Genomic DNA, 57671 nt, shown 5'->3' on the forward strand with positions numbered 1-57671 from the left:
CACCTTGCCCGCCGCGTCGCCCCCCTGATGCCCTTCCATCAGCACCACGCGCGTGGACGCCACGTTCAACGACAAACGCAGCAGCGTCGAAAACAGCAGCACGGCCGGAAAAGCAGCAAAATCCAGCGGCTTCTCGGTAAACATGCTGACCAGCAGCACCATGATCGACAGCGCGATATTGAAGGTGAAGAAGATGTCCAGCGCGAAGGGCGGCAACGGCAGGATCATCATGGTCAGAATCATGATGATCAGGATGGGGCCGGCCAGCACCTTCCATTGGGTGTCCCCCGGCCACTTGCGCTGGCCGAACCACTGGGTGAGCGCGCTCATTCCCTCTCCTCGCTATCGATCGTTCCAGGCGACTCGGCATCGTCCAGAGACGGTGGGACCGGCAGGTCCCTCGGGGTAGGCGGCCGCTCGCCGCCCTCGGTTTCGATCTGTTTCAGACGGAAGGCCCATGCCAGCACTTCCGCCACGGCGGTATACAGATCCGCCGGAATTTCCTGGTCGAGATCCACATGGTGGTAGAGCGCACGGGCCAGCGGCGGGGCCTCGAGCCGCGGGACGTCATGCTCGTCACCCAGCTCGCGGATCTTGGCGGCGACATGATCTGCCCCTTTCGCCACGACTCGCGGTGCCGCCATCGAATTCTGTTCGTAGCTCAACGCCACCGCATAGTGAGTCGGGTTGGTCACGATCACATCCGCTTCCGGCACCTTCGACATCATGCGCCTTCGCGCCATCGCCTGCTGCTGGGAGCGAATTCTTCCCTTAACATGCGGGTCCCCCTCGCTCTCCTTGTGCTCCTGCCGGATATCCTCCCGACTCATGCGCAATTTCTTGTTGTGACTCCAGATCTGGTAAGGCACATCGATCAGGATCACGACGATCATCGAGACCACGATCAACGCACAACCGACCGCCGCCATCTGCATCGCCTTGGCCAACGCCTGATGAATCGGCATCGTCATGAGGGCGATCAGGTCGTCGCGGCGCGACCAGAGGTAAATGGCCCCGACCCCGCCCACGAGTACCGACTTGGCGATGGCCTTGGCGAGCTCCGCCAGCGCCTGACTGGAGAACATCCGCTTCAACCCCTTCAGCGGATTGAGCTTGGAGAGCTGCGGCTGTAGCGACTTCGCCGACATCAGCCATCCGCCCAGCAAAACCGGGCCCAGGAAAGCGGCCACCGTAAACAACAGAAAGAGGGGCAGTAGCGCAAACAGTGTTCGCTGCCCCAGCGACCAGATACGGCTGAGCATCCGGGCGCTATCGAAGACCAGACCGCGATCGAACAGGAACGCCTGCTCCATGACCAGCCCGAGATCGTCATACAGCTCATTGCCTAAGAACCAAAGGCCCATGACGCCACTGACCAGCAGGAGGAAGGTCGCCAATTCCCGGGATCGCGGAACCTGGCCCTCCTCGCGAGCCTTTTCCAGGCGTCGCGGTGTGGCTGGTTCGGTCTTTTCCTGATCGCTGTCGTCCTGGCCGGCCAAGCGCTCGCTCCGCTAGTTCTGGCGCAAAGGCGCCAATGACGGCAATGCCACCGCGTGGGCGACATTCTGCTTGGCATGACGGGAAGTCAAAGGACGAAATAGCAGGCTGAAGTGCCTGCTATTTCATAGGGAGGGTCAGAAGAGAGGAGTCTAGAGGAATCAGAAACCTAGGCTGTCCAGCAGATCGTCGACCTGGTCCTGGTTGCTGACCACATCGGCCGCATTGGGATTGATCTGAGGTCCGTTCAACAACGATTCCGGCGTCGATGAGGCGGACGGCGCGCTCTCCTTCTCGCGGCGCTCGACCGCCGCCCCTTCGGGGGCGTTGTCGATCAGCACCTGCAGCAACTGCTGCTCGATCTCGTGGATCACGTCCATCATCTTCTTGATGACCTGACCCGTGAGATCCTGGAAATCCTGAGCCATCATGATCTCGAGCAGTTGCGCGTTGGTGGCGCTGGTCCGCTCGGGAACGGACTGCAGATAGCTGCGCGTATCGACGACCAGCGCCTTGGCTTCGTCGAGCTCCTTGGGCTCGGCGAACCAGGACTCCCAGCGCTTGTCCAGCGCGACGGATTCGCTCTCCAGTGCGTTCTGCAGCGGTTGCGCGGTATCGATCGCGTTCAACGAACGCTCCGCGGCCTGTTCGGTCATTGAGGCGACGTAACTCAGTCGATCCCGTGCATCGGGAATCGCCTGCGCCGCCTTTTCCACTTCCTTGTCGAGCCCCAGCTCGCGCATGTTCTCGCGCAGCATGCGCGTCAGATGACCGATACGACGAATCAGGTCATCTGGCGCCGGATTATTCGCCATGCTGGCCTGAGGGTTGGCACCACTCATGATCTACCCTCCGTATGTGTTACTTGCCCAGCTTTTCGAAGATTTTGTTCAATTTTTCTTCCAGCGTCGCGGCGGTGAAGGGCTTGACGACATAGCCGTTGGCGCCGGCCTGGGCAGCCGCAATGATGTTCTCTTTCTTCGCCTCGGCGGTCACCATCAGCACCGGCAGCGACGACAGCGCGGGATCCTGGCGAATTTCCTTGAGCATTTCCAAACCATCCAGGTTGGGCATATTCCAGTCCGATACCACGAACTCGAAGCCACCCGCGCGCAGTTTGGTCAGCGCTTCCTGACCGTCCTCGGCTTCTTCGACATTTTCGAAGCCGAGCTCCTTGAGCAGGCTGCGCACGATCCGACGCATCGTCGGAAAATCGTCCACTACCAGAATGCTCATATTCTTGTCCGACATCGTCTTTCCTCGTCAATTCAGTAGGCGGGCACGCTGATGTTATCGGCAGCGCAAGTCCCCGCTTTAGACTCGCTGCGCCCGTCCGGCCGAATGCATCTGCTGGATCAAATGTGAGGCAATCTCGGAAAGCGGTACGACTTCGACCGCGCCCCCCATGGCGATGGCTTCCTTCGGCATGCCGAAGACAACGCAACTGGCTTCATCCTGTGCCACCGTGTGTGCACCGGCCTGGCGCATCTTGACCAAACCCGCCGCCCCATCGCGGCCCATGCCGGTCAGAATGGCGCCAACGGCATTACGCCCGGCACACTGCGCAGCGGATTCGAACAGCACATCGACCGAGGGCCGGTGACGATTGACGGCCGGCCCGTTATCCAGCGCAATCACGTAGTTGGCACCGGAACGCGACAACCGCATATGCCAGTCGCCAGGTGCGATATAGACGTGGCCCGGCAGGACCCGCTCGCCCGCTTCTGCTTCCTTGACGCTGACCTTGCAAAGGCGGTCCAGGCGTTCGGCAAAGGAACGGGTAAATCCGCCCGGCATATGCTGGGTGATCAATACGGCGGGGCTGTTGGCCGGCAACGGTTCGATGACTTGCCGGATCGCCTCGGTACCGCCGGTCGAGGCGCCGATGATGATAATCTTCTCGCTCGACAGAATCGGCGCCTTTAGCGCCGGCTTTGGCGTCGAAGGCGCCGCCATTTGCCCCTGCCGACTGGGGCGCGCCTGCGCGGCCGCGCGAATCTTGTCCGCGATCATGCCGGCGTATTCCATCATGCCGTCGCGAATACCGACTTCTGGCTTGGCAACGAAGTCGACGGCCCCCAATTCAAGGGCGCGAAGGGTGATCTCCGAGCCGCGCTGCGTCAGAGAGGAGACCATCAGTACCGGCATGGGTCGCAGACGCATCAGACGCTCGAGAAAATCGAGTCCGTCCATGCGTGGCATTTCCACATCCAGGGTCAGCACGTCGGGATTGTGCTGTTTGATCAGGTCTCGCGCTACCAGCGGATCCGGCGCCGTGGCGACAACGGTCATGTCCGGCTGAGAGTTGATGATCTTCGTCATCAGGTCGCGAATCAGCGCGGAGTCATCGACGCAGAGTACTTTGATTGTTGAGCTCACCGTCTCTCCTTATCGCGAGGCGTCAGGCATCGCGCGAGGCGCCGAGGATGCCAGTGCGTAAACCGTCTGCCCTCTCAAACGGAAGGTCTGGTTCATGAACGAAAAATTTTCCGAATGACCGGCGAACAACAGGCCGTCGGCCTTCAGTTGCGACGCGAACTTTTGCAGAATCTGCGTCTGCGTGTCTTTGTTGAAATAGATCATGACATTGCGACAGAAAATGACGTCGAACGGCCCGTTCAGCGCCCAGGAAGGCGCGCATAGGTTGAGCGGCCGAAAGTCGATCATGGTCGCGATTTCAGGCCGCACACGCGCCTTGCCCGACCTCGCGCCGCTGCCGCGTTGGAAAAAGCGCCGGCAGCGCGCTTCACCCATCTTTTCCACCGACTCCAGTGAATAGATGCCTTGTCTCGCCGTCGATAGGGCATCGGTGTCGATATCGGTTGCCAGGATCTTGACCTGGCTGGCGGCGGCTCCCAGTGTCTCGGCGACCGTCATCGCCAGCGAGTAGGGCTCCTCCCCCGTCGAGGCCCCGGCACACCAGATCTTGATAGCCGGGCCGCGGCGGCGAATCTCTTCGGCGAGCATCGGGAAGTGATGGGCTTCCCGGAAGAACGCCGTCAGGTTGGTAGTCAGCGCGTTGGTGAAGGACTCCCACTCCTCCGAATCGGACTTGGCCTCCAGCAAGGCCAGATAGTCCGCGAACCGTGTCATGCCGTGCAGGCGAAGCCGCTTGGCGAGACGGCTGTACACCATCTCGCGCTTGTTATCGGCCATGACGATACCCGCCCGCCGATAGATCAGATCCCGAATCCGCTCGAAGTCGCGCGAGGTGAATTCGAGATCACGAGCGAAGCGCACAGCGTTGTCGGTGCCCGCCTCAGCGGGCGCCGTGAAGACAGCAGCACTGGGTTTCAAAATGATTCCCACTCCTCGTTAGTATCCGTCGCCGGCTGGCGATCGGAGCGCGGCAACGCCGCGGGCTTGTTACCGACGGGTGACTGTCGCTCGGCCGACACGCCCAGAGACGCGCTGTCGCGACTGACACGTTCTTCGCCACTACCGGCGAGTCGGAACACGGCAATAGATGTCGCCAGATGCTCAACGCTGGCGCGCAGGCGGGTCGCGGAGTTCGCCGTGACCTGAACGCGCTGCGCGTTCTGCTGGGTCACTTCATCCATCTGCGCGACGGCCTGACTGATCTGTTCGATACCGCTGGTCTGCTCTCCCGACGCCGCGGATATCTCACTGATAATGTCATTGACACGGGTTACCGCACCGACAACCTCCTCGATGGAGCTCTCCGCGCGTCGTACCAGATCCGCGCCGTGTTCGACTTCCTGGGTCGATCCATCGATCAGGTTGCGGATCTCCTTGGCGGCGTCGGCGCTGCGACTTGCGAGATTGCGGACTTCACCGGCAACCACCGCAAAACCGCGCCCCTGCTCGCCAGCGCGCGCCGCCTCGACGGAGGCGTTCAGCGCCAGAATATTGGTCTGGAACGCAATCGAATCGATAACGCCGACGATATCGGCAACCTTGCGTGAGCTGTCGGTGATACGCCCCATCGTATCGACCACCTGCCCCATCACCTCGCCGCTCTGGCGCACGGTGTCGGCCGCGCCGCCAGCGAGCTGACTGGCCTGGCGGGCATTGTCGGCGTTCTGTTTCACGGTTGCGGTCATCTGCTCCATGCTGGAGGCGGTTTCCGCCAAGGAGGCTGCCTGCTGCTCCGTACGCGAGGAAAGGTCCTCATTGCCGCTGGCGATATCCTGGGTCGCCGGTTTGACCACGGCCACATTGCTATTCACGTCACCCACGATCGTGCCGAGACTGCGCTGCATGCCATTGAGCGCTCCCACCAACTGACCCACTTCGTCATTACCCCGCTGGCGCAACGTCGAAGCCAGGTTGCCGGAGGCGATCTGCAGCGCGAAGTCGCGAGCTTCGCGGACCGGCTTCAGCGTCGCGCGAATGGTGGTTATCCCGAGCAGCAGCAGGAGCAGCGCGCCAATCCCCAGCAGGCTGGCCAGCACGATGGCCGTCGCATGCTGTGAGTTGAGCGCGCTGGTCGCCATCTCGGCACCTTCGCGTCGGGTCTCCTCGACCAGCGCATTGAGGTGTTGGCTGACGGTATCGCTATCCGCCTGCAGTACATCGTTGTAGGCAACATACGACTGGTAGAAATCGCCGCTGTTGAGCGACGTCATGACAGCTTGCAAGCCCTCTTCGCGATAGCGGGTCAGATCCGCCGCCAGGGCTTCCGCCGCGGGAGTCTGATTATCCGGACGAGTGTCGTAGTAGTTATTCCAGGTCGTCTCCAGTTCGGCCAACAGTGCATCGACCTGCTGGTTCACCGGCGCCAGATCCGTGGCCATGGGATTACTGACGGGCTTGTCGACAATATCTCGCCCTCGCGCCATCAGTTGGTCGATTTTCTGCAATCGCGCCAGATCCTCGAGCCCTTCGGTAGTCAGTTTCTGCAGGCGGTCGGCATCGGTCTGCATGGCAAACAGCGACACGCCACCGCTAACACCGAGCACGACGAATGCCAGGGCCATCATGGCGATCAACCGCCCCTTGAGCGAGCGCACACTCAAGCGTCGCGCAACCGCCAACGGTCCCCGTGGCCGCAGCTCGCCACGGTCCAGCTTGACCCCCTGACGGCGTCCCGCGGCCAGTCGCGGATAGTACTGTTCGGCGAGCTTTCGGCGCTTGGCATCCAGCTTGACGCGTACGGAGGTATAGCCGACGGCGCGTCCCGCTTCGAGGATCGGCGTCACCGTGGAATGCACCCAATAGTAAGAACCATCCTTGCGTCGGTTCTTGATGGCACCGGCCCAGGTCTCCCCTTTTTCGAGCGTCTGCCAAAGATCGGCGAAGGCCGCCGATGGCATGTCCGGATGGCGCACCAGGTTATGGGGAGCGCCCAGCAATTCTTCCCAACTGAAACCGCTCGCCTTGATGAAGGCGGGGTTGGCATAGGTGATTCGTCCCTTCAGGTCGGTTCGCGAAATGAGATAGTCATCATCCGTCAGCGACAATTCCTGATCGACCACCGGTTGGTTGTTTCGCATTGCGGCTTCCTGGTGTTGTTATGCCCTGTTGATGACGCGCCGCTATGCCAAGCCCACACGGCGCGCTACTTCTACTGACGTTATATATCGGCCAAGAGTCAGGTCAGCTTGAGACCGGCTCTCAACCGGCGTGCTCGAGCGCTGTCTCGGCGCTGCGACTGGAAGGTGCCCATTGCCCTAGGCCTTCGTCACGAACGTCCCCGGCAGCCACCCGGTATTGGGCCATGGCGGCATCGAGACGCTGAGCCTGAGACACCAGCGACTGCGAAGCATGGGCGGTCTGCTGCACCAGCGAGGCATTCTGACCGGTAACCTGATCCAGTTCGGTAATCGCCAGGTTGACCTGCTCGATCCCCGTGCGCTGTTCACGGGAAGCATTGGCAATTTCCGTCATCAACCCACTGACACTGGCGACTGACGAGATAATCTCCTCCATCGCCTGGCCGACGCGGCCGGTCAGCTCGGCGCCACGATCCACGTGCCCGCCGGAATTGCTGATCAGGGTCCGGATTTCGCGAGCGGCTTCGGCGCTGCGGCTGGCGAGCGTCCGAACCTCCTCGGCAACCACGGCAAAACCGCGGCCGGCGGTGCCGGCACGTGCTGCTTCGACCGAGGCATTGAGCGCGAGAATATTGGTCTGGAAGGCGATATTGTCGATCATGTCGACGATCTCGCCCATTTGCCGAGAACTTTCCTGGATGCGCGCCATGGTCGCTTCGACGTCATGCATCATCTCACCGCCCTGCTGCGCCCGCTCCCGCGTCTGGGTCGCCGCCTGGTTGGCCGCTTCAGCATTGTCGGCGTTATGACGCACGGTTTGGGTCAACTCCTCCATGCTGGACGCCGTCTCGACGATTGCTGCCGACTGTTGATCGGTACGAACGGCCAGGTCCTGGTTTCCGGTGGCGATCTGGCCGGCGCCGACATTGACCCACTCCGCACTGGCGCGGATATCGGCAAAGGTCGAAGACAGTCGCTGGCGCATTCCTTCGATGGCGAAGAGCAGGCTGGTCTCGTCATTGGCCTTGAGCACCAGAGGCTGAGAGAAATCCCCATCGGCTATCTGTCGAATACTCGCTCGTGCATGCCCGGGATCACCACCTAGCTGCCCGAGGACATTACGAATGATCCAGGCCACGAACAGCGACAGCACGCCGCCGATCAGCGCAATCAGGGCGAGATAGACGAGGATACCGTCGGCAATGATGGCATCGATATCATCCAGATAGACGCCGGTAGCGATCTGCCAGTCCCATTGCGGTACGCGCGTGACGTAGCTCAACTTGTCGAAGGTCGCCTCGCCGCCGGCACGCCGTGACACGTAGTTCACGATGCCGCCACCGGACTGTTCCGCGACTTCCAGAAGTTTGCCGTAAAGCGGGAGGCCCTGAGGATCACGGTAGTCGGCCATGCTGTCGCCTGGCTCTCGCCGGGGATGCTCGACGATATCGAGGTTGGAGTCGAAAACGAAGAGATAGCCATCCGGCCCGAAGCTGAGCTTGCTCAGCGCCTGCTTGGCGCGCGCCTGAGCCTCCTCTTCGCTGAGCTCTCCGGCTTCGGCACGCGTCACAAAATCATCCACGAGCTGCCTGGCACTGCCGATGAAAAACTCCAGACTCTGCACCCGCTGTTCCATCAGGTTTGCTCGCATGGAGTACAGCGACCATCCCGCCACCAGGATCAGACCGATCCACATCAGTACCAGCGTCGTCCAGAGCTTGCGACGCATCGTCCATCCACCGGAATTGCGCATGACCACCTCTTCGAGGAATAACGGGGGTTATCGCGTATCCGTCATCGGCGGATGACAGGTAGCGCGTCTCCCCATTTATCGGCCGGTAGTGGAATAGCCTTTATCTTATATAGACGAAAGTCTTATTAGCTAAAAACATCATTGGAAATAGAAAGGCCGCGACTCGAAAGCCACGGCCTTGCTGACAGCGTATCGGGGACCAACGTCTTTATCAGGCTGACTCGGCAGTCCGCTCGACCAGCTGCATTTCCTCATGCGTCAGCAGCTTCTCGATATCGACAAGCACCAGCATGCGATCTTCCAGGCTACCGATACCATTGAGATAGTCGGACGACAGCGTGACACCAAATTCCGGCGCTGGCTTGATCTGGTCCGGCGTCAGGCTCATCACATCAGAGACACCGTCCACCACGATACCAACGATGCGATCGGCGACGTTGACCACGATCACCACTGTCTGACCGCCATACTCGACATTCTCGAGGTCAAACTTCAGACGCAGGTCGATGATCGGCACGATCACGCCACGCAGGTTGGTAACCCCCTTGATAAAATCCGGTACGTTGGCGATGCGTGTGACGTTTTCGTAGCCGCGAATCTCCTGAACCTTGAGAATATCGACGGCGTACTCCTCTTCGCCCAACGAGAAGACCAGATATTCACTGCTCGCCGCATCGGTGATGGCGGCCTCGACGCTCGGTTGATTGCTCATGCTGGCGATACCTCATGTAAATGGGTGCGTTTCGCTTCAAAACGCTGCTGGGACTTGCGCCGATCCAGTCGGTGGAGATCGGCAATGTCTAGGATCAATGCCACGCTACCGTCACCGAGTATCGTGGCGGCAGAGATGCCCGGCACCTTGCGGTAGTTGGTTTCGAGGTTTTTCACCACAACCTGCTGCTGGCCGACCAGATCGTCCACGAGCAGCGCATAGCGGCGCCCCTCTCCCTGAACGATCACGGCAATGGCATCGGTCACGGCCGTCTTGGCGCCGGTAACGTCGAGCGCCCGATGCAGCGTGATGATCGGCAGGTACTCGTCGCGGACCTTGAGCAGCTGGTCATCCCCCGCCATGGAGTAGATGTCCTCGGCCTGAGGCTGCAGCGATTCAAGCACCGCGTTGAGGGGCAACAAGAAGGTTTCCTTGCCGCAACGGATCGACATGCCATCGAGAATAGCCAGCGTCAGCGGCAGCACGATTCGCGTGGTCGTGCCGTGGCCAGGCTCACTGAGGATCTCGACATGCCCGCCCATCTCCTGAATGTTTCGCTTGACGACATCCATGCCAACGCCACGGCCAGATACGTCGCTGACCTGCTCGGCGGTGGAGAAGCCCGGCGCAAAGATCAGCTGCCAGACATCGTCGTCACTCATGCTGTCGGCGACCGTCAGACCGCTGGAGCGCGCCTTGGCGAGAATCTTTTCACGGTTGAGGCCCGCGCCGTCGTCGATTACCTCGATCAGGATGTTCCCGCCTTGGTGTTGTGCGGAAAGGGTCAGGCGACCGGTCGCCGATTTGCCGGCGGCTTCACGCTTGTCGGGCGCTTCCAGGCCATGGTCCAGACTGTTGCGCACCAAGTGCGTCAGCGGATCGATGATGCGCTCGATCAGGCTTTTATCCAGCTCGGTCGACTTGCCTTCGGTAACGAGTTCGACGTCCTTGCCCAACTTTGCAGCCAGGTCACGCACTAGCCTCGGGAAACGGCTAAAGACATAATCCATCGGCATCATGCGGATCGACATGACGGATTCCTGCAGGTCCCGCGCGTTGCGCTGCAGCAGGTTCATGCCGTTGACCAGCGGGCCATGGGAGTCGATTTCCATATTGCTGGCCGTCTGCTCGAGCATCGACTGCGTGATGATCAGCTCACCCACCAGATTGATGATCTGATCGACCTTATCCACCGGGACACGAATCGTGCTGGATTCCGCCCCCTTGGCCGCCTTGTTCGCCTTGGGAGCAGCTTTCGGTGCTGCCGGTTTACTCTCGACAGTTTCGGAATTGGTGGTGGCTGGCGTCTCGGGCGCTGGCTGCGGCTCGACCGGCGCGGCTGCTGCCGGAGGCGTAACGTCAGGGGCTTTTTCGACCACAGGCGATGCCTCGGCTGCAGACTCACTGATACTCAGTTGATCGGGCTCGATAATAAAGCACAGCACCGCTTCCATATCCTCGAGGGACTCGGTGCTCTCCAGCACAACGTCGTAGCGCTCAGCGTTACCCGACTGAGACAGGACTTTCCCGAAGTGCTGAAGCTCGTCGACCAGCAGGTCACGGTCCTTCTCACCAACGCCACTCAACGCGATCGCCACTTTCCGTGAGGCGCCATGATCAACCGCTGCCGCAGGCTCAACGACAGCCTGAGGCTCCGGCTCGGCAGGGGCGGAAGCCGCTGCTTCTGAAGGCGCAGAAACGGGTTCTTGTCCCAATTCCTCCAGCGCGATTTTCTGGAGTACCTTCGAGATGCGCTCGAACGCTTCGGCATCGGGTTCACTGCCGTTGCGATAGGCATCCAGCTGATCGTGAAGCATATCTTTGGTTTCCAGGAACGTATCTACGATGTCTCGGCGCAGCTTGAGCTCGCCACGCCGGGTATTGTCCAGGAGGTTCTCGAGCAGGTGGGTCGTTTCCTGCAGCACGGTGAAGCCGAAGGTGCCCGCGCCGCCCTTGATCGAGTGCGCCGCTCGGAAGATCGCATTAAGATCTTCGCTGTCCGGATCATCGACATCCAATTCCATCAGCAGACGTTCCATGTCTGCCAGAAGCTCTTCGGCCTCTTCGAAGAAAGTTTCGTAAAAATCAGCAATGTCCATGAGCACCTGCCATAGAAGAACGACTAAAGGAGAAGTCTTGCGAGATCAGCACGTTCAATTCGCTTCCTCGGCCGTGGAAATCGTGATGTCGTCGGTCGACGGGATGGCCTCATCGGTAGGCGCATCGGCGTCAGGCGACTGAGCGGGCAACGTGCTCTGCTCCTGCTGCTGAATGGCGGCAGCCGCGCGATTGTCCAGCACCACGATACTGATACGCCGGTTGACCGCATCGCTAGGCTGGGTATCCGGCAGCGCCACGCGCGCGCCCATGCCGGAGACACGCAGCAATTTGTCTGGTGACAGACCAGCAGCGATCAGCTCGCGACGGGACGCATTGGCTCGATCCGCCGACAGTTCCCAGTTGCTGTAGCCCTTTTCGCCACCGGCGTACGGCAGATCATCGGTGTGACCGCTGATGCTAACCGGGTTCGGCATTTCATTGAGCACCGGCGCAATACGCTGCAGGATCTGTTGCATATAGGGTTCGAGGCGATCGCTGCCAAGCTCGAACATGGGGCGTTTTTCACTATCCACGATCTGCACCCGCAAACCTTCCGGCGAGAAATCCATGCGCAGCTGCGAGCTGAGCTCACGCAGTTGAGGATCGCTGTGAATGACGGTTTGAAGCCGATCTCTTAAATATCGTAAGTTGCGTTGCTCACTGCTTGAGCGGGTCTGCTCCCGGACATCGACACGGCGCACCTCGCCTTCACTTTTCGTAGGGTTTTCACCGCCGCCAGGGATCACACTGGAGCTGGCAGTATTTCTGTCGCCCCCCGTTAGCGCGACAGCGAGCGGTGTACGAAAGTATTCCGCGATACTTTCCAACTCGTTTTCGCTGACCGTCGAAAGAATCCACAACACCAGGAAGAGGGCCATAAGCGCCGTCATGAAATCGGCGTACGCAATTTTCCAGGCACCACCATGGTGACCTGCCGCCTGCACGCGTTTGCGCTTGACGATAATTGGCCGTCGCTCGCCTCCCGCACTCATGAATTATCGGTCCCTGTGCCGCGCATTGGCTGCCCACTGGAGCGCACATGCTCCTCGAGCTCGCTGAACGAAGGCCGTACGGCAGTGAACAGTGCCTTGCGTCCGAACTCGACCGCTAGCTGAGGAGCCAACCCGTTGAGGCTGGCCATCAGCGTGACGCGAATGCACTGAAGCATTTTCGTCGCCTCGCTGACCTGCAGATTGAGATGATGCGCGACCGGTGTCACAAAACCGTAAGCCATCAGAATACCGGCGAACGTTCCGACCAGCGCCTGTGCGATCATCTGTCCCATCACGCCGGCACCCTGGTCGGCCGCACCCAGCGCGTGGACCACGCCCATGACCGCCGCCACGATACCGAAAGCCGGTAACCCGTCGCCAACGGCGGAAAGTGAGTGGGCAGGAACCGCTGCCTCGTGCTCGAACGTTTCGATCTCGTGCTCCATTAGCGCATCGATTTCGAACGGGTCCATGTTGCCGCTGACCATCAGGCGCAGATAGTCGGTCAAAAACGCCATGATCATGGGGTCAGAGAGAATCTTGGGGTAGTCGGCGAAGATCGCGCTCTCCTGTGGCGCATCGATATCACGCTCGATGGCCAGCATGCCGTCCCGGCGCGCCTTCGTCAGCAGACGATACTGGAGCGCCATCAACTCCATATACATCATCTTATTGTAGCGCTTGGTTCGCTTCAGCTTGGAGAACGAGCGCAAGGTCGCCTTGATCGCCTTGCCATTGTTGGCGCAGATAAAAGCGCCCAACGCTGCGCCGCCAATCATGACGAATTCGGCAGGCTGGATCAGCGCTCCCAGGTGCCCACCGATTGCGGCATAGCCTCCGAAGACGCTACCCAATACCACGATGTAGCCTATTAAGATCAACACGAAGCGCGCTCCCGAATACGATACATGACCAGACTGGTAGTTCTATCGGCAGCGCGTTGCCGGGGCTTGAGGGTAGTCACATGAGAAAATCATGAAGCGAGCCCATCAGGCGGGATTGGTGCTCTTGGCAGAGGCTGTACAACGAAAAAAGCGGGCCCGCAGGCCCGCTTGATGAGGAAAGGAGAACTCAGTTGGCAGCGCGACGAACCGGCTCCAGGGTTTTTTCAGGCACGTCACTCGCCACCTTCGGCTTGCGCGTCTTGCCGGCACGAGAGGGCGGCTGACAGATACCACAGACGTAGTCTTGCGTCGGACTGTGCGCATGGGCAACGAAGTCGCCACCGCAGCTATGGCACCGTGAAAGTTGCAGCAAGTCGCTCTCGAAGAACCGCACCAACGTCCAAGCTCGCGTCAACCCCAGCGTCGGCTCATTGCCATCCAGTTGCACCTGTTCCAGATACAGTCGGTAAGCCTTGACGAAAGCCGGCATCCGTTCGCAACCGATATCGCCGTTGAGACGACGGTAAATGTTGTAAAAAAGCGACGAATGAATGTTCGGCAGCCACGTGATGAACCAATCCGCGGAGAACGGCAGCATGCCCTTCGGCGGAGACATTCCTTTCACTTCCTTGTAAAGCTTGATCAAACGCCCTCGACTCAGATCGGTCTCGGTCTCCAGAACCTGCAGGCGCGCCCCGAGCTCGATCAGCTCGATTGCCATTTGTACCTGCCGCATTTCTCCCACCAGACTCTTGTCGGCCATGACTCAGCTCCTCCCTGCCGTAGCGCTGCTTGTGCGCTCCGCACCCGCCATCAACAAGGCGGCATGCGTCTGCGCTAAACCCTGTGCACGCGGGTTATGTAGCAGCAGCTGCAGCTGGGAGGCGTCATTGACACGCAGGTGGCAAAGCAGCTGGTTGGTACGAGAGAGCTGCGTCAGTTGCTTGATCGAAAGCGCCGCGATCATGTCAGCCATCTCGGCATCGAGATCGAGCCGAAACATCGCGGATTCCCTGTCCTCGTTCAGCAGTCGCTGAACCAGCAGCAGGTAGGAAAGGTTGAGGTCCTGAATGTCGTCGAGAAGACTGTTCGATTGCATGTTTGGATTCCCTGCGTACGGTTTTATTGCCCCCTGTGCCGGGGGTTGGTTCTGTCTGTTATCGCGCTAGCGATTACATCAGAGCTTTATGATGGAGTTAGTTTGCGTCTTTTTGATGAAAAAAAGCAAGCTTTGTTACGTATTTTATCTATAGGTAACTTGCTGCTCAACGACTTCGCAGGCAAGACTCGCGTTAACTATATGAATTTTAGGACAATCTGGAGGTAGATAGCCTGTTAAAAGTTAGATCCGATTCGAAAATAAATGTGAGGGAACGCTTCAAAAAACGCGATCAGCACTAAGAATGGGATACATTCAGCCTTTCACCTTCCTCCAAAGCGGCCTCACGATCGATTCGATTGGCCCACAATAGAAGCTCGGCCACAACTTGATAGAGCGTTTCGGGAATACGCTCATCGAGGTTCACCTGCATGAGTAGGGATACCAGTTCCGGCGAATCGTGAACGAAGACGCCTTCTCTATCGGCCAGAGCGATAATTCGCTCCGCGACATCGCCATAACCCTTGGCGACGACACGGGGCGCGTCCGACGATTCGCCACTATAGGCAAGCGCAACCGCACGGCGCCGTGACTCGGCATCTCTATCCATGCCCTCCCTCCCCTTCAATGCGCACATCTATCTCGGGGTCCAGCGCCTGCAATCGAGTCAACAATACGTCCAAGCCACTGCGCAGCCGATCACGTACGGCCGTTTCGGCGACGTTCAAAGCAACGCGTAGAGGCTGATCACGAACGGCACGGAAATCGATCTCGATAGGGCCCAGGCTAGGTAGCTGTATCGTAACCTGCGCCTGCCAAGTATCGGCTTCTCCACTTTCTCGCCGCTTTTCGGCGTCAGACTCTCGTCCCTCCTCGTCCAATTCGGACCACGAAAGCACCATGGAAACGCCGGGCCAAGGCTCGCCCTCCCACCGCAGTCCGGGCGAAGCGATCATCTCCAGCTGATGACGAACGAGGCTCTGCAACCCATCGGAAGGATGTTGAGAAAGCTGATGGCCCCGAGTCATTGCTGAAGCATCAGCACCTTGCCGGTCAGCGACAACAGATGACGACGATCCGGGTTCGAACGGGCTCAAGGGCAAAGGAGGAAGCATGCGCGCGACGGATAAGCCCCCCCCTCTTTCCGCCGGGGGGCGTGCCAACGGCGGTGGTGACAAGGGCATCGACTGTTGACCGCCTCGAGAACGGGCCAACAACAGGCCCCAAGCGTGCAGCGCATTGGCCGGCGCGCCAGATGGCGTTCCGCCTTCGAAAGACACCGGCCTGAATGTCAACCCCAACCATGCTTGGGGCTCCCTCAACAAGGCGGCACGCGGGTAGTCCCCGCCGAGCCAACGAGACAAGTGAGATTCGTAAAACACGCCGCTCTCTCGCACGCTCTGCCCCAGGGTCGAAGAGAGCCCCTCTGCGGACGACGGTGGCTGAGCCATCAAGGGCTGTGCAGGCCGAATAGACATCGACTGCTCGGAGGGAAAGCGCGTCAGTAAGTCGGCAATCTCCATCGCCGCCCGGCTCAGGTGGGCCTGCGCTGAGGGACCACCACTCTGTAAGGATGGCGTAGCGTTCGACGCCGCCGACTGATCGCCGCCGGTTCTCGTCGCTGATAGCAATCGTGGGTCATTCTGTGGGTGGAGGCGCGAGTCACTGCGGGAGGGCTGCACGGCGTCAGACGATGTCGCGGCAGAGACTGGGCCGGGTTGATCCTTGGCGATCGGGATGTCGACCCGCTTACCCAACACCTGGTGCAGGAGTGTATCCAGAATAGGCGTGATACCACTCACGAACGGGGCTCGGTAGACACCGAGCGCAGACGAGATGCAATATTGCCTTTACCTGCCTGATACGCCTGCCCCAGCGCCTGCTGACGGCGAGAATTGCCAATAAGCTCACCCAGCTCCAGACGCCGCTTCTCCAGCAACTCGCGAGTCTGCGCTTCTTGACCAAGAATTTCCCTAAGAAGGGTTTGCTTCTCTTCGCGCTGCGTATGCGTCAGCACTGACAGCGCATCTTGCTGCTTGATTCCTTCCATCGTGGCGAGATACTGCGCCTCCGAATGAATCAAGGCCTCCCACTCTCCTTGTTGCGCCTGCACCAACATATCCCCAACAATTTCTCGAAGGAGGCGATAGGAATCGAGAAGATTAGGCGCAACAGGCATGATTACCCCTCCACAGCCGTGGCGGCAGGTGGCTGACGTAGCTCTTTCCAGCCAGAGCCGATGTTGTCAAGGAGTGAAGCTGCTTCGTTTAGCTTAGAGATATCGTCTCGCAAGTTAGCCTGGAGCAGAGTACGTGCAATATAGCTATAAAGCCGGTCCAAATTAGCGACGATCTCTCCGCCTCGGCTATGGTCCAGCGAAGCGGCCAAGCCATTATTGACGATATCGATAGCCTTGGAAATTGCGGCTCCTTTTGCCGCGCGGTTTCCGTCTTCGATCGCCAGACGCGCACTATTGATCGCAGCTTGGGCGCCGTCAAATAACATCACGATAAGACGATGGGGATCGGCCGACATTACTGCCGATTCGACACCGACGCGCGCGTAGGCACTGGCACCACGCTTAGCATTCATGATCTCACCTCGTTTTCACGCCTAGTTCGACTGATTCTGCAAACTGCTCAACTGCTGGGACAGGTAGCTGCTAGTCGACTGCATCTGAGCCATCACTGCATCCAACTGCTGAAACTGCGATCGGTAGCGCTCCACCGTGGCGTCGATAGACGCTTGCACACGATCGTAGCGATCATCGAGACGCGTCAACGTTGAATCAATGCCATCAGTGGCCGTTTCCAGCACGCCACCACTATCCAAAATGCTGTCCAAGGTATCTTCTAGCTGACCCGCGAACCCGCCCTCCCGATCAATTCCCGCAAAGAGCGCGCTCACATCTCCGCTACTATCTTTCACTGCGGCATTCAGCTTGTCGTCATCCACTTCGAGCGTACCATCGAGCTGCAGCTCGATACCGACGTCTGAAAGCATGTTGAAAACACCATCGAGCTCGCTATCGAAACTCATTGCACCACGCAATCGTGATTCGATACCTCGCATCGAGGCGTTACCAAGTAGTGCCCCCGCACTATCTTCTGCCGCGTTGTAAGAGGTCAGGCTGTCTGCGAGCGATACATAGTCGTTATACGCTTTCACGAACGCATTGATCGAACCGGTAATCGACTCGTCGTCCTGAGCGACGCTCAAGCTCTCAGGCCCCGATGTCACCTTATCGACCGTTAGAGTGACCCCTTGCAGCGCGCCCTCAACGGTATTGGACTGACTGCTGATATCGATGCCGTTGACACGTAGCTTCGCATCCTGTGCAGCCACGGTCTGTGACATACCGTTGCCAGCATTCGTACTGTCGCCGTCATAGCCAAAAGCTGCCTGCAGCGCCGAATCCGTCGAACTGATCTGGATCGCACTATCGGTGCCGGTCGCTTCAGATGAGATAACGAGCCGATAGGGCTGATCGCTGCCATCATTGACAATGGAAGCGGTCACCCCAGCATCCGACGCGTTGATCGCGTCGCGGATACCATCCAATGTGTTGTTGGAATCATCGATTTGAATGTCGAATGACTCGCCGCCCACGGCTAGCGTCAAGGTACCTGCCCCGCCACCATCAAGCGCAATCGCGTCTGTGCGGCTCGCTTGACCGCCAGAAGCAAGCGTCTGCGCCTGAGCGAGCTGCGAGACCTCGACCTGGTAACGCCCGGCCACCGCCTCGCTGTCAGTCGTAGCCGTAAAGGCATCGCCACTCACCTCGCTGCTGATGGCCTTGAAGGAGCTCGGATCGGAAAGCTCGCGCACGGTGTCCCGCAGCGTTCCCAGCGCACTCTCCAATCGGCCGAAAGCCGAAAGTTCTGTCCGATAGCTACGCTGCTGCTGGGTAATAGGTGTCAGCTTCTGACTTTCGGCATCTTCCAACTGCGTCAGCAGCGAATTCAAATCCAGACCGGAGCCGATACCCAGTGACGATATGGTAGGCATGGTGCGCCTCTGCGAAAGATATTCAGTGGTAGCACGCGGCCAAGCCCCGAAGCCTAAGCCCCAACGTGCTTTATGTTGTCGATTTCCTCATCGGCATCCTAGAGAGGAACTTTAGCATCTACGAAATTTATTTCAGCGCCCTGCCGGCTGCCTGACGGCTGGTCACGGGCTGGTAGAATGGGCGATCATAGGTCACCGTTTACCGAGCCCATCAGGAGATGACATGGACGCAACCTCCCTGCACGCCGACTACCGCCTTTGGCTGCGCTTCCAGCGGCAGGAAAAGCTGGCTCGAGAACACAGAGCAGCGGTCACCAAGCTCGCCGAATCTCGCGCCATGGCCTCCCGGGTCACCGAAGCCTACCGCAGCATGGCGGATCGCGGTGCCAAGGAAGGCGCCAGTTATCGTACGCTTTTCCAGCGTCAGCGAGATGACGGCGAGAACCTCGCCTGCGAGGGCTGGCTGTTCGTACGGCGTGTGCTGGCCGAGGGCGGAACGACCCGCGTTCGCGCTACGCTGTTTGAGTCCTTCACGCTGGAAGACGGTGACATAGCGCCACCCGACACCGACCCGACCAAGATCACCCTCGACATCTACGATGAGCTTCTGGTCAGAAAGACCATGGCCATGGGGTGTCGTGCTGATCGTCATGATGATCCAAAAGACACGCGCTTTATCACCTTTCTGGATAGCGTGCGCGGCGACCTGCACCAGTACCTATAATATCAGGGACGAATGGCGGCGCCTCCGGCGACCGCGTCCTTATCAATCTCGCTGCAGGATTCCACTCGACCTGAATTTTTCCGGAGATCTCGCCATGGCTAATCATCCGCACCCTTCCAAGATTCATTTCACGGCCCTGCATCTGGACGATCTCGACAATGTCAGCGGGATCGTCCAACCCGTGGCCGAGGCACAGCGGGTCACGCTGGAGAGCTCGGCGGTATTACTGGTGACCGATTTCAGCGTCAACCGCCCGCAGACACTACCGACAAGTGCCTCCGTCACCCAGGCACTCGAGACCATGAAGCAGGCCGGCGTACGACTGTTGATGCTGCTGGGCCCGAGCGGCAACTTTACCGGTGTGGTCAACGCCAGGGAGTTGATTGGCGGGCGCCGCATCACATTGGCGATGCAAAAACACCAGATCGGCCGTGATGAAGTGACGGTCGAGATGATTCAGACACCGCGTAGCGACCTCCATGCGCTCTCCTACGCCAAGGTCTCGCATGCCAGCGTCGGCGACCTGGTAGAGACCCTGAAGACGTCCGGCGATGAACATGTGTTGATTACCGAGCCCGGCGAAGGCGATCAGGTACGGATCCGAGGTCTGATCTCCGCTTCCGATATCAGCCGTGCACTGGGCATGGACCTCAACCATCCACCGGAAGCGCGAACCTTTGCCTCGATCTGCCAGGTCATCCTGGGTCACGACCTGTGAGATCACGATGAGCTTTACCACGAAGTCTTCCACCAACTCGGTGCTGGTACTTTACGCTGGCGGCACCATAGGCATGCAGAAGAGCCCCCGCGGCCTCGTGCCCGGCGAGCGTTTCGCATCGCGCCTGTCTGGCGCCATTGCGTCACTGTCGCCGTCACGACAAGCTCGCCTACCGGATTACGATCTGTGGGAGGCGCCGCGGCCAATCGACTCCAGCAGCGCGACACCCGCCGATTGGCGTCGACTGGCCGCCGTGATTGCCGAGCGACTGGACGAATATGCCGGATTCATTGTTCTGCACGGCACCGATACACTGGCGTGGTGCGCCTCCAGCCTGGCCTTTCAACTCCAGGGGCTCAACAAGCCGGTGATCGTGACCGGCTCACAGCGCCCTTTGGATATCACCGGCAGCGATGCGCTGAGCAATGTCGAGACAGCGCTCGCCTTTGCGACCCATCCGACCGTTCGCGAAGTCTGCATTGCATTCGGCAGCCGCCTGCTTCGAGGCTGTCGAGCCAGAAAATGGTATACTCAGCACGATACGGGCTTTGAAAGTCCCAATTGGCCGCCACTGGGCGAGATGGTCGATGATCACCCCGTTCTCTATGCCGGGCGCTGCTGGCCCGCCGACGGCGCGCCACGGCTCGAACTCGTCGATCCGGCTGACGAAGTTCCCAAGGTGATTCGCCTGCCCTTGTGGCCAGGCATTGGCGCCGACGATGTCGCTCGCCAGATCGAGCCCGATAACGTCAAGGGCGTGATTCTGGAAAGCTGGGGCAGCGGCAATCTTCCTGAAGATGACGCATTGCTCGGTGCACTGGCGAAAGCGAGTGCCGAGGGCAAGGTGTTGGCCACGCTTAGCCAGTGCCCAGTAGGCGGTGTGCAGCTGGGCACCTACGCCAGCGGCCAGGGTCTCAAGGACATCGGCGTGCTCTCGGCCGACGATATGACGCCCGAAGCGGCGTTCGGCAAGCTGACACATCTGATTTCACTGAAGTTGCCGGAAGCAGAAGTCCGCCGGCGCTTTTTGACGTCTCTCGTCGGCGAACGAGGCGTCTTCACTGTATAGGTTTTACACAGCATGACACCTCCCGACTCCGCCTCTCCTCGCCCCGCCGTTGTCATTTATTCCGGGGGCATGGACTCCTATACCGTACTCCATCGCGCGCTACGCGATGGTTACGCGGTCCATGCGCTGTCGTTTCATTACGGCCAGCGACATGCCCGCGAACTGGATGTCGCGAGCCAGGTCTGCGAACGCCATGGCATTCCCCATCAGGTCGTCGATATCAGGGCCATCCACTCGCTCATCGGCAACTCCGCCTTGACGGACAGCGCCCGCGAGATGCCGAAAGCCGATTATGCGGAAGACAATCTGGCCGATACCGTCGTGCCCAACCGCAACATGATTCTGCTGTCGCTGGCGATAGGCCATGCCGTCAATATCGACGCATCCATCTGTTTCTACGGTGCCCACTGCGGTGACCATGTTCTCTATCCCGACTGTCGTCCGGCGTTCGTCGAGCGCATGAACGAGGTGGCCGCTATCGCCAACTTCTCTCCAGTCACGATCGAGGCCCCTTACCTGCACAGTGACAAGGCGACGATTCTTGCCGACGGCCTCGAGATGGGGCTCGACTACGCCGATACCTGGACTTGCTATCTCGGCAAGGAGAAAGCCTGTGGCGAATGCGGCAGTTGTCGTGAACGACTCGCCGCTTTCGCCGCACTAGGAGTCTCCGATCCACTCCCCTACGACCATTGATCCCCGCGCGAGTCTAGTCACCCGTATGTACAGTGTGAAAGAAGCTTTCTACACCCTGCAGGGCGAAGGCGCCCAGGCAGGCCGAGCCAGCGTGTTCTGTCGCTTTAGCGGCTGCAACCTGTGGTCCGGGCGCGAACGCGACCGTCAATCGAGCCGTTGCACGTTTTGCGACACGGACTTTGTCGGCACCGATGGACAGAATGGTGGCCAGTTCACGTCGGCCGACGCCCTGGCAGCGCATCTGGATGCGCTCTGGCCAAGCTTCTCGCACTCGCCGACGGAAAAAGATCGTGCAAAACGCTATGTGGTCTTCACGGGAGGCGAGCCCCTATTGCAGCTGGACGCGGCACTGATCGACGCCATGCACGCTCGCGGGTTCGAGATTGCCGTGGAGACCAACGGCACGCTCGCAGCGCCGCGTGGCATCGACTGGATCTGCGTCAGCCCTAAGGGCGACAACGCCCTCACGCTGAGAAGCGGTGACGAGCTAAAACTGGTCTATCCGCAAGCGGGGGTAGACCCCTCGGCGTTCAGCGAGATGGACTTCACTCATTTCTACCTGCAGCCGATGGACTTGGCGCCAGGCGCCATCGCCTCAGACGCCGAACCGATGCGCGCCGTAGTCGACTACTGCCTGGCGCATCCTCAATGGCGGCTATCGCTGCAGACCCACAAGATTGCGGGAATCGATTGATGACCCTGTTCGTGAACAACCTGACCAACATCGATGCCTCGATCTGGTCCCCGACACACGGCCTCTGCGGTGCCAGCTGGCATGTCGATGTCGAACTCGACGGCGAACTTGGCGAAGACGGCATGCTGTTCGACTTCGGCGAGGTCAAGCCATGGATCAAGTCGCGCCTGGACGCCAGCCTGGATCATACGCTGCTGGTCCCGACCCAGGCACCCGGGGTAGACATTAGCGAATGCAGCGAAGGTCTGCAGATGACAGCCGAGCTGCCCTATACCTTCGACGTTCGCGCCCCGCGACAAGGCTTCACCCTGCTGCCGTGGTCGGAAATCAGCGCCGAACGACTCGGCAACCACCTCAGCCAGGAATTGAGCAAGCGCCCTCCCCCTCGAGTCGACGCTATTCGCGTTCGCCTGCGAGAGGAGACTCCCGAAGGCGCCATCTACACCTATAGCCATGGCCTGAAACATCATAGCGGCAATTGCCAGCGGATCGCGCACGGCCATCGCTCCCACTTGCGCATCTGGCGCGGCGGCCAAAGGGACGTCGAACTGGAAACTTACTGGGCCGAACAACTCAACAACGGCTACCTGATCGACAGCGAGGACCTCGTCGAGGGCCGCGAGGGGGACGAGATCCTGAAGATTCGCTATCGCGCCGCCCAGGGGCAGTTCCAACTGAAGATGCCCGGCAACCGCTGTCACGTACTCAATGCGCCCACGACGGTCGAACACATCGCGGCTTGGCTCGCCAACCGCATCGCGCGTGACACCGACGACACGATTCTCGTTCAGGCTTTCGAAGGGATCGACAAGGGCGCTCTTGCCGAGCGACGCGCTGCCCCCTAATCGTCATCGTTCAAGGAACTGTCATGGCTTGCCGAGCCGGCTGCGGTGCCTGCTGCATCGCGCCCTCCATCACTTCACCGATCCCCGGCATGCCTGACGGCAAGCCGGCGGGGGTGCGCTGCGTGCAGCTGGACGACGATAACCTTTGTCGGCTATTCGGCGATCCGCGCCGTCCAGCACTCTGCGAGCGTTTTCACTATGACGAGGCGCTGTGCGGAGACCACCGCGAGGAGGCACTGGCGATTCTGGCGACATGGGAAGACGCGACTCGATAGTCTTGCCGAGAGGCCTTACTGGCTCGCGGTAGTCAGTGGCTGGTCAGCTCAGCTTGACCAGCATCTTACCTTCGTTTTCGCCGCTGAAAAGCTTCAGAAACGCCTCGGGTGTCCGCTCCAATCCTTCCACCACACTTTCGCGATAATGAATATCACCGCGCGCCACGCGAGGCGCAACCTCGTCAAGAAAAGTGGGATAGTGAGCCCAGTGCTCGAGAACGATGAACCCCTCCATTCTTGCCTTCCGAAACAGCAACTGATGCAGGTTGCTCGGCCCTGACACTACCCCGGTCGCATTGTAGCGATCGATAAAACCGCAGATCGCCACTCGCGCATGGTCCCGCAGATTCGCCAACGCTGCCTCCAACAGCGGGCCGCCAACGTTCTCGTAATAGATATCGAACCCTTCGGGCGACGCCGCCCCGAGCGCGGCACTCAACTCGCTCGCGTCTTTCCCTTTGTAATCGACAGCCTCGACACCTAGCGAACGCAACCACTCGCACTTCGCTTTCCCGCCGGCCACGCCGACGACATGACAGTCGGCGGTCTGCGCCAACTGCGCAACCAACGACCCCACCGCACCGGAGGCCGCGCTGACCAGAACGCGATCGCCGGGCTGCATACCCGCGATACGGTTCAACCCGGTCCAGGCCGTCATGCCTGGCATGCCAAGCACGCCCAGATATGCCTGCTCGGGAACGTCATAATTCGGCAAAGACTCGACGTCATCACCGGGGAGCTGAGCGAGATCCCGCCAGCCAGCCATATGCCGCACGCGATCGCCCTCGCTGAAATGGGCGTGGCGCGAGGCCACGACCTCACCGACGGCGGCCCCCTCCATGGGCGCATCGAGATCGTAGGGTTCCACGTAGGTAGTCACACCGCTCATCCGCCCGCGCATATAGGGATCCACGGAGAGCCAACGGTTGCGGACACGTACCTCTCCCGGCCCAAGGTCCGGCAGATGTGCTTCCTTCAGCGTGAACTGATCCTGTCGCGGCAACCCCGTCGGCGTCTCGGTCAGCACGAAATAGCGAGATAGAGACATAAAAAACCCTCCTAAACCTGATGATGGATCATCACTCAGCCTAGGAGGGTCAGCGGAAAATCGGCAAGCGCCGACAACCAGTTACGGCAATTTATTGACGCTCGATCTCGGCGTCATCCATCAGTGTATCCGTCAAACCTTGAATCGCGTTCTGTGCCTGCACCCGCTGCGCAAGCCGGGTAACGAAATCCGCGTCATCACCATCAACGTCAGCGCTCTGCACCGATTCAAGGCCAATGATGGCGACACCACCGGGAATGTCGACGTGACTCCATGTGGACTGCTCTCCCTCGGGCGCCGGCATGCGGAAAGCCTGCTCGACAACCGCGTCAGGCACGCTGTCTCCCCCGTCACGGGTGATCGCATCGACCTGCTGCCAGGAGAGATCGGCAGGACGCTCGCCCTCGCGCAATGAAGCGAGCAACGTCTTCGCTCGTGCCTGCAATCGCTGCTGAGCCAGTTCCGTGGTCACCGCGCGGTTGACCTGATCACGCACCTCATCAAGCGGCAATGTGCTTGCCTCGCGATGATCGACAACACGGAGCACGACTCGCTGGCGATCATCGGTCTGGATCACGTCACTGTTGTACCCATCTTCAAGCACGTCCGGCGAAAACGCCGCCGCGACAACATCCGGGTTGGCAGTGACACCGTCGCCGCCGCTATCACGAGAGAACCAGTCACTGGTCTGTACCGACAGTCCCAACGGCTCCGCGACGCTGGCCAGATCGTCCGCCTGGTAGGCATCATCGGTCAGCTGCTGCACCGTATCCTCGAATTCGGCCCTCGACTGATCGAGACGGACCTGCTCGACCCATTGATCGCGGGACTGCTCGAAGCTGGGCATATCGATATCGGTGACCTCAATCAGGTGCAGCCCGTATTCTGTTTGCACCACCTGAGAGACCTGCCCTTGGTCGAGAGACCAGGCGGCCTCATCGAACGCATCACCGAAGAAGCCTTTCTGGATGACCCCCAGGTCACCCCCATTCTCGGCAGAGGAGCTGTCATCGGAAAACTCCTCGGCCAACGCCGCGAAGTCGGCACCTTGAGAGAGTTTCGACTGCACCTCCTGAATCCGCTCGCGGGCCTCGGTTTCGGAGCGGTCGTCCCCGAATGTGACCAAGATATGCGAGACCTGACGAGGCGCGGTGCTGCGCGCCTCCTGGTAGGCCTGACGCAACGCATCCTCGGTCACATCAATCCCCTGAGCGACATCTTCCTGGTTGAGCACGATGTAGTTGACCTTGACCTGCTCAGGACGCCGATAATCGTCTTGGTGCGCCTCGTAGTAGCGCTGGAGATCGGCAGCCTCCGGAGAGATCGTCTCCGCGAGGTCGGCGTCGTTGAGCTGTGCGTAGCGAAAGCTGCGCTGCTGCTGCTGCAGGGCCGCCAGTCGCTGCTTTTCCGAGGGCAGAACAAACGCCGCGGAGGCTAGCCCCTGCTGCACCTGACGCCGCAGTGAATCGGCGCGTAGTTCACGCCGAAACGAAGCCGGCGTATACCCCGCCTGGGCCAGACGACTGGTGAAACGCTCCTGAGAGAAATGCCCATCCTGGTCCTGGAATTCCGGGAGGGAGACGATCAACTGATCGAGCTGGCCATCGGACATGTGCAACCCGCCCTGCTCGGCGAATTGATCGAGCGTGCGTTGACGGATCAGTTGATCCAGAACCTGACCTCGGAACTCGCGCTCCTGCTCTGGCGGCACCTGCCCGGAGCGGATGCCACGCTGGACCTGCGTCTCCACCGCCTGGCGACTGATCGACTCCCCGTTGACCGTCGCCGCATCGTTGCTACCGCCGGTAAAATAGCTGACCAGCGACTCCGCCCCGAAGAGCGCGAATGTCACGATGATGGCGCCCACGATGACTTTCGCCACCCACCCCTGGGAACCTTCACGAATTCGTTGCAGCATGCTGTCCTCGCATGTCGATTACCCAATGTCTGTCGCGTGCGCTTCGTACACCGTACCGACTCGGCAACGCACCCGTAGCCCTCATTTCCCGCGCATCGAACGCCGCGAGAGATGAGGAGGCAATAAAAAAGCGCATCGCCAAGGCGATGCGCTTACGTAATTCACGGGCTTGCCCGGTAGATTAGCCTGAATCGCCTCAATACCGATGCGTCAGCCCGAGTGACGCAACGAACCTCAGTTCACAGCATCCTTCAGGGCCTTGCCAGCCTTGAAGCTCGGCACCTTGGCAGCACTGATATCGATCGGCTTGCCAGTCTGCGGGTTACGGCCAGTTCGCGCAGCGCGCTCTTTGACCGAGAACGTCCCGAACCCGACCAGTGCTACGGAATCACCCTTTTTCAGGCTGTCCGACACGGAATCGATCATCGCATCGAGAGCGCGGGTGGCAGCTGCCTTGGGAATGTCGGCAGATGCAGCAATGGCTTCGATCAGCTCGGATTTATTCACACTTCACCCCTTGACTGTGTACGAAATTAACAGGATATCGATGCGCAATCTTTGACACGACAACGATCACAACAAGTGCGCATTTTATAGCAATGCCGTGATCGTTCTGTCAATCAAGATAACGATAAAAACCGCGTCACATCGGGCTTTGCGCGCGAGATTGACGCACCGATAACCTTAGTGTGTGCTGATATTGGTCTGCGAGGATGCCGCATCGTCACTGCTCTTTTCCTCGCCATCAACGTGATGGGTCAATGCTACGGACAACACATCATCAATCCACTTGACTGGACGAATATCCAATGCATTCTTGATGTTGTCAGGCACCTCCTTGAGGTCCCTGCGATTGTCCTCAGGTATAAGTACGACCTTTATACCACCGCGCCGGGCAGCCAGCAATTTCTCCTTCAGACCGCCAATCGGCATGACCTCACCACGCAGATTGACCTCACCGGTCATGGCCACGTCGCAGCGTACTGGTCGACCACTATAGGCAGAGACCATCGCCGTTACCATGCCGATACCAGCGCTGGGGCCATCTTTCGGCGTCGCCCCCTCGGGAACGTGGATATGCAGATCCTCTTTCTCGAAGCGCTCCGGGTCGATACCGATCTGCGGCGCACGAGCACGCACGACCGTATGAGCCGCACTGACCGACTCCTTCATCACGTCGCCGAGCGACCCCGTCTTGTTGAGGCGCCCTTTGCCAGGCGTGACGACTGATTCGATGTAGAGGAGCTCGCCTCCCACCGAGGTCCATGCCAGCCCCGTGACGCGCCCGACCTGATGCTCCTGGTCAGCCAGACCGTAGCTGTAACGGCGTACGCCAGCATAGCGATCGACGTCCTCCGCAGATAGCATCAGCCCGGCCTGCGCGCCCTGGCCTTTCTCAGCCTCGAGACGCTCTCGCAACACTTTGCGGGCCACCTTGGCAATCTGACGCTCGAGCTCACGAACGCCCGCCTCGCGAGAGTAGTAGCGAATCAGTTCGAGCACCGACTCGTCGCTGAAGACCAGCTCGTCATCTTTGAGCCCGTTGGCCTTGAGCTGTTTCGGGATGAGATAGCGCTTGGCAATCGCCAGTTTCTCATCCTCGGTATAGCCAGGCAGGCGAATGATCTCCATGCGGTCAAGCAACGGCCCCGGAATGTTCATCGAGTTCGCGGTACAGATGAACATCACGTCCGACAGGTCGTAGTCTAGCTCGAGATAGTGGTCATTGAACTTGTCGTTCTGCTCGGGATCCAGAACTTCGAGCAGCGCCGAGGCCGGATCGCCCCGATGATCCATGCCGATCTTGTCGACCTCATCGAGCAGAAACAACGGATTTCGCACCCCAGCCTTGCTCATGCGCTGGATCAGCTTGCCGGGCAGCGAGCCGATGTACGTCCGACGATGGCCGCGGATCTCGGATTCGTCGCGAACGCCCCCTAGCGCCAAGCGTACGTAACGGCGATTGGTCGCACGAGCGATCGACTGCCCCAGCGAGGTCTTGCCTACCCCGGGCGGACCGACGAGACAAAGCACAGGTCCTTTCAGCTTCTTGACCCGCTTCTGCACCGCAAGGTATTCAAGAATGCGCTCTTTGACTTCTTCCAGGCCGTAGTGGTCTTCGTCGAGCACCTGGGCGGCATGCGGTAGATCGTGACGCACGCGCGTGCGCTTCTTCCAGGGCACCGACAGCACCCAGTCCAGATAGGAGCGCACCACCGTCGCCTCGGCCGACGTCGGCGACATCATCTTGAGCTTGTTGAGCTCCTGTGTCGCCTTGTCGACAGCCTCCTGCGGCATACCGGCTTCCTGGATACGCTGCTCGTACTTCTCGGCCTCGTTGGGCACGTTCTCGAGCTCGCCCATCTCCTTCTGGATGGCCTTCATCTGCTCGTTGAGATAGTACTCGCGCTGCGACTTCTCCATCTGGTCCTTGACCCGGGAACGAATCCGCTTTTCAACCTGCAACAGGTCAATCTCGGATTCGATCTGCGCCATCAGGTGCTCGATGCGATCGCGCACGCGATCCATCTCCAGCAGCTCCTGCTTGTCGTCGATTTTCAACGATAGATGGGCACAGATGGTATCCACCAGCCGGCTGGGATCTTCGATCTCTTGAAGCGACGAGAGCACTTCACTGGGTACTTTCTTGGAAAGCTTCACGTACTGCTCGAACTGGTTGAGCAGCACCCGAACCAGTGATTCCTGCTCGCGCTCGCTCAGCGGCTCACTGTCGCGACGCGAGGCCTGGGCCGCGATGAAGCCATCCTCGTCATCCAGCACCTGCTGAATATCCGCCCGAAAGCTACCCTCGATCAGCACCTTGACGGTGCCGTCAGGAAGTTTGAGCAGCTGCATGATCTCAGCCACGGTGCCGACGCCGAACAGGTCGTCGACGCCCGGATCGTCATGTGCGGCTTCTCGCTGCGCGACCAACAGCACGCGCTTGTCCTGTTCCATCGCCGTTTCCAGCGCACGAATCGATTTTTCGCGCCCCACGAACAAAGGGATGACCATCTGCGGATAGACTACCACGTCACGCAGCGGCAGGAGCGGAAGCTTCAGTGTCTGGTCAGAGCTCTGCGCCATTACAGCTATTCCTCGACATACTTTCGGATGGGTGAGCCACCAGAGCGGCAATAGAGTCTACGTGGGGGCAGTGGCAGGCGGATGCAAGTGCCTCGCTGGATTCTCGCAATGCCGGAAACACCAAGGGGGCCATGCGGCCCCCTTGATCCGGCGTAAATGCGCACCTGCGGCGGCACCCAGACGTTCAGCCGTCCTTGTTGGCGACGCGGCCCTCTTCCTGCTTGGAGTAAATCAGCAGAGGATCACTGTCGCCAGCGATGACGGACGCATCGATCACAACCTTACTGACGCCGTCGAGCGACGGCACGTCGTACATGGTTTCCAGCAGTACCGACTCGAGGATCGAGCGTAGCCCTCGCGCACCGGTCTTGCGCTCCATCGCCTTGTGCGCAACGGCGCGCAGCGCGTCCTCGCGAAAGTCCAGTTCGACGCCTTCCATTTCAAAAAGACGTGAATACTGCTTGACCAGCGAGTTCTTCGGCTCAACCAGTATTTCGATGAGCGCCTCTTCGGTCAGCTCGGTCAACGTGGCGATGACCGGGAGACGGCCAACAAACTCCGGAATCAGGCCAAACTTGACCAGATCTTCCGGCTCGACGCCGGCAAGGATATCACCGACACCCTTGTCGCTCTCCTTGCTCTTGACCGAAGCGTTGAAGCCGATACCGCCCTTCTCGGCGCGATCCCGGATCACTTTATCGAGCCCAGCAAAAGCACCGCCGACGATAAACAGGATATTTCCGGTATCGACCTGCAGGAACTCCTGCTGCGGGTGCTTGCGCCCCCCTTGCGGCGGAACGGAAGCTGTCGTGCCTTCAATCAGCTTCAAGAGCGCCTGCTGGACCCCCTCGCCGGAGACATCTCGCGTGATCGAGGGATTGTCCGATTTGCGCGAAATCTTGTCGATCTCGTCAATGTAGACAATACCGCGCTGCGCCTTCTCGACGTCGTAATCACACTTCTGCAACAGCTTCTGAATGATGTTCTCGACGTCCTCGCCCACGTAGCCGGCTTCGGTCAGCGTCGTCGCATCAGCAATGGTGAACGGCACATTCAGCAGCCGCGCCAGCGTCTCGGCCAACAGCGTCTTACCGCTACCTGTCGGGCCGATCAGCAGAATATTGGACTTGCCAAGCTCAATGTCATCGCCCTTGCCGGCAACGCCGCGCAAGCGCTTGTAGTGATTGTAGACGGCCACAGACAGCACCATTTTGGCGCGATCCTGCCCAATCACGTAATCATCGAGCGTGTTGCGAATTTCACGCGGTACTGGAAGACGGTCTTCATCGCTCTCGGCGTCGGCTTCCAGAACCTCTTCGCGAATGATGTCATTGCAGAGATCGACACATTCGTCACAGATGTAGACGGACGGACCGGCAATTAGCTTGCGAACTTCGTTCTGGTTCTTGCCGCAGAACGAGCAGTAGAGCAGCTTGCCGTTGTCGTCTTTGCCTTTACCGTCGGCCATTCGTGTACCTCGTCAGGACGACGGCGCCAGGCGCCGCCGTGTGAAACCTTGACTCAAACGCTATCAGGATACCGGACGCTTATCCAGCACGGCATCGATGAGGCCGTACTCGACGGCCTGCGTGCCGTCCATGAAGTTGTCGCGATCGGTGTCCTGCGCGATCTTGTCGATATCCTGCCCCGTGTGGTCCGCCAGAATGCGATTGAGTTTCTGACGAATGGTCAGGATTTCGCGCGTGTGGATCTCGATATCCGTAGCTTGGCCCTGGTAGCCGCCCAACGGCTGATGGATCATCATGCGCGAGTGCGGCAGACAGAAGCGCTTGCCCTTAGCGCCGCCGGTCAACAGCAGAGCGCCCATGCTCGCTGCCTGCCCGATGCAGACCGTGGACACGTCCGGCTTGACGAACTGCATGGTGTCGTAGATCGACATGCCAGCCGTCACCGAACCACCCGGCGAGTTGATATAAAGATGGATATCCTTGTCCGGATTCTCGGACTCGAGGAAAAGCAGCTGCGCCACGACCAGGTTGGCCATGTAGTCTTCGACCGGCCCCACCAGAAAAATGACGCGCTCTTTGAGCAGACGGGAGTAGATATCATACGACCGCTCACCGCGCGAACTCTGTTCCACCACCATCGGAACCAGGCCGCCGGCATTACTGATGTCGAACTCGTTTTGCATCGCGATTTCCTTACATCCGGTGATTGTCAGGCCCATCGACTAGCGACCCGGCCGCAGCCGGGTCACTTCGCTTACCAAGCACCTATCATGCGTTGGAATCGCTTTCCTCAGCCTCTTCGTCTTCGGCCGCATCCTGAGACTGCTGGGCAGCCTGAAGCACTTGCTCGTAGCTCATGCTGACGTCATTAACCTGGGCCTGCTCGAGCAGCTTGTCAACGGCCTTGTCTTCCAGTACGGCAGACTTGACCTGGTTCTTGAGCTCATCGTTCTGCAGGTACTGCTCGACAACCTGTTCCGGCTGCTGATACTGAGCCGCCAGCTCCTCGGCACGGGCACGAATCTCGTCGTCGCTGGCATCAAGCTCATTCTGCTTGATCACCTCCGCCAGCAGCAGCCCCACCTTGACACGGGTCCGCGCCTGGTCGGCGAACAGCTCGTTTGGCAGCTGGCTGACATCGAAGTCTTCGCCCAGACCGAACTGCTGCGCGGCCTGACGCTTGAGCCCGTCGGTTTCCTGATCGATCAGCGCCTGCGGGACCGCGATGTCATTGGCTTGCTGCAGCGCGTCGAGCGCCTGCTGCTTGACGCGATTCTGGACCGCCTGCTTGACCTCGCGCTCCATGTTGCTCTTGATCTCGGCACGGAACTTGTCCATGTCGCCATCTTCGACACCGAACTCCTTGATGAAGTCGGCATCGACTTCCGGCTGAACCTTGCCGGAAACCTCGTGAACCTTGACCTTGAAAGTCGCTTCCTGACCCGCAAGATGCTCGGCCTGGTAGTCTTCCGGGAAGGTCACGCTGACCTGCTTCTCTTCGCCAGCCGTGGCACCCACCAGCTGCTCTTCAAAGCCGGGGATGAACCGGTTGGAGCCCAATTCGAGCTCGTGACCTTCGGCGGCCCCCCCTTCAAACGGCTCGTCGCCAAGGAAGCCCTGAAAATCGATCTTGACCTGATCCCCCATCTCCGCGGCACGTTCCACCGGCTGGAATGCCGCGCGCTGCGTGCGCAGGGTTTCGATCATCTGGTCGATGTCGGCTTCCGTGATCTCGGTCTGGGGACGCTCGATTTCGGTGCCGTCGATGCCGGCCAGCTCGATCTCCGGATAGATCTCCAGCGTCGCGACAAACTCCAGATCCTTGCCATCCTGATCGACCTTGGGCTCGATCGACGGGTAGCCAGCCGGGTTCAGGCTCTCTTCAGTGACGGCGCGCACATAGTGCTGACGCATCATCTCACTGACGACTTCGTTACGAACGTCCTTGCCATAACGCTGGCGAACGACGGCCATCGGGATCTTCCCTTGACGAAAGCCATTCAGACGAACGCGTTTGGCGGTTTCTTGCAGGCGGGCCGCAACGGCCTCATCGACCTCGGAGGCCGGCACCTGAACGGTGATGCGACGTTCGATCTGGGATGTCGTCTCAACGGAAACTTGCATAGATGATCCTCTACCGACGGGGCGTTCTGTGGTTTCAACTGAAAACAAGAGGGCGATTTTATGAATCCCCATGTCTACTGGCAAGCAGACCTGAGGCGTAAATGGTGCCATTTGGCAAGAAATACAAGGGTAACGTCGAAAAAATGTCTTCTACAGACAATCAGAGACGCACAAGAGAGCATGCATCAGCAGGATTCAAGCAGATACAGAAGAAGACGAGGAGAACGCTGGAGGCAGGAAGCACGAGGCGAAATGGGGTGGATGATGGGGATCGAACCCACGACCACCGGAGCCACAATCCGGGGCTCTACCACTGAGCTACACCCACCATTTCGCAAGCTGTCATCGGTTTGGGGTGGATGATGGGGATCGAACCCACGACCACCGGAGCCACAATCCGGGGCTCTACCACTGAGCTACACCCACCACACCGATACTGCATCGACTGGCCACCATTGTTGGCGCGCCCAGCAGGACTCGAACCTGCAACCTACGGCTTAGAAGGCCGTTGCTCTATCCGGTTGAGCTATAGGCGCATTCCAATACCGGCTGCATCCTCATTCGACCATTTGCGAGATTGCCTGGTCGGGGTAGAGGGATTTGAACCCCCGACATCCTGCTCCCAAAGCAGGCGCGCTACCAGACTGCGCTATACCCCGGACAAATCGCTTGATCGATGACGCTACGAGCCCCTTCGATGCGAGGCGTATTCTACGGATCATTTCTGTCGGGTCAAGCCCTTACGTGATTTTTACGTGCAAACATCGAACCCGGCAGCCGCTGGCAAAGGCCAGGAATCGCAGCAACACCAACCTTCGCGTTGACTGCCGCTCTAGGCATGCGAAAATTGCCGACTTCGTCGGGTACCCATCACCCGCCCGTTATCTAGAAAGGAAAGTCGATGACCGCTCAGTTGATCGACGGCAAACGCATTGCCGGCGCCATCCGTCAACAGGTGAAGACCGAGGTGGAGCAGCGGCTCCAGCAAGGACGCCGCCGCCCGGGATTGGCCGTCATTCTCGTCGGACATGATCCGGCCTCCGAGATCTACGTGAGCCACAAGCACCGCGCGTGTGAAAACGCCGGCATCTCCTCCTTTAGCCACCGCCTCGAAGCCGACACCTCCCAACAGGCACTCGAAGCCGTGATCGACAGCCTGAACGCGGATGATGCGGTCGACGGTATCTTGCTGCAATTGCCGCTGCCTCCCCACCTGGACGCGAATCCTCTCCTGGAACGCATTCGCCCGGACAAGGATGTCGACGGCTTCCACCCCTACAACCTCGGCAGGCTGGCACAGCGCCTGCCTCTGCTGCGCCCCTGCACGCCCAAGGGCATCATGACGCTACTGGAGCAGAGCGGTATCGCCCTGCGTGGCCTCGAGGCCACCGTAGTGGGCGCCTCGAATATCGTTGGCCGCCCGATGTCGCTGGAGTTGCTATTGGCTGGCTGCACCACGACAGTCTGCCATCGCTTTACGCAGGATCTGGAAGCCAAGGTTCGCCAGGCCGACCTGCTGGTCGTGGCGGCAGGCAAGCCGGGATTGATCGATGGTCGCTGGGTCAAATCCGGCGCCGTGGTCATCGACGTGGGCATGAATCGCCGTGAGGATGGGAGCCTGGTCGGCGACGTCGACTTCGACAGTGCCGCCGAGCGCGCCAGCTGGATCACGCCGGTCCCCGGTGGCGTCGGCCCGATGACCGTCGCCACCCTCTTGCAGAACACTTTGCAGGCCGCCGAGCTGCATGACGCAGCCTAGAACGCCTTCTATCCATGACGGAGTCCGCATGCAGACCATTGGAATCATTGGCGCCATGCAGCAGGAAGTTGCCCTGCTCGCGTCGCAGCTCGACAACGCGCGCGTCGAACATCACCCTGGTGGCACCTTCCATTGCGGTGAGCGCCATGGTGTGTCGATCGTGCTGCTGCAATCCGGTATCGGCAAGGTCAACGCCAGCGTGGGCACCACCCAGCTGCTGACCCACTATCGGCCAGACGCCATCATCAATACCGGCTCCGCCGGCGGCTTCGGCAGCGAGCTCGAGGTTGGTGACGTGGTGATCTCGCGTGAAGTGCGCCATCACGATGTCGATGTCACGGCCTTCGGTTACGAGATGGGCCAAGTACCCGGCCTGCCCGCGGGCTTTGCGGCCGATCCCGTGCTGGTCGCCGCCGCTCGCAGCTGCATCGAGTCACTCGGCGAGCTGCGCGTCTTCGAAGGGCTGATCTGCACCGGTGACAGCTTCATGGCCGATCCGCAACGCGTGAATACGACCCGCACCCAGTTCCCGCAGATGCTGGCCGTCGAAATGGAAGCGGCTGCCATCGCGCAGACCTGCCACCTGTTCGACTGCCCCTTCGTGGTCATCCGCGCGCTATCGGATATCGCCGGCAAGGAATCGAACCTTTCCTTTGACGCTTTTCTCGATCAGGCGGCCACGCACTCCGCCAAGATGGTCGATGCCATCGTGGCCAAATTGGCGAAACCGGACAACGAGTAGGCGTCACGATCTGCGCTCCCGGCTCCGAAAACAAGAAACCCCGCCATCCGGCGGGGTTTCTTGTCTGGGAAGCATTTCCTGACAGAGCATGCCCTGACAGCTCGCCCTGACGAGCGCAACTGGATCACGTCAACGATCAGGCGCCTCGAAACTCCAGCGCGTGCCCTCGCGAGAATCCTTGAGCACGATTCCCAGCGCCGCGAGCTCATCGCGAATCCGGTCCGCCTCGGCAAAGTCACGCTGTCGCTTGGCCTCCGCGCGCGCCTCGATGCGCAACTCAATGTCCGCCTCGTCGAGCGGCAAGGCATCGGCACCCGCCTTGAGAAAATCGGCGGGCTCTCGCGTCAGCAGCCCCAGCATTCCCCCGAGGCGCTTCAGTTCCCCGGCCAGCGCTCCCGCCTGCTTCACGTCACTATCTCGCAGACGATTGACTTCACGTACCAGATCGAACAGCACGGCCAGCGCTTCAGGCGTATTGAAGTCGTCATTCATCGCCACGGTAAATCGCTGCGCATACCGAAGATCGACATTCCCGTCAGCGACCGCCACACCGTCCAGCGCATGATAGAAACGCTCGAGCGAACGACGCGCCTCCTCGAGCGAATCCGGCGCATAGTTGATCGGGCTACGGTAGTGACTCGCCACCAGCAGATAACGTACGACTTCGGGGTCATGCACGGCCAGTACGTCGCGGATGGTGAAAAAGTTACCCAGCGACTTGGACATCTTTTCCTGATTCACCCGCACCGCACCGGCATGCATCCAGACATTCACGTAGGGCTTGCCGGTGGCCGCCTCGCTCTGGGCGATCTCGTTTTCATGGTGCGGAAAGGTCAGGTCGGGGCCGCCGCCATGAATATCGAATGTCTCTCCCAGGCAGCAGGTCGACATCGCCGAGCACTCGATGTGCCAGCCCGGCCGTCCCGCCCCCCAGGGAGACGGCCAACTGGCCTCGCCCGGCTTGGCGGCTTTCCACAGGACGAAATCGAGCGGATCCTCCTTATGGGAGTCAACATCCACTCTCGCCCCGGCCCGCATCTCGTCGAGGTTGCGGTTGTTGAGCTTGCCGTAGCCCGCGAACCGCCTGACGCGATAGTAGACATCGCCATTGTCCGCCGCATAGGCATAGCCATTGGCGATCAGCCGCTCGATCATCGCCAGGATATCGTCGACATGAGCGGTGGCCCGCGGCTCCGCATCCGGGCGCAGAACGCCGAGACGCCCCTCGTCTTCATGCATTGCGGCGATCATGCGGTCGGTTAGCTCGGCAATGCTCTCTCCGTTCTCTTCCGCTCGCTTGAGAATCTTGTCGTCGATGTCCGTGATATTGCGAACGTAGGTGACATCGAGACCGGTCTCCCGCAGCCAGCGGGTGATCACATCGAACGCGACCATGACGCGAGCGTGGCCCAGATGGCAGTAGTCGTAGACGGTCATGCCGCAGACATACATGCGCACCTTGCCCGGCTCGATAGGAACCAGCGTTTCCTTCTGTCGCGTCAGCGTGTTGTAGATCTCCAGCGCCATGCTCTTCCTTGCCCCTCAGCCCTGCTTTTTCTGGATCTTGGCCCAGGAGTCCTTGAGCCCCACCGTACGATTGAAGACCAGCTTGCCATCGCGACAGGCGTGGCGGTCCGCACAGAAGTAGCCCACCCGCTCGAACTGAAAGCGCGACTCGGCCTCGACGTTCGCCAGCGCCGGCTCGGCAATGCCCTCGACAGTCACCAGCGACTCAGGATTGAGACTCTCGAGGAAGTCGCCATCCTTGTCACGATCCGGCGCCTCGTGCAGGAACAGGTTGTCGTAAAGGCGGACTTCGACGGGTACCCCGTGGGCGGCGCTGACCCAGTGAATCACGCCCTTCACCTTGCGTCCTTCGGGATTCTTGCCGAGCGTCTCGAAGTCGACGCTGCAGTGAAGCGCCTCAACCTCGCCATCGGCACCCTTGATCACGTCGTCGCAGCGGATCACGTAGCCATTGCGCAGGCGCACTTCCTTGCCCGGCGCCAGCCGGAAGAACTTCTTCGGCGGCTCTTCCATGAAGTCGTCGCGATCGATCCAGATTTCTCGAGTCAGCGGTAGGCGCCGCGTTCCCATGTCATCGCGCGCGGGATGGCCTGGCACCTCGAACACTTCGTCGTGATCTTCGGCAACATTGGTCAGCACCACCTTGAGCGGCTTGAGCACGCACATGGCACGCGGCGCATTGTCTTCGAGATCGGACCGGATCGCGAAGTGCAGCATGGCGATGTCGACCACGTTCGCCGCCCGGCTAACGCCGGTCATATCGCAGAACTTGCGCAGCGACGCCGGCGTATAGCCTCGCCGGCGCAACCCCGAGATCGTCGGCATACGCGGGTCATCCCAGCCATCGACAACGCCTTGATCCACCAATAGCTTCAGCTTGCGCTTCGACGTCACCGTGTAATTGACGTTCATGCGCGCGAACTCCGTCTGCCGCGGACGGTTCGGTACCGGCAGATGATCGAGGAACCACTCGTAAAGCGGACGATGGTCCTCGAATTCCAGCGTGCACAGAGAATGCGTAATGCCCTCGATCGCGTCTGACTGCCCGTGGGCGAAGTCGTAGGACGGATAGATTTTCCAGGCGTCGCCGGTCTGATGATGGTGTGCATGGCGAATGCGATAGAGGATCGGATCGCGCAGATTGATGTTCGGTGCCGCCATGTCGATTTTCGCGCGCAGCACCTTGCTTCCCTCGGCGAACTCACCGCGCCGCATGCGATCGAGCAGGTCGAGGTTCTCGTCGACGCCGCGCTCGCGATAGGGGCTTGGTCGACCCGGCTCGGTCAAGGTCCCTCGGTACTCGCGAATCTCGTCAGGCGAGAGATCGTCGACATAGGCATTGCCTTCGCGAATCAGATGCTGTGCCCAGGCGTAGAGCTGGTCGAAATAATCGGAGGCGTAGTGGACCTCGCCGCTCCACTCGTACCCCAGCCAGCGAATATCTTCCTGGATCGCGTCGATGTAGGCCTGCTCTTCCTTGGCCGGATTGGTGTCATCGAAACGCAGATTGCAACGCCCGCCGAACTGTTCGGCCAGGCCGAAATTGACCCAGATGGATTTCGCGTGACCGATATGCAGGAAGCCGTTCGGCTCCGGCGGAAAACGGGTAACGATGTCGGCAGCCTGACCCGATTCGATCTCGTCGCGAATCTGGTTGCGCAGGAAGTTCGGGGCCCCGTTTTGAGTCTCGGCATTATCGACGCGGCTTTCGACGCTCATGGAATGCAGGCAACCTCTGTAATTCGAATGATCGGCCGACGTATCGGCCCGGATGGCGGCAGGTTAACACGCGCGCTCAGCGGTTTCTCCCGCTCGCGCAAAACAGCTATTATAGCGCGACGCGCGACGCCGGCGCCAAGCCGGCGAACATTCCGTACCGCCCTATCGTTCAGGAAGTCTCATGATCGTTTTGCATACCAATTACGGCGTCATCAAGCTCGAGCTCGATCACGACAAAGCCCCCAAGACTGCCGCCAACTTCGAACAGTATGTTCGCGACGGCCACTATGACGCCACGCTGTTCCATCGCGTGATCGACGGGTTCATGGTGCAGGGTGGCGGCTTCGACACCGATTTCGAGCAGAAGGCCACGCGCGCGCCGATCGAGAACGAGGCCGACAACGGGCTCCCTAACCACAAGGGCGCGGTCGCCATGGCGCGCACCCAGGACCCGCACTCCGCCAGCGCCCAGTTCTTCATCAACGTCGGCGACAACGACTTCCTCAACCACCGCGACAAGAGCGTCCAAGGCTGGGGCTACTGCGTTTTCGGCGAAGTCACAGAAGGTATGGACGTGGTCGACAAGATCCGCAAGGTCGCCACCGGCCGCCGCGGCATGCACAGCGACGTGCCAACCGAGGACGTGATTCTCGAGCGCGCCGAGGTGCAGTCGTAATCGTGTCTCGCGACCACCAACGCCCGGGAGATTTCATCGCATGCAACTGTTGATCGCCGACCTGCACCTGCAGCCCGACCAGCCCGAGATCGCCAAAGGGTTCATCGACTATCTGCGAGGCCCGGCGCGCGAGGCGTCGTCACTGACCATCCTCGGCGATCTGTTCGAGGCCTGGATCGGTGACGACTATCGCGGGGATTTCGAACAGAAGATCATCGCCGAACTGCGGGCCTGCCATGAGGCGGGCACCCGCCTGGCCTTCATGCACGGCAATCGGGATTTCCTGATTGGCGAATCCTTCGCCGCCGATAGCGGCTGCGCGCTGCTCGATGACCCGACCGTGGTCGAGCTGGCGGGCCAGCGCGTCCTGCTGATGCACGGCGATAGCCTGTGCACCCGCGACGAGGCCTACATGGCCTTTCGCCAGCAGTCGCGCAACCCGGCCTGGCAGGCGCAGATCCTGGCCATGCCGGTCGAGGAGCGTCTTGCACTGGCCAAGCAGTTGCGTCAGCAATCCGGCGAGGCCAACTCCAACAAGGCCGAGGACATCATGGATGTCACGCCGTCGGCGGTTGTCGAAGCGATGCGGACGCACGGGGTCGCGGTGATGATCCACGGCCACACTCACCGCCCCGCCGTTCACAAGCTCGACATCGACGGCCAGGCCGCCACCCGCTATGTGCTCGGGGACTGGCGCCCGGACCAGGGCTGGCAGCTGCGCGCCGAGGCGTCGTCACTGACGCTGGAGTCGTTTCCCCTGTCCCCCTGAGCAACCCGCCCGTCATCGTCCGTTGGACGGCGGCGGGCACTCTCGAGCGGCTTGCCCGACTGCGCCGTCGACTCGCCTGGCGAATGGCGACGCCTCGGTCAGACCTGAAAATCCAGCGCGGATGATCGGGTCGAGACGTTATCCAGCAGCGTGCGCCAGCGCGTCAGAATCGGCGCGTCAGAGAGCGCCACCTCGCCCAGTCGGTAACGCAGCGCGTGCTGCTTCTCGACACTGTCCGATGCCACGAGCTGGAGCCAGGCCTCGAGCCCCTTCAGTTCGACATGCGGACTGCCCATGTCCCGTGACCAGACGATAGCCTCTTCGATCAATCCGGCCACCTCGTGCAACGCCTCTCCCAGTCGGTGGCGGGCCCGCGCCAACTGTAGGCATAGCTGCGGCATCATCAGCGAACGATGCTGACGCGCTTCTGTCAGGCACGGTTCCAGGTAAGCCACCGCCCGCTCGGCATCGTTGAGCGCCAGGCAGGCATCGCCGTACCAGAGGAAAGGTCGCTGCACGGCATGCTTGCCGGTCAATTCACTCAGCTGCGCCACGCTGGCGTCCAGGCATCTCATGCCTTCACGCTCCCCCGCCAGCGCCTGCCCCCATCCCAGTACGCAGCTGGCTTCGAGGTGCCAGCGCCGAAGATCGGGCGTGCGCGTCAGCTCATGAGCTCGCCGCCCGTGCTCGACGGCCAGATGCACATGGCCGAGCTGGCGATAAAGCGACGCAGCAAAGACCAGAGCCATCGCCAGCGAGCCTGGATGCCGCGTGCGCTCGGCCAACCGAATGACCGCCTCCATCTGCTGCTCGGCGGGGTGATAGTTGCCGCGCAAGCAGAGCACCCAGGCCTGATAACAGGCGGCAGCCACCTGCGGATGCTCCGAATACGGCAACCACTCCAACGCCATCGGTAAGTTCAGCGGGTCGATCTGCTCGAGATGCTCATAGGCCCGAACGACCTTCCCGCTCCAATACTCGCCCTTCGCGCGAGCATAGAGCGCCAGTCGCTGATAGCGCGGATCGCCGATACGCTCGGCGAGTTCGCGTAACTGCCCGACGAGCCCCTCCGCCACCTGATTGGCATGGCGCTGGCTAGCCCCTACCCACAACCCCCACGTCACCAGAAAAGCCTGATCGTCGGCATCTTCCTCGAGGTGACTCGACTGCCACAACGACTGCGCCTCGAGAAAACTCTCGTGGGCCATCGGCGAGCCATGACCCTCCAGCGCATAGCAGGCCTGCCCCTTGACCGTCAGCAGACTGATCCGGCGCTCGGCCGCCGCCGAGCCCGAGCCAAGGCAGGCGAGCCCCGATTCCGCCATCCGCCGTGCCGTCAGGTTGGCACTGACCTTCAAGGCATTGCGGGCTGCCATCTCGAAATAGCGCGCGGCGCGCGCGGCATCGCCGCTACGCTGCAGGTGTTCGGCAAATTCGCCTGGGTGACGACTGATCCACGCCGGATGGCGGTGTTCGATCAACGCGATGACACGCCGGTGAAGCAGCGTGCGCACATCGATCGGACACGACAGGTAGGCCGCTTCCTGCAACAGGGGATGGGTAAACTGCAGATCATGAGGAGGGGCTTCGCAGGGCTCGATGATCTCCAGGCGTCGCATTTGTGACAGCGCAGCTTTGAGTGTCGACTCATCACCGTCCAGGCAGTCGGCCAGCATCGAGGTCTCGAACTGTCGACCCAACACGGCCGCCATATGAGCGACTCGGCGATCCCCCTGGAGCTGATCGATGCGGCTGGCAAGGAGTCCAAGCAGTCCGCTCGGCAAGCTGTCGACATCCAGACGACGCCCCTCGCGCCGATCGATCTCGAGTCGTCGACAGATCTCCTGCAGATAGAGCGGTACGCCCTCACAGCGCTCGATCAACTGTTCACGCAGCCGCGGTCGTAGCACCAACCGGTGACGACGTGCCAAATAGTCGAGCATCTCCGAAGACTGCGACGGCGCCAATCGTCCGAGCACGACTTGCTGGTCCCAGGCGAGACGCACCGGAGGCCATTGGAGATTCTGGTGCGATGCCAGGAGCAAAAAGGCGGTATGGATCGGGAGTCGGGCCTGCAGGTTGTGCAGAACCTTGAGCGAGGGTTCATCGAGCCACTGCAGATCGTCGACAATCATGACGAGCGGCCGGTTCGACGCCGTCAGCTCCAGAATCAGCGCCTGCACGAGTCGAGTCACCAGCTCGACGGCCTCGTCCGCATCCTCGCGCGCCAGCGACTCGGGGCCGAAGACATCGATCAGCAGACGTCGCCGCTCGGGATCGATGCCGGCCAGCGACGGCGTACGCGCGATCAGCGCTCCCAGCGATGCCTCATCCAGCGCGGCGCGAAGACTCCAGCGCAGCAGCGCCTGAATCAGGCCATAGGAAGTCTGGCTGGAAAGGCGCGTGGTCGGCCGCCAGAAGATCGCCACCTCTTCGCCTTGCAGCAGCTGCTCGCGAAAGTGGACCAGCAGCGCCGACTTGCCGATGCCCGTATCGCCCAGCACGAGAAGACTCTGCCGCAGCCCCAGCGACACGCGGGCCAAGGCGTCACGCAAGCGGCGCAGCTCGCCTTCCCGCCCGGTCAGGCTCGGCGGAAGCGTCGTCCGACCTCCCCCGTCGCCGCCCAGCACCAGCGCCCGTTGCCGGACACGCCCATCGCTGCTGATCAACCTGGCGGCAAGACGAGACTGCAGGTCGAACGTCGGCGGCAGATGCTGGCTGGCGTTCAGCGAAATCACCAGCTCGCCGGCCTGCGCCGACGCCATCATGGCTAATGCGACTTGCGTCACGTCGCCGAACGGGTCGATCGACTGCCGCTCGGGTAGCCAGATGACCCGGCCGCTATCGAGACCGGCGGAGAGCGAGAAACGCGGCGCGGCCCCGTCTCCCTCCCAGACCCGGGCCAGTTCGCGCGGCAAGCCCTGACGACAGTGTTCGAACAGCGCGACCAGTTCCGCCAACTGATGAGTGGGCCCATGGGTGCCGAAACAGGCCAGGCCGACACCGCTGCCAACCGACGCCTGCCAAAATCCGCCCAGATGTCGACACTGGGTCTCCAGCCACTGGAAAAGGCGGTCCTGCGCCTTGAGACAGGCCAGCGCCTGTCCCAGATCATTGCCCGTCTTCGACGGTACGAGCGCGATCGCCATGACCGCGACCTGGCGGTAGTCGATGTCGTCGACATGGTAATCATCGGTGCTGAGATCGCCGCGTCGCGGACCATCCAGACCAATGCTGGCCCGCCAGGCGACCTCGTCGGCAGCCGATGGCGCGTCGGACCAGAACCCCGCCAGCTGCAGAAAGCCAGGGTCCGGCTGCTGCCCGGCCAGCGCCAGTTGCTGTAGAAAGGCATTGAACTGCTCGCGTGCCGCGGCGATCTGGCCCTGCTCCGCCAGCTGGCGCACCAAGCGTTCGTGAAACGGCCCATAGCCTGCGAAGCGATGGATCAACTGGCGCAACAATGACTCCGGCAACACCGGGGTTGCCGCCAGCACGCGCTCGGCGTAGTCAATGAGCGCCTGACGCCATTCGCCACGCGTGCGGACCAGCCACTGCTGGAAGCCGACGCACTGACCGAGATGCAACTCGGCCACCAGATCCCCGGCATAGTAGCCGAGCAGACAGTCGAGCGTCTCCCTGTCGGCGGGGCGCTCGAGCAGCGACTCTACCTCCCGCAGATCCCATGAAACGTCGGCCGGCAGGGAGAAGGCGATCGTCTGCCGCGTTACCGTCAGCGACATATCAGCGATCTCGCCGAGCCCCTGGCGCAGGCAATGCAGCGCGTGACGGAGGTTGGTGCGCCCCGACTTGACGCCCTGATCCGGCCACAGCATTTCCGCCAGCACCGCACGATTGGCGGGCACGTCCTGGAGCATCAGATAAACCAGTAGCGCCTTGACCTTGTCGTAGCTGAACTGGGTAAGCACCTGGCCATCGCGCCGACAGGCAAAATGGCCAAAGAGCGAGATTGTTGTTGTAGCTCTGTCCTGAGTCATGTTGTTTCACTATGTCGATCGATAACGGATTCGCTCGACCGCGGGAAGCCCCTCGCCGGGCTTCCGCTTCACGCCGTCAGTTCATGACATCCGCCGCCGGCACGCCGCTGTGAAAACGGAACACTGCATCATCGCTTTCGATCAGCTGGCGCTCCCGCTCGGCAAAGCGCGCCACTCGTGCCGCAACCGCCTCGCGGCCCGCGTAGGTTTCCGCCAGCGTCAGATAGTCCTCGAAATGGCGACCTTCCGAGCGCACCAGGCCTCGGTAGAAGCGCGCCAACGACTCGTCGAGATGCGGGATCAGGCGGGCAAAACGCTCGCAGGAACGCGCCTCGATGAACGCGCCCACAATAAGAATATCGATCAGCCGCTGCGGCTCTTCCCGCGCTACGTGTTCCCGCAGTCCCTCGGCGTAGCGCGAGGCCTGCAGGTGGGAGTAGTCGATACCGCGCTCCTGCATCAGTCCGACCACCTGCTCAAAATGCAGCAGCTCTTCTCGCGCCAGCTGCGACATCTTGCTCAGCAGCTCCGGGCGATCGACATAGCGGAACATCAGACTCATCGCCGTGGAGGCGGCCTTCTTTTCACACTGTGCATGATCGATCAGCAGCAGCGCCGGATTGGCCAGTGCCGCCTCGACCCAGCGGTCCGGCGTCGCACAAGGCAAGAAATCGAGAAGCGGCTGGGGAAGTAGCGTATCGGTAGCGGTATCGTTGTGAGCGGGCATGCGATCGGCAGTCGTTGGCGAGACATCGGGCCGCCGTAAGCTGGCGGCAGCGTGAGTGACGCCACCTTCGTTGAATCAGAGTGGACGTCGTCGAGCGAGGCTCCATGGTAGCGCCTGCCTCGACAGACTTCGACACTCTTTTCAGCCTGGCTTCACTGCTAGCCAGCACCGCATTTGGCGCAGCCACAACGCGCGATTCGCTTCAGCCACGCCCGCGCGACAAACCTCTTCAGCCCCCGTCCGCGACCGAACGTGAACACCGCCCCGGCCCCGGAAGTGGCGCCGCGGGCGGCTTCTTAACATTGTCGACAGTTTCACGTAGACTTCGCTGCGCCCACCGCTGCCGACCGGTCCCGCCCGAAAGTCTTCTCGGGCGCGTGTCGCCAATCGCGGGCTCTGACACTAGATGAGGGTCTCCACCGTGCTTGAAGCTTACCGTCAACATGTCGAGGAGCGCGCCGCCGAAGGCGTGCCACCGAAACCGCTGAACGCCGAAATGACCGCCCAGCTGGTCGAGCTGCTGAAGCAGCCTCCGGTCGGCGAGGAAGCGTTTCTCCTCGAACTGATCACCGATCGCGTGCCGCCGGGTGTCGACGAAGCCGCCTACGTCAAGGCCGGCTTCCTGACCGCTATCGCCAAGGGCGACGCCAGCTCGCCGCTGATCGACCGAATTCACGCGGTCAAGCTTCTGGGCACGATGCAGGGCGGCTACAACATCGCCACGCTGGTCGAGCTGCTCGATGACAGCGACCTCGCCGAGGAAGCCGGCGAACAGCTCAAGCATACCCTGCTGATGTTCGACGCTTTCCATGACGTCGCCGAACGCGCCAAGGCAGGCAATAGCGTCGCCCAAAGCGTGCTCGAGTCCTGGGCAGAGGCCGAATGGTTCCTGGCCAAGCCCGCGCTGGCCGAGAAGATCAGCATCGCGGTCTTCAAGGTCCCGGGCGAGACCAATACCGATGACCTCTCCCCGGCACCCGATGCCTGGTCACGGCCCGACATTCCGCTGCATGCCAACGCCATGCTCAAGAACCCGCGCGACGGCATCGAACCGGAAGCCCCGGGCAGCAAAGGGCCGCTCGCCCAGATCGACGCAGTCAAGGCCAAGGGCTTTCCGGTCGCTTATGTCGGTGACGTGGTCGGCACGGGGTCATCGCGCAAATCAGCGACCAACTCGGTCCTCTGGTTCTTCGGCGACGACATTCCCCACGTGCCGAACAAGCGCGCCGGCGGTTTCGTTTTCGGCGGAAAGATCGCGCCAATCTTCTTCAATACCATGGAAGACGCCGGCGCCCTGCCGATCGAGATGGATGTCGAAAAACTCGACATGGGCGACGTGATCGACGTCTATCCCTATGAAGGCAAGGTGACGCGCCACGATAGCGACGAAGTCATCTCGACCTTCGAACTGAAGACCCAGGTCGTCCTCGACGAAGTGCGCGCCGGTGGCCGTATTCCGCTGATCATTGGCCGCGGCCTGACCGAAAAGGCGCGCAACGAGCTCGGCCTCCCGGCATCCGATATCTTCCGCAAGCCGGAGCAGCCCGTCGACACCGGCAAGGGCTTCACGCTGGCGCAGAAGATGGTGGGTAAGGCCTGCGGCATGGACGGGGTCCGTCCCGGCATGTACTGCGAGCCGAAGATGACCACCGTGGGGTCCCAGGACACCACCGGCCCGATGACGCGCGATGAACTGAAGGATCTCGCCTGCCTCGGCTTCCAGGCCGACCTGGTGATGCAGTCCTTCTGCCATACCGCTGCCTACCCGAAGCCGGTCGACGTCGAGACTCACCATACGCTGCCGGATTTCATCATGAACCGCGGCGGTGTCTCGCTGCGCCCGGGCGACGGCATCATCCACTCCTGGCTCAACCGCATGCTGCTCCCGGATACCGTGGGCACCGGCGGTGACTCGCACACGCGCTTCCCGATGGGCATTTCGTTCCCCGCAGGCTCGGGGCTCGTCGCCTTCGCCGCCGCCACCGGCGTCATGCCGCTGGACATGCCGGAGTCGGTACTGGTGCGCTTCAAGGGCGAACGCCAGCCGGGCATCACGCTGCGCGACCTGGTCCACGCGATCCCCTACTACGCCATCCAGCAGGGCCACCTGACCGTCGCCAAGTCCGGCAAGAAAAACCTCTTCTCCGGCCGCATTCTCGAGATCGAGGGGCTTGAAGACCTGACGGCCGAGCAGGCGTTCGAGCTCTCGGACGCGTCCGCCGAGCGAAGCGCCGCAGGCTGTACCATCACTCTGGGTGAGGACCGTGTCACCGAGTACCTGAACTCGAACGTCACCCTGCTCAAGTGGATGATCAGCAACGGCTATGGAGATCGCCGCACGCTGGAGCGTCGCATCGAAGCCATGGAAGCCTGGCTTGCCGATCCGAGCCTGATGCGGGCCGATGCCGATGCCGAGTATGCCGCGGTGATCGAAATCGACCTCGCGGAAGTCGATCAGCCGGTACTCTGCGCCCCGAACGACCCCGACGACGCCCGCCTGCTGTCGGAAGTCGCTGGCGAGAAGATCGACGAAGTCTTCATCGGCTCTTGCATGACCAACATCGGCCACTTCCGCGCCGCCGGCAAGCTGCTCGAGAAACAACCGCCGGGCAGCCTGAAGACCCGCTTGTGGCTTGCGCCGCCGACCAAGATGGATCAACATCAGCTGACCGAGGAAGGCTACTACGGTATCTACGGCAAGGCGGGTGCACGCATGGAGATGCCGGGCTGCTCGCTGTGCATGGGTAACCAGGCGCGTGTGGCGCCGAAATCGACGGTCGTTTCCACGTCGACTCGTAACTTCCCCAACCGGTTGGGTGACGGCGCCGATGTCTACCTGGCATCGGCAGAGCTCGCGGCGATCGCCGCCGTCGAGGGCCGTCTACCGACCGTCGAGGAATACAAAGCGACCATGGGCGAGTTCAATGCGATGGCGGGCGAGATCTACCGCTACATGAACTTCCATGAGATCGAGGACTTCCAGAAAGCCGCGGCGACGGTCATCCCGGTCGCACAGGAAGCCTGACACGACTCTTCCGATGCTCGCGCGTTAAGAAGAGGTCACCGAAACGCCCCGCCATCGCGGGGCGTTTTTTTGCCCCATGAGAGGCCTTGATCGTCGACGTGACGGGCGAGCAGCGGCGAGTCACGACGCCGCCGTCGGTCGCGGTCCGTCGTAAAAGCCGGACATCGAAGCGCGCCGCTCGGTAGACGCGGACTTGCGGCCATCGCGAACGAAATTTAGAGTCTCTGCAAGCGCTCGAACGCTGTTCGCGTTCTTGGCTTGCCATCAACCGCCGCTAACAACACTGCCGGGCGCGCGCCTTGCCCGCCGGCGCACTGCCTGCTGGCCCCTTCAAGGAGATGTCATGAAACTTGCCCCCTGGCTGGCCCTGCCCGCCACCCTGACCCCGCTACTGTTCGCAGCACCCGCCGCCCAGGCTTTCGATCCCGAGGGGCTCTATCTGGGCATCGGTGGCGGCTACGCTAAGGTCCAGAACAGCGATAGCGACGTCGGCGACTTCGCCGGCGCCGGTAACGCCAACTACCACGTCGACGATGACGATAGCGTCATCAAGGCATTCGTCGGCTATGAGTACAACCCTTACTTCGCCACCGAAGCCTTCTATGCCGACCTGGGCGAGCCCAACCTGATCCAGGGCGGCAATGTCGTGGATCTGGAGAGCCGAGCCTACGGCTTGAGCCTGGTGGGCAAGCTGCCGCTTGCCGCCGGCTTCGAGCTGTTTGCCAAGGCCGGGCTCGCAAAGTGGGACGTCGACGCCAAGGGCAATCTGGGTCAGGGCACCGATCTCGACGACAACGATGGCATCGATCCGGTCTATGGCGCCGGCGTCCAGTTCGGTTATGACCACCTCCTGGTGCGCACCGAATACGAACGCTATGACTTCGACAGCGACTACCAGATGGATACCGTCACCGCCTCGGTCGGCTGGCAGTTCTGATCGCCTCTGCGACTCCCCGGGGGAAGGCCTTGACCGGCCTTTCCTCGGATCGGCATGCCCCCCCCATCGCGCCGTCTCGGCAACAAGCGCTGATTTCGACTTGCGCAACCGACCTGACAGCGACAACACTGGAGACTCAAGACGTTATCGGCGACCGGGAAGGTCGTCGCCGCCCCATCCGATCCAGGAAGGAACGAGTCGCCCCGCTCCATGCTCACCCCGAGATCTCTGCTTCACGACATCAGTCGCCAGATTCGCGCCCATCTACGGTCGTTGATCGCCTTCCATCTTTTTTTCACGCTGCTTGCCACCGCCGTCTGGGTGCCGCTATCGGCGGGTACGCTATCCGGCCTGCTTCAACGCATCGGGCGCCCCGTTCTCAGCAACGGACAGATTCTCGATGTTGCGCTGTCGCCCTGGGGCCTGCTCTGGCTGCTGGTGGCGATCGGTTTGAGCTTTCTGGTGATCTTTTTGCAGCAGGCTGGAATGATGCTGGTCGTTTCCAGCCGCGCAGGCAGTCGTTACCGCGTCGCCATGGGCGCACTATGGCATGTCATCCGACGCTTCCCGGCACTGGCAACATTGACGTTTCTTCAGGTCGGCAGCCATCTGCTGCTGGCGGCGCCCTTTGCCGTCGGCCTCGCCCATCTCTACAGCTTCATGCTCGGCGACGTCGAACCGTATATTCTGCTGCGCTTGAAGCCGCCCGAGCTATGGGAATTCCTGGCGATGGCGCTGCCGCTGACAGCCCTGCTCGCCTGGTTGAGCGCCGCGCTCTACTTCCGCTGGTTTCTGGCATTGCCCGCCATGATGCTGGACGGTCTGCGCCCGATCAGCGCTCTGCGGCAAAGCCGGGCGTTGACCCAGGGGCAGCGCTTTCGCATGGCACCGCTGGTCGTGGGAACCGCTGTGCTGGTCGCTGCCATTCCGATCGTCTTCACGCTGCTCTTCAGCACCCTCGGTGGGCCCCTTCTCTGGCATTTGCCGGAACGCAATGCCGTGCTGATACCGGCCATGCTGCTCTATCTGGCGGTCTACATCCTGATGACGATCGCGCTCACCTTCCTGGGGATCTCCGCCAACAGCCTGCTCGTCACCACGCTCTACCACCGGGCCACTGACCGGGCGCCGGTCTTCCGTCCGGCAGCCGCACCCCAACGCTCGGGCGTCATCGCCTGGGGCGTGGAGATTCTCGTGCTGGCCTTTGCCATCGGCCAGGCCGGCTGGATTCTCAACGGTTTCGAGATCAACGATCAGGTGACCGTCACCGCGCACCGTGGCAGCTCCGAGAAAGCCCCCGAAAACACTCTGGCCGCCATGAACCAGGCGATCGAGGATGGCGCGGATTACATGGAGCTGGACGTCCGACTGAACGCCGACGGCCACGTGATCGTCTCCCATGACAACAACCTGCGCCGCCTGACCGGTGTCGACCGCAACGTCAGCGACATGACGCTCGAGGAGATAGCGCAGGTCGATGTCGGCTCCTACTTCGGCGACCGCTTCATCGGTGAACGCATGCCAACACTGCGACAGATCATCGAGCGTGCCGAGGGGCGAATCGATCTGTATGTGGAACTCAAGCCGGCACCGGGCGACGCCGCTCCCCTGGCACGCAAGGTCGTGGCGCTCCTGCAGGAGAACGCGATGATGGATCATGCCGTGATCGCCTCGCTATCGCCGGAGGTGATCGGCATCGTCCGAAAGCTCGATCCATCGTTGCGCACGACGCTCTTCCTGCAGTTTGTACTGCCGGGCGCCTTGAATCGGACCGATGCCGATATCATTGGTCTGCGCCACACCCAAGCGACACCAGATCTGCTACGGCGAATTCACGACAGCGGCCGGGAGGTCGCGGTCTGGACGGTCAACCGAGTCGGCGACATGTCGCGCTATATCGACATGGGCGTCGACAACATCATCACCGACCGCCCCGACGCGCTCACGGCGATGCTCGAGGAGCGCCGTGCCATGTCGGATGGTGAACTCCTACTGGTGAAACTGCGCAATTGGCTGCGCACCTAGCGCACGCTGACGCCGGAGGGGCCGGCCAGGAAACCAGCGGGCAGGCAAACCGTTGGGGGGTACGGCCAGCATGATGACGCCGACACGACGAGGCCGGCGCACAAGCGCCGGCCTCGGGATGGCACCGCGTCGACAATCCGTTCAGCCGAGCGTTTCCCCCGCCAGCATCAGCCAGGTCTCGATCACCGCATCCGGGTTCAAGGACACCGAATCGATGCCCTGATCCATCAACCACTTGGCCAGTTCCGGATGATCCGACGGTCCCTGTCCGCAGATACCGACATACTTGCCCTGCGCCTTGCAGGCCTGGATAGCCATCGACAGCAGCTTCTTGACCGCGGGATCGCGCTCGTCAAAGAGATGGGCAATGATCCCGGAGTCGCGATCCAATCCCAGCGTCAACTGCGTCAAGTCGTTGGAACCGATCGAGAAGCCGTCGAAATGCGCCAGGAACTCGTCCGCCAGCAGCGCATTGGCCGGCAGCTCGCACATCATGATGATTTTCAAGGGCTGGCCACCGGCAGACGCGGCACCCCGCTCCAGCCCCTTGGCAGCCAGCAGATCCACGACCGCCTTGCCCTCGGCCGGCGTGCGTACGAACGGCACCATGATTTCGACATTGTCGAAGCCCATCTCGTCACGGACGCGCTTGAGCGCATCGCACTCGAGTTCGAAACAGGCGCGAAAATCATCGGAGATATAGCGCGAGGCGCCACGGAACCCGAGCATCGGATTCTCCTCGCCCGGCTCATAGAGCTTGCCGCCGATCAGGTTCTCGTACTCGTTGGACTTGAAGTCGGAAAGCCGAACGATGACCCGCTTGGGATAGAACGCCGCTGCGAGCGTGGAGATGCCCTCGACCAGTCGATCGACATAGAAGCTGACCGGATCGTCATAGCCGGCCGTCCGCAAGTCGATGGTCTGCTTGAGATCCGGCGACAGCTTGTCGTAATCCATCAGCGCCCGCGGATGCACGCCGATCATGCGATTGATGATGAACTCGAGTCGGGCCAGACCCACCCCGGCATTGGGCAAGCCGGAAAAGGCGAAGGCGCGATCCGGATTGCCGACATTCATCATGATCTTGAACGGAAGCTCCGGCATGCTGTCGACGCTGGTCGCCTTGCAGTCGAACTCAAGCCGCCCCTTGTAGACATGCCCGGCATCGCCCTCGGCGCAGGAGACAGTGACCTCCAGATCATCCTCGAGCAGTTCGGTCGCGTCGCCGCAGCCGACGACCGCTGGAATCCCCAGCTCACGGGCAATGATCGCCGCGTGGCAGGTGCGGCCACCGCGGTTGGTGACAATGGCCGAAGCACGCTTCATGATCGGCTCCCAGTCAGGATCGGTCATGTCGGTCACCAGCACGTCGCCGGACTGTACCTTGTGCATCTCGTCCGGCGAGTCGACCAACTTGACTTTGCCCTGACCGATACGCTGACCAATGGCGCGACCGCTGACCAGCACGCGGCTCTTCTCCTTGAGGGTGAAGCGCTCCAGCGTGCCGCCGTCCTGGTTCGATACCACGGTTTCCGGGCGCGCCTGGACGATATACAGCTTGCCGTCGTCGCCATCGCGAGCCCACTCGATATCCATCGGCCGACCATAGTGGTTCTCGATCGTGACAGCCTGTCGAGCCAGCTCCATGACGTCTTCATCGCTGACGCAGAAACGCTGGCGGTCGGCGAGCGGCACGTCTACCGTGGCCACGGAACGCCCGGCGGCGGCATCGTCGGTATATACCATCTTGATGCGCTTGGAGCCCAGCGTGCGACGCAGTACCGCCGGGCGACCGGCGGCCAACGTCGGCTTGTGGACGTAGAATTCGTCTGGATTGACCGCGCCTTGCACGACCGTCTCCCCCAGCCCCCAGGCACCGGTGACAAAGACGGCATCGCGATAACCCGACTCCGTGTCCAGCGTGAACATCACCCCGCTGGCGGCGGTCTCCGAGCGCACCATCTTTTGCACGCCGGCGGACAGCGCCACGTGTTCGTGCGGGTACCCCCGATGCACGCGATAGGAGATGGCTCGGTCATTGAACAGTGACGCGAAGACTTCGTGAACCGCGCGCTTCACGTTGTCGAAGCCGTCAATATTGAGGAACGTCTCCTGCTGGCCGGCGAAGGAGGCATCCGGCAGGTCCTCGGCGGTCGCCGAGGAACGCACCGCGACCTTGAGCGCCGGATGCTGGCTCTGCAGTGTCTTGTAGGCGTCTGCCAGCGCCGCTTCGAAGGCCGGCGGCAGCGGCGTGGCGATGATCCAGCCGCGGATTTTCTCTCCGACCCGAGCCAGCATCTCGGTATCGTCGACGTCGAGTTCGGCCAAGGCCACATTGATGCGATCGTTGAGCCCCTCGTGCGTCAGAAACTCGCGATATGCGTGGGCCGTCGTGGCAAATCCCCCGGGCACGGTCACTCCCGCATCGGCCAGACTGGAGATCATCTCTCCCAGCGAGGCGTTCTTGCCCCCGACGCGCTCGACGTCGGCCATTCCCAATTGCTCGAAGCTGATGATGAACGGTTCCAAGGCCATCTCCTGATCGTGTCGGCGGAACATGAGGCGCGTTCAAGGCACGTCAATGGAGCCAGAAGCTATCAGGCACCCTCAGGGTTAGCCAGAAGTTTAAGGGCGTATATCGTGGAGTATTTCTACAAGAAATCGTGGATTTCACACGATCTTGTAGTTCATGGAAAAAATTACCAACGAGTTGCTAGCACTGGATTTTTCAGTCGACAATGAGGCGCCTTCACCGAGGAATGAATGCCATGACCCGCACCGCCTTCTTCATTTCCGATGGAACCGGAATCACCGCCGAGACCCTTGGCAGAAGCCTGCTCTCGCAGTTCGAGAATACCGAGCTCACGCTGATCACCAAGCCTTATATCGACACGCTCGACAAGGCACGGTCTCTGGTTTCCATCATCGAGTCGACGGCGGAAAGGGACGGCATTCGCCCCATCGTCATCGATACCATCGTCGATCAGACGATCCGCGCCATCGTGGCGGAGGCACCGGCCTTCAAGGTCGATATCTTCTCGACCTTTCTGGCGCCGCTCGAGGAGGAGCTCGAGACGCATTCGACCTACACCGTCGGCCGCACCCATGCCATTGGGCGCGACGACGTCTACATGCATCGTATCGAGGCGGTCAATTTTGCACTCGATAACGACGACGGCGCGCGCATCCATCAGTATGAAGAGGCGGATATCATCCTGATCGGGGTGTCGCGCTGCGGCAAGACGCCGACGTCGCTCTATCTGGCCCTGCAGTTCGGCATTCGTGCGGCCAACTATCCGCTGACGGAAGACGATCTCGACGAGAATGGCACGCTGACGCTGCCAGCGGCGCTTTCGCGCCACCGCCACAAGCTTTTCGGGCTGACCATCGATGCTCGCCGGCTCTCGGCGATTCGTACCGAGCGCCGTCCCAACAGTCGCTACTGCTCGCTGGATCAGTGCATGCAGGAGATCGAGCAGGCGGAAGCGCTCTACCGCCGCCACAACATCTCCTACATCGATACCACGCGCTTCTCGATCGAGGAGATCTCGACACGGATGATGAACGAAACCGGCTTGCAGAGACGTTTCAGCCCGCGTTAAGCGGGCTGAAAAGAGGATCAAAGGGCGGAGCGTCGGATACTTGGACAGGCGGCGCTAGCCCGCGGTACCAGGGACGGCACAAGCGACACCCGCGCACTACCGCTCACAGCCCCTTCGGCGCGAAGATCCCCGGCGCGTTACGCCAGTAGCCCTTGTAGTCCATGCCGAAGCCAAAGACGTAGCGGTCGACGACTTCCAGCCCACAGTAGGTCGCCTTCAAATCGGGAGAGGCCTTGCGCTCGTGCTGCTTGTCGACCAGGACGGCGGTCGACAGGCTGGCGGCGCCGGCCTGCCGGCAGTGCTCCAGGATTGCCGCCAGCGTGGCCCCCTCGTCGAGGATATCGTCGACGATGACCACATGACGTCCGGCCATCGGGATCTCCGGCGAGACTCGCCAGAACAGCTCGCCGCCGCGCAGCCCACCGCGATAGCGCGTGGCGTGGAGATAATCGACCTCCAGCGGAAAGCCCAGACGCGTCAATAGGTGCCCGGTGGTGATCAAGCCGCCATTCATGACGCAGTAGAAGACCGGCAGCTTGTCGCCCAGATCCCGGGTGATCTCTTCGGCCATGCGGTCCAGCGCGTGCTCGACCGACGATTGGTCGATCAGGCAGTCGGCGGTATCCATGACCTCTTGCATCGAGCGCAGCGCCTCGATCGGTGAATCTTGAGTCATCGGCTTTTGTATCGTCTTCGAAAATAAGAACGGAGAAAGCATGGCGAGCGCCGCCATGCCATCGAACCAGGGATCTCGTGACGCTCAAACCTCGTCGTTGAGCGCCTCGAGTTTCACGTGGGTACGCCGCCAGCGGGAGATCGCCGCCAACGCCTCGAGCGTCGGCCGCGCGCGGGCATAGCGCAGTTTTCCGGCTCGCGTGGACTGGCGCCCTTCACTAGCTGCCACCACCTCGCGGGCATCGGCCGGCGCGTTGCAGATGACCGCGACATCGCAGCCGGCGTTCCAGGCTGCTTCGGCGCGTGCCGACGGCGTACCCGCCGCATGCGCCGCGGCCATGGTCAGATCGTCGGAAAAAATCGTGCCACGAAAGCCGAGCGTTTCGCGCAGCATGCCAAGCCAGCTCGGCGAGAAACCCGCGGGGCGCTCGTCGAAAGCCGGATAGACGACGTGGGCCGGCATGATCCCATCCAGCTTGCCAGCGAGACGCGAGAACGGCACCAGGTCGCGCTCCCTCAGCTCGGCCAGCGATCGCGGGTCCTCGGCGACCTGAAAGTGCGAATCCTGACGCGCCCCCCCATGACCGGGGAAATGCTTGCCAACCGCTACCATCCCGGCGTCGTGCAGACCATCAATGAATGCCCCAGCCAGCGCGGAGACCACCTCGGGATCGGGAGAGAAGCTTCGCGACCCGATGGCCGGCGAGCGGTCATCGTCGAGATCCAGTACCGGGGCGAAGCTAAGATCGAACCCGCAGGCGGCCATCTCCATGCCGAGCAGCCAACCCGTATCCTGAGCCAGGCCGAGCGCCGCTTCCGGCGACTCGGCGAACTGCCGACCCAGCATCGCCATCGGGGGGATTCGCGTCACCCCTTCACAGAGCCGCTGCACACGACCACCTTCCTGGTCGATGGCAATCAGCACATCAGGGCGGCTCTCGCGAATCTGGCGCGTCAGCGCCTGTGTCGTGGCCGCGTCGGGTGTGTTGCGGGCAAACAGGATCACGCCACCGACTTCCGGTCGGGCGATCAGCCGCCGCTCCTCGTCTCGCAGCTGAGTGCCTTCGACATCCAGCATTACCGGACCGAGAGGTTGAGTCATAACCTGTACCTGAAACCGTGAAGCGCTCGATTCTAGACGACACGCCCGCGTCATGACAGTGCCGGCAACCGTGCCCGCTCAGACCGCCGGTCGCGCTGCCTCCGTAGGCAATTCAGGCAGTGGAGCCTGCATCCCGGCGGCGACTACAGGGCGTAGGCGGCGGATCAGGTCACGCACCGATGTGTGCTCGTGATACTCGTTATCGGCGATATCACGCAGCGCGTCGAGCCCGGATAGTGTGAAGACGACCGTCCCGAGCATGAAGTGCAACCGCCAGAAGCGCTCGACATCCGGCAGATCGGGTGTTGCCAGGCGCACACAGTCGACAAAACGCTGAAAGGTCTCACCGTAGTGCACTTGAATATAGCGACGCATATGGCCCTGCGCCTGAGTGTAGGCCAGCCCCAACAGCTTCATGAAAACTTTGAGACTGTTACGCTCCGCCGGTACCTCCAGCACGCTGCTGGCGAGCTGCTCGAGCAACACCTCGAGTGGAATGGGCGTCGGGCTGTAGCGTGACTCCAGTTCATCCAGCGCTCGATTGAGCCGCTCGGAAAACGGATCGAGATAGCGCGCAAAAACGGCCTGAATCAACGCCTTTTTCGAACCGAAATGATAGTTGACCGCCGCGAGATTGACCTTGGCTCGCGTCGTGATGTTACGCAGCGATGTCTCGGCGAACCCTTTCTCGGCAAACAGCACCTCTGCCGTGTCGAGTATGCGCTTGACGGTATCGGATTGCGCCATGAAAGACCTCGAATGGAAAACGGCTGTTTAAAACGCCAGCCAATTCTAAGCGGCAGCGGGAAGATGACACAATCTAGACGAATTGACTGGGCGCCCGTGCCAAACCAGAGTCCGGGCGGTCGAGAGAAGACGACAACCCGCCACACCCCGGCGTGAATCGACACTTTCCCCGGAGACAATGACTGGATACAATCCCAGGCTGTATACATGAACACGCCTATTATCAGGCTCGGAGAGACCGATGGCGCGACCGCTGACCGCTCGGCAACAGACCGTCTACGACTTCATCGTCAAGACGATGACCGAACTTGGCTACCCGCCGACACGCGCCGAGATCGCCCGTGCGCTGGGCTTCCGCTCTCCCAACGCGGCGGAGGAACATCTTCGCGCGCTGGATCGTAAAGGCGTGATACGCATGATTCCCGGGACGTCGCGTGGGATCCGCCTGCCTGGTGGCAGCCCGGAGGGAGAACCGG

Annotated in this window: 50 protein-coding genes and 4 tRNA genes (2 of these 54 running past the window's edge); 16 read left to right on the forward strand and 38 right to left on the reverse strand. The window is 61.1% G+C overall.

The features are described 5' to 3' along the window. The 19 genes from flhA to fliD all read right to left on the reverse strand — a co-directional run. Positions 1-330, reverse strand: the start of a protein-coding gene (flhA, locus tag MC381_RS13150; RefSeq protein ID WP_251978210.1) for a flagellar biosynthesis protein FlhA. Its footprint begins 1755 nt before the window's first position; 330 of the gene's 2085 nt are visible here — the first part of the coding sequence; its start codon is at positions 328-330; its stop codon lies off the left edge, out of view. Next, entirely contained in the window at positions 327-1499 is a 1173-nt protein-coding gene (flhB, locus tag MC381_RS13155; RefSeq protein WP_251978211.1) for a flagellar biosynthesis protein FlhB, read from the reverse strand. The genes flhA and flhB overlap by 4 nt, the downstream gene beginning before the upstream one ends. 159 nt (positions 1500-1658) lie before the next feature. Beyond that, positions 1659-2339: a protein phosphatase CheZ gene (gene cheZ, locus MC381_RS13160; RefSeq protein ID WP_251978212.1), complete on the reverse strand. Its 681-nt coding sequence runs from the start codon at positions 2337-2339 to the stop codon at positions 1659-1661. 19 nt (positions 2340-2358) lie between these two features. Next, positions 2359-2748 carry a chemotaxis response regulator CheY gene (cheY, locus tag MC381_RS13165; protein ID WP_251978213.1) on the reverse strand — a complete coding sequence of 130 codons (390 nt, stop codon included), beginning with the start codon at positions 2746-2748 and terminating at the stop codon, positions 2359-2361. 63 nt (positions 2749-2811) lie between these two features. Further along, on the reverse strand, positions 2812-3876 hold the full coding sequence (locus MC381_RS13170) for a protein-glutamate methylesterase/protein-glutamine glutaminase (RefSeq protein WP_264297439.1): 1065 nt from the start codon (positions 3874-3876) through the stop codon (positions 2812-2814). Between the two features lie 9 nt (positions 3877-3885). Continuing rightward, positions 3886-4737 (reverse strand): CheR family methyltransferase, encoded by an 852-nt coding sequence (locus MC381_RS13175; RefSeq protein ID WP_251978483.1) that lies wholly within the window; start codon positions 4735-4737, stop codon positions 3886-3888. Positions 4738-4790: 53 nt separating this feature from the next. Next, positions 4791-6953, reverse strand: coding sequence for a methyl-accepting chemotaxis protein (locus tag MC381_RS18290; RefSeq protein WP_286009747.1), 2163 nt, complete (start codon positions 6951-6953; stop codon positions 4791-4793). A 121-nt stretch (positions 6954-7074) separates the two neighbouring features. After that, positions 7075-8706, reverse strand: a complete 1632-nt coding sequence (locus MC381_RS13190) for a methyl-accepting chemotaxis protein (protein ID WP_251978214.1) — start codon at positions 8704-8706, stop codon at positions 7075-7077. Positions 8707-8917: 211 nt separating this feature from the next. Further along, positions 8918-9418 carry a chemotaxis protein CheW gene (locus MC381_RS13195; RefSeq protein WP_251978215.1) on the reverse strand — a complete coding sequence of 167 codons (501 nt, stop codon included), beginning with the start codon at positions 9416-9418 and terminating at the stop codon, positions 8918-8920. Beyond that, positions 9415-11517, reverse strand: coding sequence for a chemotaxis protein CheA (gene cheA, locus MC381_RS13200; RefSeq protein WP_251978216.1), 2103 nt, complete (start codon positions 11515-11517; stop codon positions 9415-9417). The genes MC381_RS13195 and cheA overlap by 4 nt, the downstream gene beginning before the upstream one ends. A 54-nt stretch (positions 11518-11571) precedes the next feature. Continuing rightward, a complete protein-coding gene (motB, locus tag MC381_RS13205; RefSeq protein WP_251978217.1) occupies positions 11572-12510 on the reverse strand; it encodes a flagellar motor protein MotB in 939 nt (312 codons plus the stop codon). Beyond that, complete coding sequence (gene motA, locus MC381_RS13210) at positions 12507-13394, reverse strand: flagellar motor stator protein MotA (protein ID WP_251978218.1); 888 nt, start codon at positions 13392-13394, stop codon at positions 12507-12509. Before motA ends, motB begins: the two co-directional genes overlap by 4 nt. 187 nt (positions 13395-13581) lie before the next feature. Beyond that, positions 13582-14157 (reverse strand): flagellar transcriptional regulator FlhC, encoded by a 576-nt coding sequence (gene flhC / locus MC381_RS13215; protein ID WP_251978219.1) that lies wholly within the window; start codon positions 14155-14157, stop codon positions 13582-13584. 3 nt (positions 14158-14160) lie between these two features. Next, a complete protein-coding gene (flhD, locus tag MC381_RS13220; RefSeq protein WP_251978220.1) occupies positions 14161-14493 on the reverse strand; it encodes a flagellar transcriptional regulator FlhD in 333 nt (110 codons plus the stop codon). Between the two features lie 298 nt (positions 14494-14791). Beyond that, on the reverse strand, positions 14792-15103 hold the full coding sequence (locus tag MC381_RS13225; protein ID WP_251978221.1) for an EscU/YscU/HrcU family type III secretion system export apparatus switch protein: 312 nt from the start codon (positions 15101-15103) through the stop codon (positions 14792-14794). After that, a complete protein-coding gene (gene fliK, locus MC381_RS18400; protein WP_374708175.1) occupies positions 15096-16016 on the reverse strand; it encodes a flagellar hook-length control protein FliK in 921 nt (306 codons plus the stop codon). Before fliK ends, MC381_RS13225 begins: the two co-directional genes overlap by 8 nt. Positions 16017-16291: 275 nt before the next feature. After that, complete coding sequence (locus tag MC381_RS13230) at positions 16292-16672, reverse strand: flagellar protein FliT (protein WP_251978222.1); 381 nt, start codon at positions 16670-16672, stop codon at positions 16292-16294. A gap of 2 nt (positions 16673-16674) precedes the next feature. Beyond that, positions 16675-17085, reverse strand: a complete 411-nt coding sequence (gene fliS, locus MC381_RS13235; protein ID WP_251978223.1) for a flagellar export chaperone FliS — start codon at positions 17083-17085, stop codon at positions 16675-16677. A 21-nt stretch (positions 17086-17106) separates the two neighbouring features. After that, on the reverse strand, positions 17107-18501 hold the full coding sequence (gene fliD, locus MC381_RS13240; protein ID WP_251978224.1) for a flagellar filament capping protein FliD: 1395 nt from the start codon (positions 18499-18501) through the stop codon (positions 17107-17109). A 223-nt stretch (positions 18502-18724) separates the two neighbouring features. Between fliD and MC381_RS13245 the strand changes: the two genes are divergently transcribed. The 7 genes from MC381_RS13245 (at position 18725) to MC381_RS13275 (ending at position 23522) form a co-directional block, all read left to right on the forward strand. After that, positions 18725-19225, forward strand: a complete 501-nt coding sequence (locus tag MC381_RS13245) for a hypothetical protein (protein WP_251978225.1) — start codon at positions 18725-18727, stop codon at positions 19223-19225. A gap of 94 nt (positions 19226-19319) precedes the next feature. Then, the gene (locus MC381_RS13250) at positions 19320-19943 is read left to right on the forward strand and encodes a CBS domain-containing protein (protein WP_251978226.1); all 624 of its coding nucleotides are present in this window, start codon (positions 19320-19322) and stop codon (positions 19941-19943) included. Positions 19944-19950: 7 nt separating this feature from the next. Further along, positions 19951-21012 (forward strand): asparaginase, encoded by a 1062-nt coding sequence (locus MC381_RS13255; RefSeq protein WP_251978227.1) that lies wholly within the window; start codon positions 19951-19953, stop codon positions 21010-21012. A gap of 12 nt (positions 21013-21024) precedes the next feature. After that, positions 21025-21708 carry a 7-cyano-7-deazaguanine synthase QueC gene (gene queC, locus MC381_RS13260; RefSeq protein ID WP_251978228.1) on the forward strand — a complete coding sequence of 228 codons (684 nt, stop codon included), beginning with the start codon at positions 21025-21027 and terminating at the stop codon, positions 21706-21708. A 25-nt stretch (positions 21709-21733) separates the two neighbouring features. Further along, positions 21734-22402 (forward strand): 7-carboxy-7-deazaguanine synthase, encoded by a 669-nt coding sequence (queE, locus tag MC381_RS13265; RefSeq protein WP_251978229.1) that lies wholly within the window; start codon positions 21734-21736, stop codon positions 22400-22402. After that, entirely contained in the window at positions 22402-23247 is an 846-nt protein-coding gene (locus MC381_RS13270; RefSeq protein ID WP_251978230.1) for a 6-pyruvoyl trahydropterin synthase family protein, read from the forward strand. The genes queE and MC381_RS13270 overlap by 1 nt, the downstream gene beginning before the upstream one ends. A 23-nt stretch (positions 23248-23270) precedes the next feature. Next, complete coding sequence (locus tag MC381_RS13275; RefSeq protein WP_251978231.1) at positions 23271-23522, forward strand: YkgJ family cysteine cluster protein; 252 nt, start codon at positions 23271-23273, stop codon at positions 23520-23522. A gap of 43 nt (positions 23523-23565) precedes the next feature. Here MC381_RS13275 and MC381_RS13280 read toward each other — a convergent pair whose 3' ends face one another. The 11 genes from MC381_RS13280 to MC381_RS13330 all read right to left on the reverse strand — a co-directional run bounded on the left by MC381_RS13280 (position 23566) and on the right by MC381_RS13330 (position 33827). Continuing rightward, the gene (locus MC381_RS13280; RefSeq protein ID WP_251978232.1) at positions 23566-24570 is read right to left on the reverse strand and encodes an NADP-dependent oxidoreductase; all 1005 of its coding nucleotides are present in this window, start codon (positions 24568-24570) and stop codon (positions 23566-23568) included. A gap of 91 nt (positions 24571-24661) precedes the next feature. Next, entirely contained in the window at positions 24662-26488 is a 1827-nt protein-coding gene (locus MC381_RS13285) for a SurA N-terminal domain-containing protein (protein ID WP_251978233.1), read from the reverse strand. Between the two features lie 234 nt (positions 26489-26722). Then, the gene (hupB, locus tag MC381_RS13290; RefSeq protein WP_251978234.1) at positions 26723-26995 is read right to left on the reverse strand and encodes a nucleoid-associated protein HU-beta; all 273 of its coding nucleotides are present in this window, start codon (positions 26993-26995) and stop codon (positions 26723-26725) included. Positions 26996-27172: 177 nt separating this feature from the next. Further along, positions 27173-29575 (reverse strand): endopeptidase La, encoded by a 2403-nt coding sequence (gene lon, locus MC381_RS13295; RefSeq protein ID WP_251978235.1) that lies wholly within the window; start codon positions 29573-29575, stop codon positions 27173-27175. Between the two features lie 184 nt (positions 29576-29759). Further along, the gene (gene clpX / locus MC381_RS13300; protein WP_251978236.1) at positions 29760-31043 is read right to left on the reverse strand and encodes an ATP-dependent Clp protease ATP-binding subunit ClpX; all 1284 of its coding nucleotides are present in this window, start codon (positions 31041-31043) and stop codon (positions 29760-29762) included. 63 nt (positions 31044-31106) lie between these two features. Then, positions 31107-31727 carry an ATP-dependent Clp endopeptidase proteolytic subunit ClpP gene (gene clpP / locus MC381_RS13305; RefSeq protein WP_251978237.1) on the reverse strand — a complete coding sequence of 207 codons (621 nt, stop codon included), beginning with the start codon at positions 31725-31727 and terminating at the stop codon, positions 31107-31109. A gap of 85 nt (positions 31728-31812) precedes the next feature. After that, positions 31813-33168 carry a trigger factor gene (gene tig / locus MC381_RS13310; protein ID WP_251978238.1) on the reverse strand — a complete coding sequence of 452 codons (1356 nt, stop codon included), beginning with the start codon at positions 33166-33168 and terminating at the stop codon, positions 31813-31815. A gap of 253 nt (positions 33169-33421) precedes the next feature. Continuing rightward, positions 33422-33496: transfer RNA gene (locus MC381_RS13315), tRNA-His, on the reverse strand. Positions 33497-33519: 23 nt separating this feature from the next. After that, positions 33520-33594: transfer RNA gene (locus MC381_RS13320), tRNA-His, on the reverse strand. 33 nt (positions 33595-33627) lie between these two features. Next, positions 33628-33704: transfer RNA gene (locus MC381_RS13325), tRNA-Arg, on the reverse strand. Positions 33705-33750: 46 nt separating this feature from the next. Continuing rightward, positions 33751-33827: transfer RNA gene (locus tag MC381_RS13330), tRNA-Pro, on the reverse strand. A gap of 242 nt (positions 33828-34069) precedes the next feature. Between MC381_RS13330 and folD the strand changes: the two genes are divergently transcribed. Together folD and mtnN are read left to right on the forward strand one after the other, a co-directional pair. Then, complete coding sequence (gene folD / locus MC381_RS13335) at positions 34070-34927, forward strand: bifunctional methylenetetrahydrofolate dehydrogenase/methenyltetrahydrofolate cyclohydrolase FolD (RefSeq protein WP_251978239.1); 858 nt, start codon at positions 34070-34072, stop codon at positions 34925-34927. Between the two features lie 28 nt (positions 34928-34955). Beyond that, complete coding sequence (gene mtnN, locus MC381_RS13340) at positions 34956-35669, forward strand: 5'-methylthioadenosine/S-adenosylhomocysteine nucleosidase (RefSeq protein ID WP_251978240.1); 714 nt, start codon at positions 34956-34958, stop codon at positions 35667-35669. A 129-nt stretch (positions 35670-35798) separates the two neighbouring features. Here the strand turns inward: mtnN and cysS are convergent, their stop codons facing one another. Together cysS and MC381_RS13350 are read right to left on the reverse strand one after the other, a co-directional pair. Then, the gene (cysS, locus tag MC381_RS13345; RefSeq protein WP_251978484.1) at positions 35799-37190 is read right to left on the reverse strand and encodes a cysteine--tRNA ligase; all 1392 of its coding nucleotides are present in this window, start codon (positions 37188-37190) and stop codon (positions 35799-35801) included. Between the two features lie 21 nt (positions 37191-37211). Then, entirely contained in the window at positions 37212-38915 is a 1704-nt protein-coding gene (locus MC381_RS13350) for a glutamine--tRNA ligase/YqeY domain fusion protein (RefSeq protein WP_251978241.1), read from the reverse strand. A 181-nt stretch (positions 38916-39096) separates the two neighbouring features. Here MC381_RS13350 and MC381_RS13355 point away from each other — a divergent pair, with 181 nt between their 5' ends. Then, a complete protein-coding gene (locus MC381_RS13355; protein ID WP_251978242.1) occupies positions 39097-39591 on the forward strand; it encodes a peptidylprolyl isomerase in 495 nt (164 codons plus the stop codon). A gap of 40 nt (positions 39592-39631) precedes the next feature. Continuing rightward, positions 39632-40360, forward strand: a complete 729-nt coding sequence (locus MC381_RS13360; RefSeq protein ID WP_251978243.1) for a UDP-2,3-diacylglucosamine diphosphatase — start codon at positions 39632-39634, stop codon at positions 40358-40360. A gap of 98 nt (positions 40361-40458) precedes the next feature. On the opposite strand, the gene MC381_RS13365 is transcribed toward MC381_RS13360, so the two are convergent. Continuing rightward, on the reverse strand, positions 40459-44355 hold the full coding sequence (locus MC381_RS13365; RefSeq protein WP_251978244.1) for an ATP-binding protein: 3897 nt from the start codon (positions 44353-44355) through the stop codon (positions 40459-40461). 76 nt (positions 44356-44431) lie between these two features. Then, entirely contained in the window at positions 44432-45082 is a 651-nt protein-coding gene (locus MC381_RS13370; RefSeq protein WP_251978245.1) for a MiaE family protein, read from the reverse strand. A gap of 421 nt (positions 45083-45503) precedes the next feature. On the opposite strand from MC381_RS13370, the gene acnB reads away from it, so the two are divergent. The 3 genes from acnB to MC381_RS13385 all read left to right on the forward strand — a co-directional run bounded on the left by acnB (position 45504) and on the right by MC381_RS13385 (position 51069). Next, complete coding sequence (acnB, locus tag MC381_RS13375) at positions 45504-48107, forward strand: bifunctional aconitate hydratase 2/2-methylisocitrate dehydratase (RefSeq protein ID WP_251978485.1); 2604 nt, start codon at positions 45504-45506, stop codon at positions 48105-48107. A 343-nt stretch (positions 48108-48450) separates the two neighbouring features. Continuing rightward, a complete protein-coding gene (locus tag MC381_RS13380; RefSeq protein ID WP_251978246.1) occupies positions 48451-49044 on the forward strand; it encodes an outer membrane beta-barrel protein in 594 nt (197 codons plus the stop codon). Positions 49045-49254: 210 nt separating this feature from the next. Beyond that, a complete protein-coding gene (locus tag MC381_RS13385; protein WP_251978247.1) occupies positions 49255-51069 on the forward strand; it encodes a glycerophosphodiester phosphodiesterase in 1815 nt (604 codons plus the stop codon). A 141-nt stretch (positions 51070-51210) separates the two neighbouring features. On the opposite strand, the gene ppsA is transcribed toward MC381_RS13385, so the two are convergent. Beyond that, a complete protein-coding gene (gene ppsA / locus MC381_RS13390; RefSeq protein ID WP_251978248.1) occupies positions 51211-53598 on the reverse strand; it encodes a phosphoenolpyruvate synthase in 2388 nt (795 codons plus the stop codon). Positions 53599-53837: 239 nt separating this feature from the next. Between ppsA and ppsR the strand changes: the two genes are divergently transcribed. Then, positions 53838-54671, forward strand: coding sequence for a posphoenolpyruvate synthetase regulatory kinase/phosphorylase PpsR (ppsR, locus tag MC381_RS13395; protein WP_251978249.1), 834 nt, complete (start codon positions 53838-53840; stop codon positions 54669-54671). A gap of 103 nt (positions 54672-54774) precedes the next feature. Here ppsR and MC381_RS13400 read toward each other — a convergent pair whose 3' ends face one another. From MC381_RS13400 to MC381_RS13410, 3 genes are all read right to left on the reverse strand, one after another. Then, positions 54775-55347 (reverse strand): hypoxanthine-guanine phosphoribosyltransferase, encoded by a 573-nt coding sequence (locus MC381_RS13400; RefSeq protein WP_251978250.1) that lies wholly within the window; start codon positions 55345-55347, stop codon positions 54775-54777. A gap of 84 nt (positions 55348-55431) precedes the next feature. Then, on the reverse strand, positions 55432-56448 hold the full coding sequence (gene nagZ / locus MC381_RS13405; RefSeq protein ID WP_251978251.1) for a beta-N-acetylhexosaminidase: 1017 nt from the start codon (positions 56446-56448) through the stop codon (positions 55432-55434). A gap of 78 nt (positions 56449-56526) precedes the next feature. Continuing rightward, on the reverse strand, positions 56527-57195 hold the full coding sequence (locus MC381_RS13410) for a TetR/AcrR family transcriptional regulator (RefSeq protein ID WP_251978252.1): 669 nt from the start codon (positions 57193-57195) through the stop codon (positions 56527-56529). A gap of 241 nt (positions 57196-57436) precedes the next feature. On the opposite strand from MC381_RS13410, the gene lexA reads away from it, so the two are divergent. Continuing rightward, positions 57437-57671, forward strand: the 5' portion of a protein-coding gene (gene lexA / locus MC381_RS13415) for a transcriptional repressor LexA (protein WP_251978253.1). Its footprint extends 410 nt past the window's final position; the window shows 235 of its 645 coding nt (coding positions 1-235); its start codon is at positions 57437-57439; its stop codon lies beyond the right edge, outside the window.

Source organism: Salinicola avicenniae (assembly GCF_023736115.1).
In the GTDB taxonomy this organism is placed as follows: domain Bacteria; phylum Pseudomonadota; class Gammaproteobacteria; order Pseudomonadales; family Halomonadaceae; genus Salinicola; species Salinicola avicenniae.

Excerpts from the sequence above, each read along its gene's own strand:
- cheZ (WP_251978212.1), bottom strand. The coding sequence starts at position 2,339 with ATGAGTGGTGCCAACCCTCAGGCCAGCATGGCGAATAATCCGGCGCCA.
- cheY (WP_251978213.1), bottom strand. The coding sequence starts at position 2,748 with ATGTCGGACAAGAATATGAGCATTCTGGTAGTGGACGATTTTCCGACG.
- MC381_RS18290 (WP_286009747.1), bottom strand. The coding sequence starts at position 6,953 with ATGCGAAACAACCAACCGGTGGTCGATCAGGAATTGTCGCTGACGGAT.
- MC381_RS13190 (WP_251978214.1), bottom strand. The coding sequence starts at position 8,706 with ATGCGCAATTCCGGTGGATGGACGATGCGTCGCAAGCTCTGGACGACG.
- MC381_RS13195 (WP_251978215.1), bottom strand. The coding sequence starts at position 9,418 with ATGAGCAATCAACCGAGCGTCGAGGCCGCCATCACCGATGCGGCGAGC.
- cheA (WP_251978216.1), bottom strand. The coding sequence starts at position 11,517 with ATGGACATTGCTGATTTTTACGAAACTTTCTTCGAAGAGGCCGAAGAG.
- motB (WP_251978217.1), bottom strand. The coding sequence starts at position 12,510 with ATGAGTGCGGGAGGCGAGCGACGGCCAATTATCGTCAAGCGCAAACGC.
- flhC (WP_251978219.1), bottom strand. The coding sequence starts at position 14,157 with ATGGCCGACAAGAGTCTGGTGGGAGAAATGCGGCAGGTACAAATGGCA.
- flhD (WP_251978220.1), bottom strand. The coding sequence starts at position 14,493 with ATGCAATCGAACAGTCTTCTCGACGACATTCAGGACCTCAACCTTTCC.
- MC381_RS13225 (WP_251978221.1), bottom strand. The coding sequence starts at position 15,103 with ATGGATAGAGATGCCGAGTCACGGCGCCGTGCGGTTGCGCTTGCCTAT.
- fliK (WP_374708175.1), bottom strand. The coding sequence starts at position 16,016 with ATGGAGATTGCCGACTTACTGACGCGCTTTCCCTCCGAGCAGTCGATG.
- MC381_RS13230 (WP_251978222.1), bottom strand. The coding sequence starts at position 16,672 with ATGCCTGTTGCGCCTAATCTTCTCGATTCCTATCGCCTCCTTCGAGAA.
- fliS (WP_251978223.1), bottom strand. The coding sequence starts at position 17,085 with ATGAATGCTAAGCGTGGTGCCAGTGCCTACGCGCGCGTCGGTGTCGAA.
- fliD (WP_251978224.1), bottom strand. The coding sequence starts at position 18,501 with ATGCCTACCATATCGTCACTGGGTATCGGCTCCGGTCTGGATTTGAAT.
- MC381_RS13245 (WP_251978225.1), top strand. The coding sequence starts at position 18,725 with ATGGACGCAACCTCCCTGCACGCCGACTACCGCCTTTGGCTGCGCTTC.
- MC381_RS13250 (WP_251978226.1), top strand. The coding sequence starts at position 19,320 with ATGGCTAATCATCCGCACCCTTCCAAGATTCATTTCACGGCCCTGCAT.
- MC381_RS13255 (WP_251978227.1), top strand. The coding sequence starts at position 19,951 with ATGAGCTTTACCACGAAGTCTTCCACCAACTCGGTGCTGGTACTTTAC.
- queC (WP_251978228.1), top strand. The coding sequence starts at position 21,025 with ATGACACCTCCCGACTCCGCCTCTCCTCGCCCCGCCGTTGTCATTTAT.
- queE (WP_251978229.1), top strand. The coding sequence starts at position 21,734 with ATGTACAGTGTGAAAGAAGCTTTCTACACCCTGCAGGGCGAAGGCGCC.
- MC381_RS13270 (WP_251978230.1), top strand. The coding sequence starts at position 22,402 with ATGACCCTGTTCGTGAACAACCTGACCAACATCGATGCCTCGATCTGG.
- MC381_RS13275 (WP_251978231.1), top strand. The coding sequence starts at position 23,271 with ATGGCTTGCCGAGCCGGCTGCGGTGCCTGCTGCATCGCGCCCTCCATC.
- MC381_RS13280 (WP_251978232.1), bottom strand. The coding sequence starts at position 24,570 with ATGTCTCTATCTCGCTATTTCGTGCTGACCGAGACGCCGACGGGGTTG.
- MC381_RS13285 (WP_251978233.1), bottom strand. The coding sequence starts at position 26,488 with ATGCTGCAACGAATTCGTGAAGGTTCCCAGGGGTGGGTGGCGAAAGTC.
- lon (WP_251978235.1), bottom strand. The coding sequence starts at position 29,575 with ATGGCGCAGAGCTCTGACCAGACACTGAAGCTTCCGCTCCTGCCGCTG.
- clpX (WP_251978236.1), bottom strand. The coding sequence starts at position 31,043 with ATGGCCGACGGTAAAGGCAAAGACGACAACGGCAAGCTGCTCTACTGC.
- clpP (WP_251978237.1), bottom strand. The coding sequence starts at position 31,727 with ATGCAAAACGAGTTCGACATCAGTAATGCCGGCGGCCTGGTTCCGATG.
- tig (WP_251978238.1), bottom strand. The coding sequence starts at position 33,168 with ATGCAAGTTTCCGTTGAGACGACATCCCAGATCGAACGTCGCATCACC.
- folD (WP_251978239.1), top strand. The coding sequence starts at position 34,070 with ATGACCGCTCAGTTGATCGACGGCAAACGCATTGCCGGCGCCATCCGT.
- mtnN (WP_251978240.1), top strand. The coding sequence starts at position 34,956 with ATGCAGACCATTGGAATCATTGGCGCCATGCAGCAGGAAGTTGCCCTG.
- MC381_RS13350 (WP_251978241.1), bottom strand. The coding sequence starts at position 38,915 with ATGAGCGTCGAAAGCCGCGTCGATAATGCCGAGACTCAAAACGGGGCC.
- MC381_RS13355 (WP_251978242.1), top strand. The coding sequence starts at position 39,097 with ATGATCGTTTTGCATACCAATTACGGCGTCATCAAGCTCGAGCTCGAT.
- MC381_RS13360 (WP_251978243.1), top strand. The coding sequence starts at position 39,632 with ATGCAACTGTTGATCGCCGACCTGCACCTGCAGCCCGACCAGCCCGAG.
- MC381_RS13365 (WP_251978244.1), bottom strand. The coding sequence starts at position 44,355 with ATGACTCAGGACAGAGCTACAACAACAATCTCGCTCTTTGGCCATTTT.
- MC381_RS13370 (WP_251978245.1), bottom strand. The coding sequence starts at position 45,082 with ATGCCCGCTCACAACGATACCGCTACCGATACGCTACTTCCCCAGCCG.
- MC381_RS13380 (WP_251978246.1), top strand. The coding sequence starts at position 48,451 with ATGAAACTTGCCCCCTGGCTGGCCCTGCCCGCCACCCTGACCCCGCTA.
- MC381_RS13385 (WP_251978247.1), top strand. The coding sequence starts at position 49,255 with ATGCTCACCCCGAGATCTCTGCTTCACGACATCAGTCGCCAGATTCGC.
- ppsR (WP_251978249.1), top strand. The coding sequence starts at position 53,838 with ATGACCCGCACCGCCTTCTTCATTTCCGATGGAACCGGAATCACCGCC.
- MC381_RS13400 (WP_251978250.1), bottom strand. The coding sequence starts at position 55,347 with ATGACTCAAGATTCACCGATCGAGGCGCTGCGCTCGATGCAAGAGGTC.
- nagZ (WP_251978251.1), bottom strand. The coding sequence starts at position 56,448 with ATGACTCAACCTCTCGGTCCGGTAATGCTGGATGTCGAAGGCACTCAG.
- MC381_RS13410 (WP_251978252.1), bottom strand. The coding sequence starts at position 57,195 with ATGGCGCAATCCGATACCGTCAAGCGCATACTCGACACGGCAGAGGTG.